Genomic DNA, 57,671 nt, shown 5'->3' on the forward strand with positions numbered 1-57,671 from the left:
AAGAACGCCCCAAGCGCCTTGGCTAGGCTAGCTGACCTGCTAAATGCGCTTTGCTCCGCTCTGGGTTACGCATCAATATTCTTCACATCCACATAAACCGCGTTGTCTTCGATGAACTGGCGGCGTGGGGCGACGCTATCGCCCATCAGCATCTCGAAGATGCCATCGGCGTTTTCCGCGTCTTCAGGCGACACCCGCAACAGGCGGCGCTTGTCCGGATCCATGGTCGTTTCCCACAGCTGAGAGGCGTCCATTTCCCCGAGCCCTTTGTACCGCTGGATGACGGGTTTCGGGCTCGGCGGCAGTTGGCCAAGCACCTCAGTCAGCTCCTCATCGGAGTCGATGTAGCGCATCATTTTGCCCTGCCGCACCTGATACAGCGGCGGCTGGGCGATGTAAACGTAGCCGGCGGCCAACAGCGGACGCATGTAGCGGTAGATCAGCGTCAGCAACAGCGTGCGAATGTGCGCGCCATCGACATCAGCATCGGTCATGATGATCAGCTTGTGGTAGCGCGCCTTCGCAACGTCGAACTCGTCACCAAAGCCGGTGCCCATCGCGGTGAACAGCGTGCGGATTTCCTCGTTGGCGAGAATACGCTCCATGCTGGCCTTTTCGACGTTCAGGATCTTGCCGCGAATGGGCAAAATCGCCTGCGTCAGCCGACTCCGACCGGACTTGGCGGAACCACCGGCGGAATCCCCTTCGACGATGAACAGCTCGGAGATTTCCGGGTCCTTGCTGGAGTTATCCGCCAGCTTCCCGGGCAGGTTGGAGATTTCCAGTCCCGACTTCTTACGGGTCGCCTCGCGCGCCCGCTTGGCAGCGGCGCGGGCCTTGCTGGCCATCATCGCCTTGTCGACGATCTGCTTCGCCTCAGTCGGGTGCTCCATCAGGTACTTGTTGAAGTGCTCGGAAAAGGCGCGGTCGGTGACGGCACGAGCGTCCGCGTTGCCCAGCTTGGTCTTGGTTTGCCCTTCAAACTGCGGGTCCGGGTGCTTGACGGAGACGACCGCAGTCATCCCTTCGCGCACATCTTCCCCAGACAGGCTGTCCTCGTTCTCCTTGAGCGCCCCGGACTTGCGGGCGTAGTCGTTGACAATGCGGGTCAGCGCGGTTTTGAACCCGGTTTCGTGGGTCCCACCTTCGTAAGTATGAATGTTGTTGGCGAACGTCATCAGGGTGCTGGCGTAACCGTTGACCGAGTACTGCAGGGCCACTTCAACGGTGATGCCATTGGCCTGGCCCTCAACGTAAATCGGCTCAGTCAACAGGTTATCCTTGCTCTTATCGAGGAAGGCGACGTACTCCTTGATCCCGCCTTCGTAGTGGAAGACCTTTTTCTCCGCGGTGTCGGCGCGCTTATCCGTGAAGGTCAGGCGCAACCCCTTGTTCAAAAAGGCCAGCTCGCGAATGCGCTGGGTCAGGATCTTGTCATCGTAGGTGGTCGTCTCGGTGAAGATGTCCGGGTCCGGCACAAAGTGGACCTTGGTCCCGTGCTCATGCGCCGGCGCGTCTCCGATCACCTTCATCGGGGTGTTGACCTTGCCGCGCTTGAAGTCGATGTAGTAGCGCTGGCCATTGTGGGTGACCACCGCGTCCAAGGTGGTGGACAAGGCGTTGACGACGCTGGCGCCGACCCCGTGCAGCCCACCGGACACCTTGTAGCCGCCACCGCCGAACTTTCCACCGGCGTGCAGAATGGTGAACACCGTTTCCAGCGCCGGGCGGCCGGTTTGCTTCTGAATGTCGACTGGGATCCCACGCCCGTTATCGGTAACGGTGATGGAGTTGTCCGGCTCCACGACGACATTGATCTCGTCGGCAAACCCGGCCAGCGCCTCGTCGATCCCGTTATCGATGATTTCCCACACCAGGTGGTGCAGACCCTGAACTGAGGTCGAGCCAATGTACATCCCCGGCCGCTTGCGCACGGCTTCGAGGCCTTCCAGCACTTGGATCTGGCTGGCATCATATTCCGCCGCCAGGGCCTCTTTCTTCTCTTCGCGTTCTTCTTGATCTAATTGATCCGTCAAGAGTGGTGCCTCCTTTTAGAGCCGCAACCGAAGCTGCGGCGTGACTATTCTGCTTCTCCCGGGGTCAACACCCCGTCCGCCACATGGAACACGGCAGGTTGGTCGATTATTTCCCGGGCAATACCATCCAGACTGGTGGTCGTGAGAAAGGTCTGGACCTTATTTTGAATCGCCTTGAGCAGGTGCGTCTGACGCGTGTCATCCAGCTCGGACAACACATCGTCCAGCAGTAGCACTGGGTACTCGCCAGTTTGCGCCTTCATCAGGTCGATCTCGGCCAGCTTGACTGCCAAGGCTGTGGTGCGTTGCTGGCCCTGGCTGCCAAAACTCGCCACGTTCTTGCCGTTCACAATGAACGCCACGTCATCGCGGTGCGGCCCGACCAGCGTCGTCCCCTGCTCGATCTCGCGGTCCTTGTGCGCTGCGAACAGCGTCTGCAAGGCCGCGTACGCCTGCTCCACGCTACCGCGCGCGGCTTCCGGCACCTGCGTCTGATACTCGAACGTCAGGGTCTCCTTGGCCTTGGTGATGTCTTGGTGGATCACCGCCGCAAACTCAGCCATCTGCGCCAACAGCGCCGTACGCGCCACCACGATCTCCGCACCAAAGGCGGCGAGCTGATCGGATAGCACATCCAAGAACACGCGGTCCTTGGCCTGGCGGAATTTCAGTTGCTTGAGGTAGGCGTTGCGCTGCTTGAGCATCGTGCGGTACTGGCTCAGGTTATACAGGTACTTGCCGCTCATCTGGCCGAACTCCATGTCGATGAAGCGCCGCCGGTTGGCCGGGCTCCCTTTGACGATCGCCAGGTCCTCTGGCGCAAACAGCACCACGTTGAACTTGCCGAGGTACTGTGACAGCTTCGCCTGCTCAATGCGGTTGACCCGCGCGCGCTTGCCGGCTTTGGACACGACCAGCTCCAGCGTGGTGGTCCCGATCTCGCGCGCCACCGTTCCGGTGATCTTGGCGAAGTCCTGGCCGAAGCGAATCAGCTCGCGGTCGTTGCTGGTGCGGTGGCTGCGCGCTAACGCCAACACGTACACCGCCTCCAGCAGATTCGTCTTACCCTGGGCATTCGCCCCGATCAAGACGTTGATCTGCGGGCTAAAATCGCAATCAACGGTCGCGTAGTTGCGGTAGTTGCGCAGCGTCAGGTGGGTGAGTCTCACGCGCCAGCGGCAACGGTGATGACCGCGCCATCGGGAAGCGTCGCCGTGTCCCCAACGAACAGCTTACGGCCGCGTCGGTCATCCGGTTCCCCGTTGACCAACACCCGGTTTTCTTTCAGAAACCACTTGGCGGCCCCACCGCTATCGATCACGCCGGCGTCTTTTAACAGCTGCCCCAGCGTGATGTGATCCGTGGTAATCAAGACTTGATTCATCGTTGCCACTCCTTTGGCGCTAAGATTTGTCAGTTATAAACTACCTATATATTATACCGTTTTTACTCAGGGGTGACAATGCACCGAGCGAATATAACGGCGTCTCAGCCGAGTTTTGCGTAGGCTTGACCCCGATACGACTTTCCCCCTAAAACGGCTTAAACCGCCTTAGATTTCGCATACATCGATTAGCGCCGAATTTTTCAGAGCCAAAGTGGCCATGTTCGGTTTTCTGCAACCAAAAACGCCACACCGCAGATGTGCGGGTGACGTGACAAGTACAGTGACCGATTGCGGACCCTCTCGATTCCTCCGGAGCGGGAGCGGGCAGCGCCGTTTTGGATTGGCCGCACGATTGCTGGGAAAAATTGCAATTGATAATAAAAAAGCACGCTTATCGCGTGCCCTTTTATCATCAACTAGTAGGTCCGTACCGGCGTGATCAGCTGAATGAAGTGGGCCTGATCCTCGGTCGGCACCAGCGTGAACGGCCGCAACGGGGCGGTGAAGGCCACCGTGATCGTGGTTTGGCCAAAGCCCTGCAAGGCGTCCTTCATGTAATCCGGGTTGAAGGAGATCTCCAGTGCATCCCCGGTGAGGTTGCTGCAGGTCAGCACTTCTTCAACATTCCCGACATCCGGCGAGTTGCCGTAGATGGTTGCGGTTTGCGCCGCGGTGTCCAAGTTCAGCCGCACGACATTGTTTTGGCTTTCGTGGCTCAGCAGGCTCGCCCGCTGAATGGCCGCCAGCAGCGCCGGGGCTTCGAACTCAACCGTGGTGGTCGAGCTGGTTGGGATCAGGCGCGAGGTGTCCGGGTAGTTCCCTTCCAGCAAGCGGGAATAGAACGCGGTTTGACCGGCCAGGAACAGCACCTGGTTGTCGGCGAAGCGGATCTCGACTTGATCGATGTCATCCGTCAGCGTGCGGCCCAGTTCGATCAAGCTCTTGCCGGGAATGATCACGTCGTAGTTCGCGTCTTCGGCGTTCGGCAGCTCCAAGGTGCGCTGGGCCAGCCGGTGGGAGTCCGTGGCCACGGCGGTCAGCTGACCGGCTTCGATCTGCAAGTGCACCCCGGTCAAGATCGGCCGCGTTTCCTGGTTGGACACCGCGATGACGGTTTGGCTGATCAGTTGGCGCAGCACCGCCGCGGAGACGATCAGCGGGTTGTCGCTGGCGATTTCCGGTAGGTGCGGGTAGTTGTTGGCATCCAGCCCGTTGATCTTGAACTCAGAGGCCCCACTGGAAATGACGGTTTGGAAGTTGTCTTGGACTTCCAGCGTCATCGTTTTTTCCGGCAGGCGCTTGACGATGTCGGTGAAAAAGCGAGCCGGTAACACGATGCTCCCGGTGGATTCGATCTGCAGGTCGTTGGTTTCGCTGTTGGCATCGATGCGCGACTCAATGGAGATATCGGCATCGCTCCCGGTCAGCACCAACCCAGTGTCTGAAAGCACCAGCTTCAACCCGGTCAGGATCGGGATCGTGGTTTTGGTTGAAATGGCTCGGGAGACGTCGTTCAGCGTCTTGATGAAGGTCGTACGCGTGATGGTGAATTTCATGAAGCATCCTCCTCGTGGTGGTGTCTATATATATAATACGCTTTTTAAGTAATAGTAGTAGGCCCCGGGGAAACTGTGGAAAAGTCTGAGAAACACGCCGTGGGTCATTTAATCACTTGTGGATAACTCAGGCGAATAAGTGCGGGTTGTTTTGGCAGTTATCCACACCACCGATTTAGCCGCGATTTTTGAGTCGGTTTTTGAGCTCGATGATCTGCGACTTCAGCTCGGTGTCGAGCCCGATTTCTGTGGCGATTTTCTCGTGCGCGTGAATGACGGTGGTGTGGTCCTTGCCGCCGAACTCCTGCCCGATTTTCGGCAGGCTGTTCTCGGTCATTTCGCGCGCAAGGTACATCGCGATCTGACGCGGCATGACGATCTGCTTCACCCGTTTCTTGCCCTTCAGCTCGCTGATGGTGACCTGGTAGTACTTGGCGACCACCTCTTGAATGTGGCTGATGGACAGCTCGGCGTCCTTGTCCGACAGCTTCAGGCTCTTCAAGGCGTCGGCCGCAAGCGAAGTGCTGATGTCGGCGTGGTTCATCGTCGCATAAGCCTGCACGCGCACCAAGGCGCCTTCCAGCTCGCGGACGTTGCTGTCGATCTGGCCGGCGATGTAAGACAGCGTATCATCGGGGATCACGAGGTGCTCGGCGTTGGCCTTGTTGCGCAAAATCGCGATCCGCGTCTCCAGGTCCGGTGGCGTCACGTCAACGGAGAGGCCCCACTTGAACCGCGACACCAGGCGCTCCTGAAGCTTGGGGATCTCGTTGGGCAGGCGGTCAGATGTCAGCACGATCTGCTTTTTGTTTTCATATAAAGCGTTGAACGTGTGGAAGAATTCCTCCTGCGTCGCCTCTTTGTCGCCGAAGAACTGGATATCGTCGACCAAAAGCAGGTCCACGTTGCGGTACTCCTGGCGGAACTGCTCCTGCTTCTTGGTCTGGATGGAGTTGATGAAGTCATTGGCGAACGCCTCGGACGTCACGTACTTCACGTTGGCGCTGGGATCGTAGTCCAGCAGCTGGTGGCCGATCGCCTGCATCAAGTGGGTCTTGCCCAGCCCCACGCCGCCATACAAAAAAAGCGGGTTGTAGAGCTTGCCGGGTTCCTCAGACACCACAAGCGCCGCCGCGTGGGCCATCTGGTTGCCCTTCCCGGTGACGAACGTGTCGAACGTGTATTTACTATTGAGATGCGTTTTTTCTTTGAAGGTCGGGATCGGGGCCGTGGCCTCAGTCGCGGCAAGCGTAGCCGGCTGGGCCGGCTTGTCGCCGAGCAGCTGCACCACGGGCTGGATCTCAAGGTTATCGAACGCATAACTCCAGGCGACCACCTTGGTCACCAGATTTTGCTCCCAGTAGTCTTTGTGCAACGGCGAAGGCACGCCAATCATCAAGGTGTTGCCGATCAGGCTCAGCGGCTTGACCGAGCCGACCCACGTGTTGTAGCTGACCGTGGTCAGGTCGTCTCTGAATTTATTTTCGAGGTACGCCCATAATTCATCAATTGTTGGCACCCGTAGTCCCCCCTGTCTCAAGGTTCAACCCACAATGTATAAAAATTCATCGGTGGACGCACTGTGGATCGCAAGGTTAAGTTTAGCATTTTGCCCGGGAGTTTTCCACAAAGTAATGCGTTATCCACATCGTTCACGGCGTGGGGATAACCCTATCGACAAACCCGTTCATAAGTTTTCCACAGTGGTGGGCACAAACGAAATGGTTCAGTGAAAATAACGGGTTATCCACAAATTAGTTGTGGAACTAACCCCTTTGTGCAATGCGTGTTTCACGGGTTATTCACATCAGAAAATCCGTCTGTGGATAACTATCACACACCCTGTGATTTTCGGGATACGGCGCGCATAAGCTGTGAATTAGCCCGATTTGGCTGCGCGCTCGGTAACAACTTGTCCACAAGTTTTCCGCAATTTGGTCCGTTTTGTGGATAAGGCGTAACGTGACTTTTTTCGCGCTTTTTCTTGACGGCAACCCGTTGCGTCCGTATAATGGGAAGATGTTTGAATGACAATGACGTTACTGAAAATAGTAAACGATAAATAGGAGGTGTCCTCATGACCACGAAACGTACATTTCAACCGAAGAAGCGTCACCGCGAACGCGTGCACGGCTTCATGAAGCGGATGAGCACCAAGAACGGCCGTAAAGTTTTGGCTCGTCGTCGCGCTAAGGGACGTAAAGTATTATCCGCCTAACACCCCACTGACCGCGGTCAGTGGTTTTTTTTTACCAGAGCGGAGCAAAGCGCGCTTAGCAGGTCAGCTAGCCTAGCCAAGTTGCTTGGGCGTACTTGGCCCCGAGTGACTTGGCGTAGCTAGATGCACCTGCGTTGCTTTGCGCAACTCGACGAACCAGAGCGGAGTGGCGCGGTTATGAGGGTTGGGCTAAGCCAGCCTGACGCTTGCGCCCGTACTTAGGCGCGAGGGGCAGGCTGGTTTAGACCGCACCCTCATGCGCCACGCAGCTCGACGAAGATCGGAAGAAAGCAGCAAGCGAGCCGGAAAGCCAGTCGCCGAGATTGCATGGTTAGAAGACCGCAGAAGTGCTTGGGGCGTGGCAAGGCACTGCTGCGTAGCGAGGCGAAGCCGAACGGAAGCAAGCCGCTTCCGCGTTGCTTTGCGCAGCGCGGCAGGCCAGGACTGCCGCGTGGTACATATATAGGTGATCACACAACACCACCGGATCGATCCGGCGGTTATCGTTGAACACGCTTGCTCTGGTGTCCTACCGCAGACTCTTGTATACTATTAAACAGATTGTGAGGGAGCGTTCTTGCGTAAGTCTTACCGCATCAAACGAGAAGATGAATTTCAGCATGTATTTGAAGCCGGCGAGTCGGTGGCGAACCGCAATTTTGTGGTTTACCATGTGACGCGTGACCAGCCCCATTTTCGCGTGGGCATTTCGGTGGGGAAAAAGGTTCATTTGCGCGCGGTTGTCCGCAACCGGGTGAAACGCTACATCCGCCAATCGTTGCTGGAGCTGAAACCGGACATCGATCCGCAGGCTGATTTTGTCGTGATCGCGCGCAAGTCGGCTAAGCAGTTGGATATGGCTGGCACGAAGAAGAACCTGGTGCATGTGCTGACGTTGGCCGGCGTGCTCCGCGAACATATCGACATTATCTGATCGCCGCTTCGGCGTGATTACTGGGCGTGGCCGCGTGCCACCAACGAAAGAGGGATATTCGTGAACAAACGCAATACCAAGCGCCTGCTGGTCGTTCTCGGCCTGCTGTGCCTGACGGTCGTTCTGACCGCCTGTGGCACGTCAACCGTTACCGAAAACAGCACTGGCTTCTGGGACCGCCAGGTGGTGTACAACGCCGCGCAATTCATCCTGTGGCTGGCCAAGATCTCTGGCGGTAACGCCGGGGTCGGGATCATTCTCTTCACCTTGCTGGTGCGGATTCTGATTTTCCCGCTGAGCTACATCTCCATCAAGAACATGACCAAGCAGCAAGAGCTTGCGCCGCGCCTCAAGGAGCTTCAAAAGAAGTACAGCAGTAAGGACACTGACACGCAAAACCAGTTGCGTGAGGAAACCCAGAAGCTGTACGCCGAAGAGGGCGTCAACCCGATGATGGGCTGCCTACCGATGCTGCTTCAGATGCCGTTCCTGTTTGCCTTGTACCAGGCGATCTTCCGGACGGACGCGCTGAAGGTCGGGCGCTTCCTTTGGATGAACCTCGCGCAGCCAGACCCGCTGTGGATCATGCCGATCCTTGCCGCCGCGCTGACTGCCGGCACCACGCTGGTGTCCACGCTGGCCCAGCCGCAGCGCACGTCGATGAACTGGATCATGGTGGCTATTTCACCGATCATGATCCTGTTCATGGCGTTCCAGTTCCCGAGCGCGCTGGCCATCTACTGGGTCGTTACCAACGCCTTTTCACTGGGGCAGACCTTCTTGCTCCAAAACCCCTTCAAGATCAAAAAGCAGCGTGAAGCAAAGCAGCAAGCGGAACGCGACCGCCAAAAGGCTGTCCGCAAGGCTTATAAGCGCGCACTGAAGAAGTAACTCAAGAGAGCACCCGCAAGAACGGCGGCAACGCCGTTTTTATGTGGGGAGGAGGATCCAAATGCCGACTTTTCAAGGCACAACGATGCAAAAGGCGATCGACGCCGGGCTCCTAGCGCTCGGTGTGGCACGTGACCAGGTCACCGTTGACGTGATTCAGGAGGGCAAGCGCGGCCTGCTGGGCTTTGGCAAGCAGGTGGCGATCGTCAACCTGAACGTGATCGCCCCGGCGACCCCCGAGCCGGCCCCGGCGGCGCCAGTCGCCGAACCGGCGAAGCACCACCTGCCGCACCACAGCAACCCCAAGCGCGATGACCAAACTGCGTTGGCGTTGGTGCAAAGCTACCTGGAAGACATCACGCGCGAGCTTGGCTTGGCCGCCACGATCACCAGCGAGCGCCGCGGTGACCATGTGTGGTACCAGATCGCCACGGACAAAGAGGCCCTGCTGATCGGCAAGCACGGTAAGATCATCAACGCCATCCAGTACCTGGCCCAAACCGAGTTCAACCACTACGGCAAGGCCAAGTGGACGATCATGCTGAACGTGGGTGACTACCGCGAGCGCCGAGACGCCGCGGTGCGCCGGCTGGCCGAAAAAAGTGCGCGTGAAGTCGTCGCACGCGGCACCAGCGTCTACCTTGACCCGATGCCCGCGTTTGAGCGCAAGGCCATTCACGCCACGCTGGCGGACAATGCGTATGTCACCACGCATTCCGAGGGGAACGACCCGCGGCGGTACGTGGTGATCACGCCACAAGCGCGGCGGTAGGTTGATTCAGATGAATTGGAAAGTGTCGCCTCGTGCGGCGCTTTTTTGCTGTAAGCGATGCGTGGTCACGCACAAGTCAACCTGGGTTCAGGTGCTTGTGCGTTTTTTGATGGCCGCAGAGTGGGTGGACATGGCCTGGGCTGAGGGGCAGAATTGACGGCTAAATGGTTAATTCCTTGAATGTTTCTAACTCAATCGGCCCAACCTGGGGTAATTAACGTTTAGATTTTTCAATTAATTATTATATAAATATTTCCATTTGACTTAAATAGTATACGATGAGTCATATTTCTTGTGTTTACAATAACCGCCTTGTATATTGTCGAAGGAACCGCTTTCACAACAATTTTTCGAGGAGGAAATAGGATGAAGGGGCCAAATTGGGAACCAAAACCACACTATCGGCTTTATAAGGCGGGGAAGCTTTGGCGCGCGGTCATGATCGCAGGCGTCGGGGCGACACTGATCGGCGTGCAAGGCCAACTGGTTAAAGCGGACGCGACGCCCGAGGCGCCAGCCGCGACCGTGACAACAACGCCAGCGGCCGAGCCGACTCAAGCGAACACGCCGGCTGATGACGCGCCGACGTCCACGGCTGGGCGCGACCAGGCGTCACCGGTCGTTACCTCAGCACCGGCAACGGAGGCCAGCACCGCTGAGACATCCGCGGCGCCCGTGATCACCACGGCGGCATCACCGGCCGTGACGGCTGACGCGCCGCCTGTTGATGCACCTGCTGATGCGTCGGCGGTTGATGCACCCGCAGTTGCGGCCGCACAACCCGCGGCAGTCAGTGAGGCTGAAGCCGTGACCCCGGCGAAGCAAACCATCATTCGCGGCACGATCGGGGCCTCGAATGCGGCGGCAACAGACGCGCTACTCCAAGCGCTTGCGGGCCACCCGGAGCTGAGCCAAATCAGCATCGGCCTGGCTGGGGATGCCAGCGTTGATGCGCAGGTGACGGCACTGGGTCAGACGACGGCGAATCTCGCCACGGACGGGTACCTGATTCACAGCGGAACGGTCAAGGGCCAGACGCAACTGGTGATCGAAGGGGTCGGGGAAACGGGACTGGCATACGCCATTGCCGATTTGACTAAGCGCCTGGCGACCACCCCAGATCTCAGTCAGATCGATGTGCACGAGTCTCCGGAGATGCCGATTCGTGGCGTGATCGAGGGCTTTTACGGGCAGCCGTGGTCGGATCAGGCACGCAAGGATCTGTTTGCCTTCATGGGCGAGCATCGCATGAACGTCTACATCTACTCGCCAAAGGATGACGACTACCTGCGCAAGGACTGGCGGGCCCTTTACCCAGCCGACCAGCTGGCGGCGCTCAAGACGCTGGTTGACAGCGCGACGGCCAACCACGTGCAATTCGTTTACACGCTATCGCCGGGGAACGATATTGCTTATGGTAGCGACGCGGATTATCAGGCGACGGTGGCGAAGCTGAATCAGCTCAAGTCGATCGGGGTGCAACAGTTTTATATCGCGCTGGACGACATTCCGCTGACCATGACAGCCGCGGATCGGGCCCAGTTCCCGAACCGGCCGAGTGCCACCTACCCCAACAACGGGTGGTCCGGCCTGGCTGACGCCCAAGCGTACTATTTGAACCGAGTTGAAAAAGACTACATTGTCGCCAACGGCCTGCCGCACCTGTGGCTTGTGCCGACCAATTACAGCGGCTCCGCGCGCGACCCGTTCAAGGAGGCGCAAGGGGAAACGCTGGATCCGAACATCCGCATGCAGTGGACGGGTGAAGGGGTCTTTTCGGCGACCATCACGGCGGACTCGATCAGCCGAGCCAAGACAACGTACAACACCGATCATTTGTTCATCTGGGACAATTTTCCGGTGAATGATTCGAATCAGGACCGGCTCTACCTCAACCCACTGGAGGGGCGGGCGGACGATCTCTACACCGTTACCGATGGCTTCACCGCTAACCCGATGATCCAGCCATACGCCTCGTGGATCGGCATCGCGGGCTACGCGGATTACACCTGGGAATCGGCGACTTACAAGCCAGAGCAGACGCTTCAAAATACGCTGGATGAGCTGGCGGGTCCTGACGCACAGGTGCGGCAAACCCTGGCGGCCTTTGTTGACCTGAACCAGTACTGGGACTACGCGGCACCTGCAGACAAGCGGAACGCGCCGATCCTCTCGGGTCTGCTGGCGGCGTATCGGAATGCCGACCTCAGGACGACCGCGGGGCAGGCGGCCAAAACGGCGCTAATTGATCAGCTCCAATTAATTATTGACGCGCCGACGCGTCTTCAGCAGATGGCGGTCAAGGGGTTCTATGACGACGCGAAGCCATGGCTGACGGCCGCGGCGGCCTGGGCAACGGCGGAACTGCAGGCCATTGCGCTGATCGACCAGATCGACGCGAATCAGCTGACGGGTCCACAGGCTGTGACCCAGTTGGATCAGTTGCAGGCCGCGGTCGCCACCGCAATGGTCAAAGCGATCCCGAACAGTCGTACCGGGGACCCCACGCCGGTCTTCACGCCGACGGTTGGGGATGGTGTTTTCCAGGCCTTGATCGACCTAGCTTACAACCGGGTCGACACCTGGCTGAACCTTGTGACTATCCCCGAAAACCCGACCCCGTTGACGGGGTTGGCAGCGGGCACGAATTTGGGCACATACGGCAACAACGGGCCGGCAAATATGGTGGACGGCGATCCGACGACCAAGTTTTGGAGTAACGGGAACGTGACCGCCGATAGTGTCGTTTACGCGCAGTTACCAGAGGTGACCGATGTTCAGCGCATTGTGTTGCAGCAAGGCACCAGCGATGCGGTAACCTCCGGTGATATCTTCGGCGATGCCGATATCTATGTGGGGGCCCAAAGCGATGGGTCTGACTGGGTCCTCGCCGGTCATGTCACTGCCAGCGGGCGAGTTCAAATCGATTTGCCAACGCCGGTTCCCACCCGGTACGTTGTGGTTTATGCCAACGGGGCCACAGACGCATGGTTGCAAGTACGTGAGCTGACGGTGTACGGCCCGACTGGTGGGGCGAGTGAGCACTTGGTCGATGTCACCGGCACGATCCAGCAGGCGTTCGACACGGTGAAAACGCGCTATGAGGGGCAACTGGCCCCGGATCAACCCGAGGGCATGCTTGAAAAAGACGCCGCAACGCCTTTAACGGGGATCCACTCTGCCGTCCTCGTGGGTGCCGCAAAGGGATCGATCCAGATCCTGGTGGCCGGTGAGTGGCAGACCCTTGGACAGACGGATGGGACAGGGACGGTCACCCGGCTGGCGGTCGAGGCCCCAACGGTTGACGGCATCCGGTTCATTCCGGCTTCGGACGCCGGTCAGTTCAAGATTTACGCCCTTGGGCTCAGTCCGGATGAGGTGCCGGGTGAAACGGCGCCGACCGATAATGGCGGCACTGAGACGGGTGGCACCACTACCGATCCAGACCAGCCGGGTACGGGCAGTGGCACGCCGACTGATCTGGATCAACCGGGTACAGGCAGTGGCACCACCGGCAGCGACACCAGCACCACTGGCGGTGCGTCAGGCGCGGCGAGTGGCACACCTACCGGCAACCCGGCGGATGCTCAGGCCAAGGGTGATCAGCAGGCCAAGGGCAAGCCAGGGGCTACCGGTGGCGCGCAGCACCTGCCGCAAACGGGGAATGTGCACGCCGCGAACGCCTCGATCTGGGGCAGCTTGCTGGTGCTCCTGACGAGTTTGGGTGGTGCGCTGACGTGGCGGCGGAAGCACACGGCGCAGTAAGAATGGAGGACGCGAAATGAAAGAACAGTGTCAACGGCGAGTTTGGCCGGTTGTGCTCGCAATGGTCGGCTTTTTGACCCTCTTGTGGTGTGGCGGGCACCCGGTTCAGGCCGCCACCTATCCAGTGCCTGAGGGCAAGCACGTGTATTACGTCGACGCCACGGCGGGCAACGACAGCAACAGTGGCACAAGCACTGATCAGGCGTGGCAATCCCTTGCGCAGGTCAATCAGACCACGTTCCAGCCGGGGGATGCGATCCTATTGAAGGCCGGGGCCCACTGGACTGGCACGCTGGCGCCAAAGGGCAGCGGGAGTGCGGCGCAGCCGATCATTCTCGGCGCGTACGGCGATGGGGCCAAGCCGGTGATCGATGGGGCCGGTCAGGAGAACACGGTCAGCTTTTTGAACCAGCAGTACTGGGAGGTTCGCGACTTGGAACTGACCAACAAGGAGCCGGGGCTGTCGCTCACAACGTTTGCCAGCAGTCCGCGCCGCGGGCTGCTGATCCTGGGTGCGGATTACAACCCGGATCATCTGACCAAAACCGACCCGAGCGTGGTCACGACGCTCCATGGGTTCAATGTGCACGATTTGTACATTCATGACATCTACGGTCAAGACGCCAAGGACCTGAACGGAAGCGCCGGGATTCAAGTCGCCGTGCGCGCGACCGGGCTGGTCAGCGGCGTGCTTGATCCGGCTGTGGTGAACGTGCGCACAACGTTCGATGACATTACCATCAAAAACAACCGCATTGCGCACGTCAACCGCTCGGGGATCATCCTGTACAGTAACTGGCGCTCGCGGACCCTTCTGCGGGCCGACAACACGTACGGAGACCCCAAAGTCACCCCGTGGACGCCGATCACGCATGTGGTGATCGAAGGCAACTCGTTGACAGATATCGGGGGCGACGGCATTGCCACGCACATGACTGATGGTGCGCTGGTTGCCTACAATTACCTGAATGGCTTCAACACCCGCTCCGCCGGCTACAACGCCGGTATGTGGGCCTGGGACGCGGATAACGCGACGTTCCAGTACAACGAGGCGACCGGCGGCGTGTCAACGCGTGACGGGATGCCGTGGGACTTTGACCAGGGGGAGCAAGGGACCCTTTACCAGTACAATTACTCGCATGATAATGCCGGTGGGACGCTCCTGTTTTGTTCCGACACTGCGGCGGAAACTGGCGCGGGAACCAAGAATGGGATTTTCCGCTACAATCTGTCCGTGAACGACCGCTACCAACTCTTCACGAACTGCAGCGGCACCGGCGTCCAAAACATTGACGTCTACAACAACACGTTTTACGTGGGCCAGGGGCTGAACACCAACCTGCTGGTCAACCAAAACGCGGCGACCGGTGTCACCTTTAAGAACAACATTTTCTACAACTTGGGCACGGGGACTTACGTGGCCAAGCCAACCTGGCACTATGCCAACAACCTTTTCTACGGGAACAACCAGCCGACGACAAGCGTCGTGCCGGATGCCTTCATGGTCAAGGCGGATCCGCAGTTCAAGGACCCGACCCCACCAGGCACGATCTGGGGCAACGACATCACTGCGCCGCGTGACGCCAAGGTGTGGCAAAAAGCGCTGGCTGGCTTTACGCTTCAGCCTGAGTCGCCAGCGGTGAACACCGGCCAATTCATCAGCTTGGCCACGACGACGCATCCGGGCCAGGTCGATCTGTACGGGAATGCGCTGTATAACGGTAACCCGGACATCGGGGCGTACGAGGCGCCACTGCCGGTGATGCCAGCGGTGGCCCCATGGTTACCGGTGGCTGCGCTCACCCCGGCAACGGTCAGCAACGGCGACTTTGAGGACACAACGAAGCAGGCGAACCGGGCCCCGTGGAACTTCCAGTGGAATGGGGCCATCACCAAGGCCAAGCCTGCGAACGGCCTGTACAGCGCCGAACTCAAGGCGGCCAATGATGGCGCGTCGCTGGAACAGACCCTGCTGGTTAGCCCGAACACGACGTACACCATTACCGCCAAGGTCAAGGTCGGCACGCCGACCGATAAGCTGAACATCGGCGCAAAATGGACCGCCGCAGGGCAAAACGCGGATGCGCGCGCGGCCATTCCGGCGACGCCAACCGAGTATCAGGATGTGACCTACACCTTCACCACCGGGGATACCACCAGTGCCACCATCTACTTCTACCGCGCAGGGGGTGCCACCGCCAGTTCGTTCGTGGATGATGTTAAAATTCAGCTCAACACGCCGGATCCGGTGGTGACACTGGGTCAGGCGGCTGACTTGCAGGTCCCGGTCACCGTTACCGGGGCGCCGAACGCCGTGGTGCAGATCACAGTGGGCGATCAGGCCCCGCAGACGCGGACGCTTAGTGCCACGGGTCAGCTGACGACGCCGCTGATGATCGTGCAAACGGCTACGGCCCAACCGCTCAGTGTTGTGGCAACACTGCCGGGCCAGCTGGCCTCAGAAACGGTCAATGCCACCATCCCCGCTGCCTCGGTACTGGCAGCCCCAACCGTGACGGTCGGGACTGAAGCCGCGGATGGGACGCTTCCTGTGACGGTGCAAACAGTAGCCAATGCGACGGTCGGCCTCGGCGCGCAAACCGTCCAGGCCGACGCAGCGGGTCAGGCGCGCCTGACCGTGACCCCTGACGCGACCGCTGTGACGCTGCCGCTGACCGTGCAAGCGGCGGGCCAACTCCCTTACGAAGGCACGGTCACGATTCCTGCTAAGCGGGTCCCAACGGTTTTCCCTGCCCCGCAGGTCACCGTCAGTGCCCCGACTGCTGAGGCCCAGGTGACCGTGACGTTCACCACGGCGCCAGGCGCCCAAGTGACCTTGGCGGATGAAACGAAAACGGCGGATGCCCAAGGCCACGTCAGCTTTACGCTGACGCTCACGGACACGGCGCAAACTCTGCCGGTGCGCGCGACCGCTACCGGTGAGACCCCGTACGAAGGCACCGTGGCCTTACCGGCAAAGACGCCGGCCGCACCGCTTGAGGCCGTTTTGGCCCCTGATGTCATGTTTGGCATCCCGAACCAGGCGGGTGACGTGACGGTGACGATTCAGACGCAACCTAACGCGCGCGTCCAGCTGGGCCAGCAAAGCGGCTCGGCTGACGGCAAGGGTCAGGTGGTGCTGACGATCGCGGCAACGGACCAAGACGTCGCGTTACCGCTGATCATCACGGTCCCGGGTCAGACGCCGTACACGGCAACGGTCACGATCCCTAAGAAGCAAACGCCGCCAATCGTGGCGCCAACGCCTGATCCGCAGCCCGCAGGCAAGAAGGGCCGCGGCACACGCGCGGGCCAACCAACGGCCAAAGCCGCAACGAAAAACTTACCACAAACCGGCAACCGGGCTTCCGGCCTGCTGGGCATCGGCGTGCTGGTGGTCGTGCTAGTGGTCGGGCTCAGTTGGTGGCGGCGCGCAGGTGACGCACGATGAAGCCGCGCGCGGTCCCGTTGCTCGGGGTCAGCTTGGGGTTGCTGTTGGCCTTGACCGGCTGCGGTCGGCAGACCACGGCCGGGGCGAGCGCGTCAAGCGCAACGGGCAGCGTGACCACGAGTCAGCGCTGGGCGTATGATAATGCCGTTGCCCGCCTCAAGCCAGTGACGACAAAGACTATCAAGTCGATTCCAGATGGCAGTTTTGTCTTCTTCGGCCGCCCGACCTGCCCGTACTGCCGCGCGTTTGTCCCCAAACTGGCGGACGCGCTGACGCAGGTTCACGTGACTGACATCTATTACTTCAACACCGATGAGCATGATCAAACCAACTATCAGGCCACGCGCGATGCGTATGGGATCGAGCTGGTGCCGAACCTGATCCAGATCCATCAGGGGCAGGTCAGCCATTACGATTTCAAGTCGTCACTGACAGATTTTCTGGCGCGGTAGTGATTTGTAGCAAAAAACGAAGTCCGGTCAGCACTGGGAACATGCCAGTACTGACCGGGCTTTTTGCGCTGTTCGGCGCATGAGGGAAAGCTTCGGCAGCGTGCACAAAAGCGTCTGAGGCAGCCTAACGCATGTCTGCTCGCCACGCACTGCGTTCCAACGAAGCGCAAGCCGGATCAGAAAAGCAGCGCCACAAACCCCAAGTTGCGGGTCTTGTGGCGCTGCTTGCTGATACTCTGGTAAAACTGCATTTTGGCTCAGCCTCGTGTGCGTGGTGGCTAAGACCGCTGGCGGCGCAGGGCGCGTGTCAGCGCGAGGAGGCCGAGGCCTACGAGGGTAAACAGGCCCAAGAGGCTGGCGGGGGAGAAGGCTTCCCCGGTTTGCGGCAGGTTGCCGCGCGTCACCTTAGGCGTTGGCGTTGTCTTGCCCGGGGTCGACGAATCGGGATGCGGGGCCGGCTTGTGATCCGCCGGCTGGCCGGCGGCTTTCGGTGCAGCGGGCGCTAAGGCGGCCAGCGCTTGCGTCAGCGTCTGGTGCGCGGCATCGATCGCGGCTTGCGTTGCATCCGCATCGGCGCCGAGTGTTGTCGCTTGGGCCCGCGCGGCTTGCAGCGTCTGCCAGCTCGCGGGGGTGTAGTCTCCCTGCACCAGGGCGCCAACAACCTGAAGCGTTTTGGCGAGGGCCTGCGTGTCGGCGCGCGGCGCGAGGGCGTTCAGCGCGGCGGACAAGGCGGCAGTGGCGGCATCGACTGCCGTTTGCGTGGCGTCTGCATCGGCCTGGGCGACCTGAGCAGCCTGACGGGCAGCGGCAAAAGCGGTCCAGGTGCTTGGCGTGTAATCCGCTTCTTGGCGCGCGTTGGCGGTTGTCAGCGCCTGGTCGAGCGGGGTTTTATCCGCAGCCTTGACCAGCGCATCAAGCGCGACCAGGAGCTTGTCCGTGGCGGTGTCGATGGCGGCCTGGGTCGGGGCCTCAGCGGTCGTCAGCGCGACCGCGTCCGCCAGCGGGCTGGCCAGTGCGGCGAAGCTGGTGGCGGTGTAGGCCGAAGCATCCAGCGCCTGAGCGGATGCGATGGCTTGATTCAGCGCGCTCAGGTCCGCCGGGGCATCAAGGACGAAGGTGGCGGTGCGGCTGGCGCCGGCCAACCCGTCCGTGGCAAAGGTGAGGGTGTTGCCGCTGGTGGTGAAGTTGGCGGCGTCTGCGCTCAGATGCACCGGATAGTTGAAGGTGAAGTTGACCGGGGCGTTGGTTTGTCGCGGATCGGTTGCTGAAATCGTGTAGGTGTTGCGACCGAGCGCCTTGATGACGATGGCCGCGGGGGTGTCGACGGACACGAAATCGCCAATCTGATCCGTGGCGGTCCAGACGTTGGCGAGGAGCGTGTCCGCGGTGTAGATGGCCTGCAAGCGATCGGTGTTGCTCAAAACGGTGTAGGCGGGCTTCTCCGCAAGCGCCTTGATCTGGGCATCCGTGGCACCGGGGACGGTGACGTACTCGTAGGTGCCGTTCGTGACGCTGCTGCCGTGCAGCGCGGCAAGGGTCAGGTACGTGTTTGTGTAACGCTTGGTGGACGGGAAGCTGTCGTTAATGTCCGCGTAAGTGCCGGAGCGCGTGGCCTGACTTAAGGCAACCTGATCATTGCCCGGTGCGACGATGTAGCCGACGTTGTTCTTCGGGTCCGTTGCGTTCACGTTGGCCCAGCTGGTGACCGCTTTTTGCGTCGTATAGGTGGCGCCGTCCACGGTCACGCGGTCACCCGCGGCCAGCTTGTGCTGGTCGAGGATGGTTTCGATGTCTGCGCTGGTGGTGCCGGTGATACCGGCACCGAGGTTCACGATCTGGCCATTGAGCAGGAACCAGGACTTCATCGCCTTCAAGTTTTGCCCCTGGTTAAGCTTGTTCAGCGCCATGCCGACACTGGCAATGGTGCCGTCGGTGGCGCCACCGACCCACGCCTGGGGGCTGTAAGTGGCTTGGCCGGCCCCTTTGGCGAGCGGGGCCGTGTCAACGGTGGTGCCGGGCAGCCGGTACGGGTCAACGGTCGGCCAGTACCCTTCGTCGAACTGTGTCACATCATGGGTGTAAAGGTAAACCATGCCGTCTGCGGTGTGCCAACCGGTGGCGTTTTCGGCGTTCATGAACTCGAAGTTGGCCACGCGCTTGGAGTACATGCTGATGCCGACGGAATAGTCGGCCGTTTTTTGCATGACGCGGTCCATGCTGGCGTAGATGTTGAGCGAAGCCGTATCGTTGGCGCCGGCGGCTAGGGCGGTGGTCAGCCCAGTGATGGCGGCAAAATCGCGCGGGTTCTGGAAGTAGTTATACCGGTCACCGACTTGGGCGACCCAGGTGGCGATGGCCTGGTAGATCTTGGTGCGCAACGCCGCTGGGGTGGCGGGGGCGATCAGCGTCAGGTTCGCCAGCGTCTCCTTGCCGGTTTCGAGCTCCGTTGTTTCGGGGTTGGTGCCCGGCGCCCGCGAGATGCTTCGGCCGGAAACCATCGATGGCATCCGCCCGTTGACCATCAGCTGCAAAATGCCTTTGTCGATCAGGGTGTTGATGTTGGTGAACTGATCGGCGGGGATGGCCCATGGCGTGTCAACCAAAACGGAAGACACGCGCGCGATCCCTTTGAGCATTTCATTCCCGTAGCTGCCGGTATAAGGAATGGCGGTGTGTTGAATGTAGGACGCGTCGGCGTAGATCCCATCGCCCTTGGTGACGAGTCCCATCGCCTTGGGGAGGTTCTGCTGCACGAGGGCCACGCGGCTGTCATCTTCGAGCAGTAGACCGCTGGCCAAAACGGAGATGGAAATGTCCGTCAGGTTGGCGCCGGTGGCGGTGCCGAACCGGCCGATCGCCTGCAGCTGCTTGTTCGGGTCGGGATCGTACGCGATGAGCGGCTGCACGAACTTCTCCAACTTCGCGTAATCCTGTGCTTTGAGGTCGTCGTGGAGCAAGATCAGCGTGTCATCGAGTTGCTGCGCAGCGCCGATTTGGAAGTCCCACCAGTTGCCCGTCATAAAGTTGCCGGTGTAGTGCATCGTGTCGACCATGAAGTCCAGTGCGCTGATGATGGCATTGTAAACTGCCTTGTTCTGGTAGGCTTGACTGAGTGGATTGTAGTAACCCAGTGTCAGCTGCTTGATTTTCGTGAAGGTGGTGGTGTAGTCGGCCGAGTCGGTATCTGTCGCGACGCGCGGCCACAGCCGGGTGCGCCCGGCACTTTGATCCAAGGTCTGCCACAGTGCGTCGCTTTGCTGGGCCAGGCTGGTCAGATAGGCCTTGACGTTTGGATCGCTGGTATCCGCGTTCGGGTCAATGAGCCGGTCGCGCCAGCGCTTGCGCATGATATCGTACTCCTGGCGTTCGGCGGCGACGGTGACGCGGGTCGTGGCCTGAACGTCGGTGTTTTTCAACGCGACCGTGATCGTCGTGGTGTCTGCCTTGAGCGCCTTGACCGTGCCATCCGTCACTGCGGCCACCGTCGGATCTGAGCTGGTCCAGGTGAGCTGGTCAGCTGTCGGGGTCAGGCTCGTGGGGTCGGCAGTGAGCGCCAGTTTGGTTGTGCGCCCGACGCTCACCGCGGTGGTGGCCGGGCTGAGCGTCAGCTTTGAGGCATGGGGCGCCTCGGTGTAAACCGCCAGTTCATTGATGCTTGAGCCGTAGTACTGCTTGTTTGCCGCATTCAGGAACTGCTTTTGCTGGTGGTACTTGACGTAGCGTGCCTGCGTTGGGGCAAAGGTGAAGGTGCGGGCGACGGCCGTGCCTTGCGTCCCGGTTGTGGTCGCGGCCACCGGCGTGAAGTTTGCCTCATCGGTGGCCACGAGCAGCTCATACGCGGGCGCCTCTGCGTGAAAAGAAACACTGATTTCGCCGACGGTTTGCGTTTTGCCTAAGTCAACCGTCAGCCACTGGTCGTCAACCTTATCGGCCGACCAGCGCGTGCTTGGGTCCCCGTCGACGGCAAACTTCCCGTCAAACTGGGGGTAGACCCAGGCGCCAGTGGCTGTTTTGCCGCCCTCGACCCCTGAAAACTGGACCGGCTGGTTCAGCGCAAGGTTCGTGCTGTCAGCCTGAACGTGCAAAGTACTCATACCCAGAACGCTGAACGCAAGCAAGCTGATGCCTGCAATGTGTCGCTTTTTCATTCTGTTCCTCCTATTCTGGTCGTGAGATCATCGTCTACTATGACCATCTGCCAGCTGCTGATCAGTGTACCAATCCCGATCGGCGGCGTGCCGGCACAGCTGAGCAGATGGAGACTTAGGACGGTTGGTGGCCACACTAAGTCGCTCTACCACGCGTTGGTGGACGCACGTTAGAATAAAAGCAGAATAGCAATCAGTTATTGAAAGCGCAAACAATTCGTCTCCGCGACTTCCGTGGTATAGCTGGGTTCGGCCTTGTTTATTAAACGTTATTTACGGCACAGAAAATATTGGTATCATTACTTTGAGGCAAGATTCCATTACGTGAATTTACCGATATCGTGTAATTTAATGTAAAATAATCTATGAAAAAGCGTCTTTCATTAACGGTTTGGCGATTTGAGCACGCGGTCGGGGGTCCCTTTGACATCTGCCGGCACATTTTGTACAATCGAACCACAAACTGAATCGATGAAGTAGTCAAAGTGCTTTGTCCGAGTTTGCCTTAGGGCGCAGACTCGGATACTGCACTTTTTTAATGGGGAAAGGACCGGCAATATGGCACAGACAGTCACTGAGTATGATACGATCGCCGCGATTTCGACGCCGCCTGGTGAGGGCGCGATCTCGATCGTGCGTTTGAGCGGGGAGGGCGCCGTGGCCACGGCCGCGGCAGTGTTTAAAGGGCGGGACCTGACCCGGGTGGCCAGTCACACCATCAACTACGGGCACATTCTCGACCCGCAAAGCGGCGAAACCGTTGACGAGGTGATGGTCAGCGTGATGCGTGCGCCCAAGACGTACACCCGCGAAGACCTGGTGGAAATCAACTGCCACGGTGGCATCGTGTCCACTAACCGAGTCCTGCAGCTGCTGGTCGGCGCTGGCGCCCGCCTGGCCGAGCCCGGTGAGTTCACCAAGCGTGCTTTTTTGAATGGCCGCATCGATTTGACCCAAGCCGAGTCCGTGATGGATCTGATCCGGGCCAAAACCGATCGCGCTATGCAGGTCGCGGTGGATCAGCTGGACGGCAACCTCAACCACCTGATCACCGCGCTGCGTCAGGAGATCCTCGAGGTGCTCGCGCAGGTCGAGGTGAACATCGATTACCCTGAGTACGACACCGACGAGATGACGACCCAGCTGCTGCAAGAAAAAGCACAAACCGTGCTGGCGCGCGTGGACACGCTTTTGCAAACCGCAAGCCAAGGTAAGGTGCTGCGCAACGGCCTCGCCACTGCCATCGTCGGGCGGCCCAATGTCGGCAAATCCAGCCTGCTCAACCACATGCTGCACGAGGACAAGGCGATCGTGACCGATGTGGCCGGTACCACTCGCGACGTGCTTGAGGAGTACGTCAACGTGCGTGGCGTGCCGCTGAAGCTGGTCGACACCGCCGGCATTCGCGACACCGAAGATAAGGTGGAGAAAATCGGCGTCGAACGCTCCCGCCAGGCCATCACCAAGGCCGACCTGGTGCTGCTGGTGCTCGATGCCAGCCAGCCGCTGACGGCGGAAGATTCGGCCCTGATCGACGCTACCGCCGCTAAGCGCCGCATCGTGGTGCTGAATAAGCAGGATCTGCCTGTGCAGCTGCAGTTGCCGACCAGCGTTCCATCCAACACCGTGGTGCGCACCTCGATCACCACTGGCGCCGGCGTGGAGGCGCTGGATACCAAGATCGCCGACATTTTCAACGCCGGCATCGAGAACAGTCAAAGCACCCTGATGGTCACCAACGCGCGCCAAATCGGCCTGCTGCGCCAGGCCAAAGTGAGCCTTCAAGCCGTCCTGACCGGCATCGAGGCCGGCATGCCGATCGACCTCGTGCAGATCGACATGACCGCCGCCTGGGATAAGCTGGGCGAAATCACCGGCGATGCAGCCCCTGACGAGTTGATCACCCAGCTGTTCTCGCAGTTCTGCTTGGGCAAGTAAACCAGAGCGAAGTGGCGCGGTTATGAGGGTTGGGCTAAGGCGGCCTGATGCTTGCGCCCGCACTTAGGCGCGAGTGGCAGGACGACTTAGACCGCACCCTCATGCGCCACGCAGCTCGACGAAATGAACCAGAGCAGAGCAAAGCGCACTTAGCAGGACAGCTAGCCTAGCCATGATGCTTGCGCCCGCACTTAGGCGCAAGTGGCAGGGCGACTTAGCCCGCGCCGGCAGCCAGCAGGCGAATGACCAACTTTTAACAACAAGCCCACTATTTCCCGGGCAATAAAAGGAGAAAACATGCCAGAAGTCAAAGAGTACGAAGCGGCCACCTATGATGTTGTGGTGGTCGGTGCCGGCCATGCCGGCTGTGAGGCGGCGCTGGCCGCCGCGCGGATGGGCCAGCACACGCTGTTGATCACGATCAGTCTGGAAATGCTGGCATTCATGCCGTGCAACCCAAGCGTTGGCGGACCGGCCAAGGGCATCGTCGTGCGTGAAATCGACGCGCTGGGCGGCGAAATGGGCCGCAATATCGACAAGACCTATATTCAGATGCGGCTGCTGAACACCGGCAAGGGGCCAGCCGTGCGCGCCCTGCGCGCGCAGGCCGATAAGGCGGCGTATCACCGCTCGATGAAGGCCACGATCGAGGCGACCCCGAACCTGGACCTGCGCCAGGGGCTGGTGGAGCGCCTGCTGGTGGAAGACGACGCCTGCGTCGGGGTCGTGGCGGCTACCGGCGCCCGCTACCGCGCCAAAAGCGTGGTGCTGACGGCGGGCACGTCTAGTCGCGGCAAGATCATCATCGGCGAGCTGATGTACTCTTCGGGCCCCAACAACAGCCTGCCGAGCATTCGCTTGTCCGAGGATCTGGAGCGCCAGGGCTTCAAGCTGCGCCGCTTCAAAACCGGGACGCCACCGCGCGTGCTCGGGCGCTCGATCGATTTTAGCCAGACGGAAGAGCAGCCTGGGGACACGACGCCGAACCACTTCTCCTTCACCACGCCGGATAGCGTCTACCTGAAGGACCAGCTGTCCTGCTGGATGACGTACACGAACGATCAGACGCACGCGATCATCCGCGAAAACCTCGACCGCGCGCCGATGTTTTCTGGCGTCATCAAGGGCGTGGGACCGCGCTACTGCCCGTCCATCGAGGACAAGGTGGTGCGCTTTGCCGATAAGCCGCGCCACCAGCTTTTCCTGGAGCCGGAGGGCCGCGACACCGATGAGTACTACGTCGGCGACTTTTCGACCTCGATGCCTGAAGAGGTCCAGCTGAAAATGCTGCGTAGTGTCGCCGGGCTGCAAAACGCCGAGCTGATGCGCCCGGGGTACGCCATCGAGTACGACATCATCGAGCCGTGGCAACTGACCGCCACGCTTGAAACCAAGGTGGTCCCGAACCTTTTCACCGCGGGTCAGATGAACGGGACCAGCGGCTACGAAGAGGCAGCGGGGCAGGGCCTGATCGCCGGCATCAACGCCGCGCTGCGGGCGCAAGGCAAGCCTGGGTTCACCCTGCAGCGCTCCGATGCTTACATCGGGGTGATGATCGATGACCTGGTCACAAAGGGCACCAATGAGCCGTACCGCCTGCTGACGAGCCGGGCTGAGTATCGCCTGATCCTGCGTCATGACAACGCAGATCTGCGCCTGACGGACAAGGGCCGCGCGCTGGGCCTGATTGATGATGCGCGCTATGCGGCGTTCACCGCCAAGCGGGCCGCGATCACGGCCGAGATCAAGCGACTTCAAGCGGTCCGCCTGCGCCCCAAGGACGTCAACGACTGGCTGGCGGCCAACGGCGGTGCGCCGCTCAAGGACGGGGTTTTGGCCAGCGATTTCCTGAAGCGGCCGGAGGTGACCTATCAGGCGCTCATGGCCTTTGCGCCGGCAGCCGCGCCGGTTGACCGCTACGTGGCGGAAGAGGCCACGGTGCAGATCAAATATGCCGGTTACATCGACAAGGAGCAGCAAAGCATCGCGAAGCTCCACCGGCTGGAGGCCAAGAAGATCCCGGTCAACCTCGACTACGCCGCCATCAATGGATTGGCGACCGAGGCGCGCCAGAAGCTGACCAAGATCCAGCCCGAGACCCTCGCGCAGGCGAGTCGGATCTCTGGGGTCAACCCGGCGGATGTCGCGATCCTGTCGGTGTACATTGAGCAGGGACGCATTGCAAAAGTGCAGGCATAATAAATAAAAAGCATCATCTCGGTAGGCGAGATGATGCTTTTTGATTGTTTTGACGATGATCAGATAGGGCGGCCGCGCCGACGAACGCGACTGTGGCGGTGAGCGTCAGCACGTAGATGGCATTGGCCACCGTGAACAGGGCCCAGCAGGTGCCGCAGGAAACCAGCACGCCCACGGCCAGTGGCACCGCGACGCGCAGCACCGGCGGCCGGAGCACGGCCAGCGTCTCAAGCAGTAGCAGGACGATCAAGATGACGCCTGCGATCGTGACGATCTGCCACTCGTTGTCCATGTCGCGGAAGCGCTGGCCACCCAAGGGCAGAATCAGGTTGATGGCTAGCCAGCCGGCCGCCAACGGTGCCAGCACTAGCGTGGTCAGCCGCAGCCAGCCGCTTAATTGTCGTGTGTGCATCCGTGCCCCTCCCCCAGTTGATGCCCTTAGTATAGCGAGCTCAGGCGGATTGCTTCAGCACCACGGCGCAATTTATACTTTTCCTAAAAAAGGCGCTGAATCATCATTAACAGCCCAAGAATGAAGCACAACGATTCCGGAAGAGTACGAGGAAAAAAACGACGCCCGTGCTTCCGTTCGGCTGTGCCGAACGCCGCAGCGAGGCAGCCTATTCTGTTCCAACGAAGCACAAGCCGAATATAAGAAGGAGGCACTGTCAAACCTAAGTGCGGGTTTGTCAGTGCCTCTCGCTACCAGTCTAGGTTTTGTCTCAACCGCTTGGCAAAACCGGGTCAGGGGTGTGTTAGCAGGCTCACCAGTAGCCCAACGAGCACCGCCGCTAGGGCGGCCTTGCTGCCGGTGCGCCCGCGGTTGAGCAGGTGGTCGCGCCACTCCCGCCAAATCAGTCCCAGCGTGGCGATCAGGGCGACGCTGACAAGGATCAACAACTTCAGCACAACAGACATGAGGCACCCTCCCTTAGACTTCTAGGTCGAAATACGGGTTGATCTTCTTTTGCAAGTCGTGGATCTGCACGAGGTTGATGCTTGGGATCAGCCGGTAGATGAAGCCGGCGAAGGTATCGCGGTGGAACTTGTAGTCCATGCGCGCCATCCGGTGGCGGCGGTCCGCGGCTGTGATCTCCCAGACTTCAAGGTTATACGCCGCATCAGGAATAACTGAGATATATTTGGTCTTGTCGAGCCAAACAACGGGTTGTAATAAAGATTGATCAAGCATCGCGCATCCTCCAGTGAACAATTCCTGATGAGCTGCGCCCGGGCTGTGCAGTCATCGTGTGAAATTAATTATAGCAGAGTCGGCGAGAAAAATTGGGCTGAAATCACGCACGAAAGATTGTGAAAGTTAGTTCACAAGTGGCGAACAAGTTGCCGCAGTAAGCTTGGGGGTGTCAAGCCCCAATTTAACCGGAGGCCGGTATGAAAGCGGCTGAATGCTACCGGCGAGGCCGAAGCGCCACATAATAAAAAAATTTCTGAGCCAGCGAACCACCCAGAAATTTTCACAAGAATAGGCGAACATTCGTTCTAGACACCCCGCGTCCGAGCGCGCTTTTTAGCGCTAAAAACCGACCAATGCGGGTAAAAAGTTGATCATCATATGCAGTGCCCACGAGTAGCGCAAATCGCGTTGCCGGCGGTAGGTGTAGGCCAGCAGGAAGCCCATGCCGGCGTAGGTCAGCAAATAGACGGACAGGTGTGGCTCGTGCAGCAAGCCGAAGCACAGGCCGGAGGTGAGGACGCTGGCCCAAAAGTTCACGGGGGTGTCCTTGGTCCAAAACAGCGTCATGAACAGGCCGCGAAAGACAGTTTCTTCGATCACCGGGGCCAGCAACCCAGCCATCACGAACACGGTCCAGGGCCAGGCCGACTGTAGGGTCAGGATCTCCTTTTGGTTCGTCGGCGTGCCGAAGCGGGCGAGCGCGACGTTCAGCGCTAGTACCAGCGCGTACATTGTCACCACGAGGAACACGCCTTCTGCGCGCAGTTTGGTGCGCTGAATGCCCAGCGGATTGGCGCGGCGCAGGCGCCGGCGGTACAGCCAGAGAAGTGCCGCCGCGGTCAGCAGGCCCGCCGCCAGCGTACTGCCGGCCAGTAACCCGTCCGCCTGTGCGCCGGTGGCAGGCGTGAGGTGATACAGGCGGATCAGCACGAGCATCGGGACTTGGTAGAGGTACACACAGCTGGCGATGGCGGCAAAGGCCAAGCACTTTAACAGACGGCGGATGATGGACATGGCGGCCTCCTTGATGGGCAGATTTTCCCCAGTTTACCATAAACGGCGGCGATTATTGCCCGGGCAATAATGTGCTGCCACAACGGCCCCCTTTGCAGGTGCCGTTGTGCACTTAAATCAGCCCAAAGTGGCGCAGGGCGTTGGGAATACCTGCGTGCTGGTAGTCGTCGGTTTGATAGTCTGCCGCGGCCGCCACCGCGGGCAGGGCATTGCCCATGGCCACGCCCACTGTGGCCCGGCGCAGCATCGGAATGTCGTTGTTGCCATCGCCGAACGCGTATGTGGGCACACCGGCAAACTCTGGCCGGTCCGCCAGGATCTCGATGCCACTGCCCTTACTGATGCCGTGGTTGACCACGTCGATGGCGTAGTGGCCGTTGCGGAAGAAGTCGAGCTCGGGAAAATCCGCCTGGTACTGGGCGCCCACTGCTTCACCGGCTGCATCCCACGGCGTGAACAGCAGCAGCATGGTGACCGCCTCGCGCGTGGCAAAATCGGGGTCGATGACAGGCTCAGGCTGGATCACAACGTCGTAGGTCTTCTTCGTGTCCGCCGTGTGGGCCGTCAGCGCAACACCCCGGTCGTTGTAGAGCGAGACGGGCAACCCATCGGCTTTGGCCTGCGCCAAGAAGCGGTGGAGCTGCGGCTTGCCGAGCGGGCTTTGGTAAAGGTGCTCGCCGTGCAGCACAATGTCCGCCCCGTTGGCGCAGATCAGCGTGTCAATGCCGCTGACTTCTTGCAAGGCGGTCAGCTCCCACTGATTGCGCCCGGTGCAGATGATCGGCACACAGTCGTTTTGCTGCAGCTGGTGCAGGGCCGCCAGGTTCTCCGTTGGGATCTGCTTGGCGTCGTTGAGTAGGGTCATGTCTAGGTCAAAAAAGACGAGTGCTTTCGTCATGAAAGAGCCTCCATTCATTAATACCCCCAGTGTATCACGGGACCACGATTTTCGCCGGCGGGATTCTGCTCGTGCGGTGCTGTCCGCGTTTTTCGGGGCAAACAAAAAAACCGGCACCCGGCCGGTTTTTAAGGATTACTTGCTCAGCTTGCTTGCTGCGGCTTCGTCAAGGATGAGCGTGACGTTCGCGTGGTTCTGCAGAACGGAAGCTGGGACGTGGTTGGTGACAGGGCCTTCGATGGTGGCCTTGATGGCGTCCGCCTTGTCTTCCCCGTAAGCGAGGAGGATGATCTGCTTGCCCTTCATGATGGAGCCGATCCCCATGGAGATGGCGTAGCGTGGCACGTCTTCTTCCTTGTCGAAGAAGCGCTTGTTGGCTTCGATCGTGGATTCGGTCAGCTGAACCTTGTGGGTCTTGCCATCGAGGTCGGAACCTGGTTCGTTGAAGCCGATGTGACCATTGCGGCCGATGCCCAGGATCTGAATGTCGATCGGGTTGTCAGCGATGATCTTCTCGTAGTCAGCGGCGGCCTGGTCGCTGTCTGCGGCATTGCCGTTCGGCACATAGGAGTGGGCGAATGGCTTCTTGTTGAACAGGTTGTCCTTCATGAACTGGTGGTAGCTCTGCGGGTTGTCTTCTGGCAGGCCCACGTATTCGTCGAGGTTAACCGAGGTCATGTTCGTGAAGTCAAGGTCGCTTGCGATCATGGCTTGGTACAGGGTGATTGGCGTGGAGCCGGTGGCAAGCCCGAGCACCTTGTCGCCGTTTTCGATCCCTTTTTTGATGAGGTCAAAAGCGGCCTGGCCGCCAGCAACTTTGTCTTTTACGATTTTTACATCCATTATGAATACCCTCCTTGTTTGGTCTAGTCCAATATACAATGGAAATCAGACCCTGTCAATGTAGGGGGGCGCTTTTTGTGATTATTTTTGGGAACGTTCTCATGATTCAAGGAGCTGCTGACGCAGTTGGGTCAACGCGTGTACCGATAGTAATTGTTGTTGGATGACATAGGTCGGCCAGTCGCCAAATTCGGCGGTGATGAACGCGTGAACGGCTAGCTCACACTGGGTTTCGGCGGCGTGCGCATTTAACGCCGTGACCAGCGGGCTGGTGGGGTCTTGCACCGCGGCCAGCAGCGTCTCACGGTTGGCGCCAAACACAAGGTTGGTCAGCAGGTAGTCGGTTTGGATCACGGCGCGCGGTACGCCCAGCGCGCCAAGCACCATCATTGCGGCCACCCCGGTGCGGTCCTTGCCGGCGCTACAGTGAAACAGCAGCGCGTGGCGCGTTTGCGTCAGCAGGGCAAAGAGGGTGCGGAATGCGGCCAGCGCGTGCGGGTCGGTCAGCATGCGCAAGTAGGTGGCGGCCATCGGGGTGATGCGCGGGTCTTGCATCGCCGCCAGGGCCGCCGGCGGAACGGGACTGGTGGGCGCATCAAACGGGTAAACCGGTAGCGCGTGAACCGCTGTGCCGGGCGCCACCACATCAGGGTTGAGCGCCACCTCGCTGGGACTGCGCAGGTCCACCACCGTGCGCACACCATAAGCCCACAGCGCCTGGGCATCGGCTGGCGTCAGCTGACTCAAGGCGCCTGAGCGCAGCAGACGGTGGGTGCGCACGCGCTGGCCGGTGGCAGTCGGGTAGCCGCCAAGCTCACGCAGGTTGAGGCTGTTGGGAATGGGTAAGACCCGTGATTGTGGCATCAGGTGCCACCTCCTTTGCCCTTATTATACGGCAGGCGCGGTAGTAGTCGCCTTTTAGGCCGTTTTTGCGTATAATAAGGGCAAATTGACGAAAAAGGAGTTCATCATGGCAGGCGTAAAACTGTTCACGCTCAACGGCAACCAGCCGCTGGCCCAAAAAATCGCGACGGAGGTTGGACTGCCGCTGTCCCCAGCGTCGGTCAAGCACTTCGCGGACGGCGAGATCCAGATCGACCTCGATGACAGTGTCCGTGGGGCGGACGTCTTCGTGATTCAGCCGGTGTCAGATCCCGTTAACGAAAACCTGATGGAGCTGCTCATCATGATCGATGCGCTGCGCCGCGCCAGCGCGCACACCATCAACGTGGTGGTGCCGTACTATGGTTACGCTCGCGCCGACCGCAAGGCGCGCTCGCGTGAGCCCATCACCGCCAAGCTGGTGGCCAACCTGCTGGCGATGGACGGCATCGACCGCTTCATCGCGGTGGACCTGCACGCCGACCAGCTGCAAGGGTTCTTCGATGTGCCGGTCGATCACCTGCGCGCGCTGCCGCTTTTTGCCCAGTACTTCCGTCAGCTGCACCTCGATGGTGACGTGGTGGTGGTGGCGCCTGACCATAGCGGCACCAAGCACGCCCGCGAGCTCGCCGAGTTCCTCGGCGCGCCGATCGCGATCGTCGACAAGCGGCCGGACGCCGACGCCGGCGTGATCGGCGATGTTGAAGGCGCCCATGCCATCGTGATCGATGATATGATCGACACCGGCGATCGTGTTGCCGAAGCGCTGACCGCACTTCAGGCCGCGGGGGCCAAGGACGTCTATGCCGTGGCCACCCACGCCGTTTTCTCCCGCGGCGCGACTCAACTGCTGGCGGACCTGCCCCTCAAGCAGATCGTGGTGACCGACAGCATCAACCTGCCGGCCGACAAGCGGCTCGCCAACATGGTGACCCTGTCCATCGGCCCGATGCTCGGCCAGGCGATCTGCCTGATCGCGACGAACCAGTCGATCCACCCGCTGTTCGAATTTGAATAAAGCACCAAGCGATGCCGACCGGCCATGTTTTGAACACGCACGGTCGGCGTTTTTTTGTAAAATTCCTTGCGCCCGTAAGGCCTGCGTGCTATTATTATCTAGTCGTTAAGGCACATGGGTGGTTAGCTCAGCTGGCAGAGCAACGGACTCTTAATCCGTGGGTCCAGGGTTCGATCCCCTGACCACCCAGAATAGCAACCGGTAAGCAGAGATGCTTGCCGGTTTTTTGTTGCGCACCAAAAAATCGCCGTACCGGCGATTTTCGTGGTTCAACTCAATGATGAGGAGACCCCGGCGTGAGGTGACACAGCGTTGTAGCGGATTGACGTCTGATAATTTCTTTTTTGTACCACGAGAGGATCCGCAACACCGCGTGATTGATTGTTTTATAAAACCATTTGAAAAGCCATGTTTTCTTTTCCCTAGGTTTGTTGATATAATCGCGGTGTGTAAGCACGAGGTCGATTGCCAGCCGTGAAAACGGAGGGTCAATCGATGCGTGAAGGAAGTCGGCGCGTTAAATTATATAAGGCAGGCAAACTGTGGGTTGCCTGCGCTACAATCATGATTGCCGGAGGGGTCGCATTGGTTGCGACATCGCCGGCTAGAAGTGTTGGGGCGGCCAAGGCCACCGCTTCGGTTTTAACAGCGCCGATCGCGCTGAGCAGTCAGGCGCTGACCGGCGACTCGGCGGCGCCGGTGGTGACTAGCAAGGATCGCAACGGGAATGATTCGGTCGACCCAGACAACACCGGCAGCGGGGTGACCACCATCTCCGACGCCAACATCGCCGATTATTTTGACGTGCGCGACATTGCGGGGATGCCGAAGACGTTCGAAGGCAAAAACGTGCAGCTGACCAACGGGTTGGAAGACCCGAACAAGCCGGGTCAGCCGCAGTTCTCCAGTGGCATGGTGATGATGCTGGCTAACCAGCAGATCGACTTCACCACCGACTTTGCGCTGAACCTCACCATGCACGTCGCGTGGGACCCGAAGACCATGGGCAGCTGGCTTGGCGGCGATGGCTCCGCGCTGTTCTTCGAGCCGCTCAGCCAGGCCCAGGTGCTCGCCACGGCCGCGACTGGCGGTGGCTTGGGACTGACCAAAAATGCCGCGGCCCAAAAGCAGACCATGAGCTTCAACCTCTCGGCCAACGCGTTGGGCCAGCTTGGCGGCGTCCAGAACCACTGGTACGCCTACCGCTCGACCGGGAACAACCAGCCGCTTGACGGGCTGACCGACATGGGCAAAGACACCGGCTTCATCAAAACTGCCGGCAGTCTGGGCTACACCTACGACATGACCTACACCGCCGCCACGCGCAAGTTGCACGTGGCAACGTTCGACGTGAACGGGCAGCCGGTCAAAACCTGGGACGTGGCGATCACGGCTGCGCAGGTTGGCCAAGGCTACACGCTGGGCGTGACCGCGTCCACCGCCGCTTCCCACGCCGCTTATACCGCGACGTTTAACCACTACACCTACACGCCGTCCGGGGCGTCGCTAGCGCTCAGCGCGCAAGGCCTGCCAGCGGGGACGACTGGCCCGAGCCAAAAGGGCATCAAGGCGCTGGCCGGCAATCACGTCGCGTTTTATCCCGAAGGCACTGCTAAACCAACGGTCACGCCGACCGGCTTTCCGCTGACCAGCGCCTACGCCGTGCCGGCGATCGACGGTTACGTGTTGCGCAAGACGCAGTTCATCGACATTGCGCCCGGCGACGCCAACCAAGTCGTGCTGAATTACGGGCAGCCGGCCACCACCACGGTGCGCTACGTCGATGAGGCCGGACAGCCGCTGAAGCCGGCCGTGACGCTGAACGGTTTTGTCGGGGATCGTTACACCGCCGATAAAACGCTCGCGGGTTACGACTACGTGGGGCTGGGCACGGATTCCGCCCCGCTGACCGGCCCGTTCACGGCGGCCAATCAGACGGTGACGCTGGTCTTCCGGCGGCCAGCCACCCAGCTGGCCGTGCGTTACGTTGATGACGCCGGGCGTGAAATTCAGGCGCCAACCAGCCAAGACGGCCTCATCGGCGCCGATTACACCGTCACCGTGCCTACCCTCAAGGATTACGATTACGTGGGGCTGGGCACCGGCTCCGCACCGTTGACCGGGCAAGTTGCGGCCGGTTTGACCGTGACGCTGGTGTACCGGCACAAGGAAAGTCAGCTCCCGACCCCGGCAACTGCCGGTGACCTGACCATTCGCTACGTGGACGAGCAGGGCAACCCGCTTCAGCCGGATGTGGTGAAGGCTGGCTTCGTGGGTAACCGCTATGAAGTCACGGCCCCTACGCTGACCGACTACGATTACGTGGGATTGGGTGCGGATTCCGCCGCTTTGAACGGCCAGTTCACTGTTGCGCCGCAAACCATTACCTTGGTTTACAAGCACGTGCAGACCCAGGGCGACTTGACCGTCCGTTACGTTGACGGGAACGGCGATGTGCTGCAGACCAGCACGACGCTGACCGGCGACCTTGGCAGCAAGTTTGCCGTGACCATTCCCGCCATCGCAGGCTATCACTATATCGGCGCGGGCAAGGTGGGCAGTCAGATCACTGGGACGTACACCAAGGCACCACAGGTGGTCACGCTTGTTTACACCCGCAACGAAAACAAGGTGCCGACGCCTGAACCCGCCGGCGACCTGACCATTCGCTACGTCGATGAAAAAGGCAAGACGCTGCGCCCCGATGTGGTGAAGTCTGGCTACATCGGTAACGGCTACGAAGTGACGGTACCTGCGATTACCGACTACGATTACGTCGGGCTGGGTGACGGCTCGGCTGCCTTGAAGGGTCGGTTCACCACCACAGCGCAAACCATCACGCTGGTGTATCAGCACAAGGCGATCCAGACCCCGACACCGGTGGCCGCTGGGGACCTGACCATTCGCTACGTCGATGAAAAAGGCAAGACGCTGCGCCCCGATGTGGTGAAGGCTGGCTACGTCGGTAACGGCTACGAAGTGACGGTGCCTGCGATTACCGACTACGATTACGTCGGGCTGGGTGACGGCTCGGCTGCCTTGAAGGGTCGGTTCACCACCACAGCGCAAACCATCACGCTGGTGTATCAGCACAAAGCGATCCAGACGCCGACGCCGGAAGTCGCTGGGGACCTGACCATTCGCTATGTCGATGAGCAGGGCAAGACGTTGCGCCCCGATGTGGTGAAGTCTGGCTTTGTGGGTAACGGCTATGGCGTCACAGCACCTGCCATCCAAGACTACGATTACGTTGGGTTGGGTGACGGTTCGGCGGCTTTGAAGGGCCAGTTCACCGCCACGGCGCAGAACATCACCCTGGTATATCAGCATAAGGCGATTCAGACCCCGACACCGGCGGCCGCGGGCGACCTGACCATTCGCTACGTCGATGAGCAGGGCAAGACATTACGCCCCGATGTGGTGAAGTCTGGCTTTGTGGGTAACGGCTACGGGGTGACGGCCCCCGCGATTGCGGACTACGATTATATCGGGTTGGGTGACGGTTCGGCTGCTTTGAAGGGTCAGTTCACCGCCGCCGCGCAAACCATCACGCTGGTGTACCAGCACAAGGCGATCCAGACGCCGACACCTGAACTCGCCGGTGACCTGACCATTCGCTACGTCGACGAGCAGGGCAAGACGCTGCAACCTGATATGGTAAAGTCTGGCTTTGTGGGTAACGGCTATGAAGTGACGGTGCCTGCGATTACCGACTACGATTACGTCGGGCTGGGTGACGGCTCGGCTGCTTTGAAGGGTCGGTTCACCGCCGTAGCGCAAACCATCACGCTGGTGTACCGGCACAAGGCGATCCAGACCCCGACGCCGGCGGCCGCGGGTGATCTGACCGTTTGCTGTGTCGACGAAAACGGTAACCCGCTTCAACCTGATGCGGTGAAGGCTGGCTACGTCGGTAACGGCTATGAAGTGACGGCCCCCGCGATTACCGACTACGATTACGTTGGGCTAGGTGAGGATTCCGCGGCCTTGGCGGGTCAGTTCACCGCCGCTGCGCAGACCATCACGCTGGTGTACCGGCGGCACGTTACCCCGACCACAACGCCAACCGTTGATCCGGTTGACCCGACCACTGGAACGCCGGGTCAACCAAGTTCGACCGGTCGCCACGGCGCGACCGACAACCGCACGTCGACAACCGGCCCTGCGACCAAGGCGACGCTGCCGCAGACTGGGGACCAGCGTAACCTGCTGCTACAGGCACTGGGGATGTTGTTCTTGGGGCTGACGAGTGCTGGCGTCATGATCGACCGGCGGCGTGAGCGGTGATGCACCGTCAGTGATGCAACTGAATATGATGATGAGAGGCTTCGCTTCGGCGGGGCCTTTTTGAAATTGCGACAGAATTAACCGCGGTGCGCGCATCTTGTCATTTTTTGCTGCAGTGTGTGGCGACGAAAAAAAGGGGTTGCCCCCGGACTGGCGAGTATGCTAATATATTTAAGTTGTCATATGGCAATGCAGCAATGGGTGGTTAGCTCAGCTGGCAGAGCAACGGACTCTTAATCCGTGGGTCCAGGGTTCGATCCCCTGACCACCCATCACAAGGACCGGCAAGCAGAGATGCTTGCCGGTTTTTTCGTTTGCATGAGCGATAGGCTAACACTTGAGGATCATATCACTTTGCCTGTTATTTAATGAAGTGGATCAAGTCGCGGTGCGCGCGCTTCTGGTTTGCAATCTAAAAAACTTAGGGTGATCACAAATCTCCGGTAAAGTAGGAAAGAAAACTCGTTTGAGCGTAAAAAAATACCTTCCAGTTATTGGATGGAAGGCGGCGGTCTGGGGTAGTTAAGCCCATGCTCCTGCGGTTCACTTTACGATGATAGCCTATCATGAGTTGACGTAGGCTGCAAACAAGGCAGACTTTTAATTACTATGATTACACTGTTGTCGGCAACTGGTTACGGCTAGTTACCGTACCCGATACTGTTGCCGTCTGAAGGTGTCCCTGTGGTTGACTTTACATTTTCAGTTAGTGCAAATCCCGCACAGCTAGGCGCGTTTATCACTGCCGTTATCGGCGGAGCGATTGCCTGGAAGAAGCGGCCCAGGCACTAGCTCAACGGAAGCCTCGCCGGCGCCGGTGAGGCTTCTTACTGTTATTTATCGGGCGTCATCGGCTTTCGCAGGAGTGCCGAGTTTGAATCAGAATTGGGTAAAGGGCCGGAGGTGCACTGATGCTAGCGTTAGGGTTCAATTTGCTGATACGACGTGGGATCGTCATCGGCGTTGCTGGGTTCAATCGGGTGTGCGGCTAGTCGTGGACCTGCGCGATAAATGGCGGTTTGGTCGCTTACTTCGGCCTGTTATATCACAGCTGTCGCATCTAACTGAATGGTACCGATCGCCGCCGTGAATCGCAATCGGTGGTTTTTTGATGTCCGGATACAACCCCTCAAATTTTTCTCCGCGAATTATTTTTGGGGTAGGTAAGGCTCTAGTAGAGCAAATACCAGCGATATCTCGTAATTATTGATGCAGATGTTATATTTGATCTCAATCTGTTTGAAAATACTGTGTGACACCGCGTAGAAATCTTCCTCAGTGGGATTCTTAAACGAATGCGCTTGCGGATTCACATCACTTGTTGACGACAAGATTGAGCGCTCGATGGTCAAGGATAGATGCATGTATAGATTGAGCTTTAACTTGGCATCCAGTGTGATGTTGTAGTAAGCCTGGAACCGTTCGACAATTTTCTGGACGTCGTTAATCACAATATCGGGATTCATGAATTCTAGTCTGTTCCGAATACCGTTGATACTGAAGAACTTCAACAGATGATCCATCAAGTTGCTGATGTTGGCCGGGCTTTCTCCGGATTTTCGCAAGAGTTGAGTGAGTTGCTGGTTGCCCGATTGATCCATGATGTTATAGATATTGAGGATTTCGATATCAAGCTCTGTGCGAACATCTGTCGTCGTGATGACGAACTGCGTATTTTTGAAGAAATGATTATCATTGTTGTGCAAGATAATATTGAGATCCGCGTAGTCTTCGGTAATAATCTCCAGATTGTCGGATAAAGTGGCGCACATCATTTTTTTGATTTCTGCTGACAGGCCCACTCCGGACATGCATGAGACGATGATATTTTTTCGATTGGAGATGCCTTCGAATGACTGCGAGCCGGTTGAGTCACCATATTTCTGAGTAGCCAGGGTGATTTCATCGAAGCTATCGTGCCTTTGAATGCGCAAACCGACGTCCAGCGCCGTCGCTGTGGTCAAGTTATTTACAACTAGTAACTCCTGGTCTGAGAATTGGCGAATCTCACTGAACATCTGATTGAGAGAGCCCATATCCAGCAAGACAATCGTGCCATTACGGCTGGTGCCTTGCCAGGCTAAGTACTGCTTGACCTGTTTTTTGATATCGTTAATCGAAGCGTCGACAGGCATGTCGAACGCTTCAAAATAATACCCTTGACACAGGTTGTTTACTACGTTTTGAATGCTAGACGCGGTGCTAGGACCATGCGCGAGCAGAATCGCGTTGAAGTCTACCGCTTCGATAACGGCGGAAGAATCAGCGAGCAAGGGGAAGAATAATAGCGGCCAGCTTTGTAGATGTAATGGCGCATTAGCTGAGGCCAAGAATTTTTTCACGAGATAAAAGCTACGGGGGTAGCTTCGTTTTAGTGATTTTCGCAAGTTAGTGACTCGCTCTTGGGTGTCATCGAAGTTGACGTAATTGATCAGCATCCACATTGAGGTAAGCTGATGCCAATAATTAGCTGACGTCGGCATCTTCAATCCATATTGATCGTGCAGCGTGTGCTGATAGCGCTCTTTGAGCTGGTGCATGGTGCCGGAGAAAACCGCTGTGTCGAGTCCTGAGCTGACGGTGCGCAAGAGTTTTCGCACGATGAACTGTTGCTCAGATAGGGGTGCTTGACTCCTCAGCGAGCTGTTAATGTCCTGGATGGCCGTGTTAAGGAGCTGATTATACCCAGTTAAATGACTAAAGTAGTTGGTTATCTGCTGCGTATTCTGCTGGGTGGGGGTGATAATCACCGGATTGTCTGTGGTGGCGTCGATTAGAATCGGTTGACTGCGGTCGGTAGTGTCGGCGTATGCTTTGGCACATTTCAGGGTCACCGAGTTTTGAATGCTGCCAATGTTACCAGGTAAATTGAGGTTAGCAATCTGCGAGATAGTCGCTAGCGGAACCGCGAATGGCTGATTCACTTTGATGGCTTCATTCTGGAAGGCATTAATCGTAATGGCGATGCGTTCTGTGACTGGCCGCTCCAAGTAGTCGGGCAAGTGGACAGTAAGGGGAATACGGCGTAGTAAGGTCCGCAACAAGACGGCTTCGACAGATTCTGTGGTGGCGAAAATGAAGCGGACATGAGCGCTGCGTGGGTGCTCAGTCTCCCCCAGCGGATAGAAGCGATTGGCATCTAAGAGCGAAAATAGTTTTTCTTGGCTAGAGTGAGGTAATCGGTGCACTTCATCTAAGAACAAGTAGCCGCCATCAGCACGGTCGATTAAGCCTTTCGTATCGGCCATCGCACCGGTGAACGCGCCGCGCTTGTAGCCGAAAAGCACCGATGACAGCAGATCAGGGTTATTGGCATAGTCTGCTGCGTTAAGGGTGACGAATTCTGCATGGTCCGCAATTAGATGTAAGCGTCTAGCTTCTGCATAGATGGTTTTGGCCAAAAACGATTTACCCACGCCACTATTACCAGTAATCAGCAACGGAAAGCCGCCGCCTGGATACACCATTGATTCTCGACTATTGGCAATCACTTGGCTCAGGCTACCATCGAAGCCAATAATCTGGCTGAAAGAGGTAGGCGTCTGTTTCAATGACCAATAAACCGGTCTGCTGCCAGTTTTGGCCAGCTTACCGGCTTGATAAAGCTGCGATAAATAAGAGCTCACCACTCCTCGCGTCAGCCCCACCGCCTTGGCAATTTCCTGGGTGGTGAATTCATGGCCAGCCTTAGTATGTTCGAACACCTGTAAGACTTTTTCCGTTGCACGCATTTGCTGTCACCTCGTTTAAGCACTTTGTTACAATTTTAAGCACTAGATTTTAGTGCGATTATTTCACAAGTTGCTTAAAATGTCTACTGGGAGGTGACCGTCTATGCTTGTGCAAGACCAAACCGTGATACAGACCCAGCAACTTAATCTTAGACAGCTGAATAGTTTGGCACTGCTAGCCGCATCATCGGCGGACTTGGTTGAGCAGCTAGAGACGGTCGCTTGGAATCACCCATTGCTGACAGTACGGCGACCACAGCCGGCTCAATCCGGGACTTATGAAGAGTGGATGCAGCCAGCACAGACCCTACGTGAGACCCTTGAACAATATCTGACTCGTCAGCTCAATGAGCTCAGCCTATCAAAAGTGCAGGTGGCCGTTGTCCAAGCATTAATTGCCCGGTTAGATCAGCATGGCTATCTGGCAGCGTCTAGCGATGCGCTGGCTGCTAGTCTGGGAGTGGATGCCTCGTGCGTGGCGCGGGCGGTGAAGATACTGCAGTCGCTTGATCCGCCAGGTATTGGTGCAAGGTCCGCTCAGGAAAATCTATTGATTCAGATCAAGCGCAATCCCCAGGCACCCAAAGAGGCGGCACCGCTGATTACCGAACATGCGGATGAATTGGCGAATCATCATTATCGCAGGATTCTGGCCCAGATGCAGATGACCCCTGAGCGCTTTGAGCAGGTGATGATGTTTTTGCGCCAGTTGTCCCCTAGGCCGGACTCGAGATTCTTCACTGCTACAGCGACCCAATATGTGGTGCCGGAAGTCGCGGTTGATTTTGTCGCCGGTGAACCGCAGGTGACACTGATTAAGCAGAATCAGCCTGTGCTTATTTTTGATTGCAGCGATCTGCATGGGCAAGGTGAGCTGACAGGAAACGCAGAGGTAAAGAAGTATCTAACGACAGAACTGGCGGAGTATAAAGCGCTGAACCGTGCGCTGCGTGAACGTGGCAGTACAGTGTTAACGATTGCCCAAATTATCGTTACGAAGCAAGTGGCATTCATTCGTGATGGCGCGGCGTTGGCTCCGCTGACTATCGTCGAAATTGCAAATCAATTAGCGCTTAATTCATCCACCGTAAGTCGGGCGATTAGCGGCAAATACCTCCGCGTCAACCAGCAGGTGATAGCGCTGCGGTCGCTGTTGTCACATGATATTGGCAATCATCAATCGCAAGCAGGGGCGCTGCAGTTGATGGCTACCATCGTGGCGCAGGAGGATGTCCGGCAACCGCTGACTGATGATGCTATCAGTCAGCAGCTGGCGGCGCAAGGCTTCCATATCTCGCGCAGGACGGTGGCGAAGTATCGGCATCAGCTTGGGATTCTCGGCTCCACCAAACGTCGGTTGAGTTAATCGATCAGGCGGCAGCAAGAGTGCTTAATTAAAAATAAGCACTTTTTTTTTTGCTTCGTTCAGTCCCGGCGTCATCGGTTTGGCACGCTATTTGCTACTAGTAAAGTGAAGGGAGTGAGCACCGATGAGACAAATTATCATCGCGTCACATGGCAAACTAGCCGAGGGGGTCGAGAACACACTGCAGTTATTCACGGGTAATCTAACCGGAGTATCGTTTCTATCTGCGTATACCGAAGATGGGGTTCAGCTAGACGATCAGATTGAAGCACTGATGAAGACTTTCGACCAAGATGGCGCGTTATTCTTCACTGATATTAAAGGCGGAAGCGTCACCCAAGCCGTGGTGCGGCATGTCGCAAACTTGGCGAACGTCTATGTGATTGCAGGGTTTAACTTTGCAATGATACTAGAAGCGTTGATGTCAACGGTGGCCTTGAGTGAAACGTTCGCTCAGAAGCTTGCAGTCAGTGGCCGGGAAGGCATTGAGCTGATTGAGGTTAAGCAGGATGCAAGTGAACAAGAAGACACTTTCTTTGAGTAGGAGGAATTAGATATGATTTGTTCTTTGCGAGTAGACGAGCGATTGATTCATGGTCAGGTGGCCATGACGTGGACGAAAGAACTGCGACTCACCGGTATTGTCATCGCTAATGATGAAGCGGCTAAAGACGAGATGCAGAAGATGACACTGAAGATGGCGTTGCCACATGGTGTAAAACTCATTGTGAAGTCGGTAGAAGGGGCAATTAGCCTGCTGTCCGACTCGCGCGCAGAGGCGATGCGGCTAATGGTCATCACCCGTACCGTGGCCGATGCGGTGAAGGTTGCTACGGCGTTCCCGAAGACCATCGAGCTTGTGAACATTGGTAACGCAGGCAAAATGTCGAACACCGATGAGAAGAAAACCATGATGACGCGTGCCGCGATGCTGACTGATGCTGAGATTCAGTCGCTTCGAGAGTTGGTCAATGTCTATCCGGAAACCTTCTTCCGTGGCACGCCTGAGATGGAGAAAACCATGGCATCATCAGCACTGAAAAGCGTAAGCAAAGGAGGAAAGAACTAATGTACGACGCAATTATCGTTGCACTATGTGTATTTATCGGCGTTGCTGGTCATGAAATGTTCGGGATGGCGATGTTGAGTCGGCCAATTGTGGTCGCGCCACTGGCCGGCTTATTGTTAGGGGATCTTCAGACGGGGCTACAGGTCGGTGCGTCGCTTGAAGCCATTTTCATGGGCGTCGTGAATGTCGGGGTGACCCCTTCCGCCGAGCCAGCCATCGCTGCCGGTTTGGCCACCGTATTCACGATTCAGATGGATGGCAAACTCGGTGCCATTATTCCTTTGGTTTGGCCTTTAGCCATCATTGGCCTGCAAATTATCAATATGATTTTCTCGTTTGTCTGCGGACCATTTGCTTCTAAGTTCCTGAATTATGCCAAGAATGATGATCAAAAGCGGTTTGTCCATTTGCATTTTGGCTTATGGGTTCTGCATTATGTCTTGTATGCACTGCTGCCGTTCTTCGCTGTGCTCCTTGGGTCAAGTGTGGTCAAGCAGGCGATTAATGCGATTCCGCATGTGATTATGAACGGGCTCACCGTTGCTGGGAACTTGATGCCGGCAGTCGGGATGGCCATGCTGCTGCAGATGCTTTGGCGTAACGACTTGGCAATCTGGTACTTCTTGGGCATCGTGCTGATGGCTTACTTCAAGTTGCCAATGATCGCGATTGCGGTTATCGGTGCCATTGTCGCCATTGCGATTGCTGAACGCGACCTACAATTGAAGAAAGTCACCAATGCTGGCGTAGCAGTGGCAACGAATCAAGGTGAGGCTGGGACAAGCGAAGATTTCGAAGAGGAGGACTTTTTCAAATGAAAATCGGCAGTGAATTAGATAAAGACGAAAAGAAGTTAATGCGGAAGCTCTTCTGGCGCTCAGGCCCAATGTATATCTCCGTGAACCCAGTGCTGATGGGAGGTAGCGGTTTTGCATACGCGTTGATGCCATTTATCAACAAGTTCTACAAGAATAAAGAAGACCGGGCAGCTGCGCTTGAACGCGAAACCCAGTATTTCTCCACGACAATTCCGTTCGCTTCATTCGTCATGGGCATCGCCGCCTCGATGGAAAAAGAAAATGCCCAAAGCCCCGATTTTGACGTGTCGAGTATCAATGCGATTAAAACCGGCTTGATGGGTCCACTGGCAGGTATCGGCGACTCACTGTTCTGGGGTGTATGGCGTGTGGTTTGTGCCGGGATCGCGATTACGCTTGCCAAGCAAGGCAGCTTCCTGGCACCAATCCTATTCCTTGTCATGTTTAATGCGATTAACTATATTTGCCGTTACTATGGTGGCGTACTAGGCTATTCACTAGGTTCAAAGTATATCAGTCGGATCTATCAAAATGGACTAATTGAGGTCCTGACCAAAGCTGCCAGTGTCTTAGGCTTGATTATGGTTGGTGCGATGACGGTTAGCATGGTGCTGTTCAAGACTAAAATTAATCTCGTCATGGGTGGCAAGGAGATTCTCGACCTGCAGAATGTCTTGGATACGATATTCAAGAACTTGGTTCCGGTATTGATTACTTTAGGATGCTTCAAACTGCTACGCGGTAAGAAGGCCGGTATCATTACGATCTTGTTCGGCATCGTTGTCATTAGTATTCTCCTGTCGTTCTTGGGATGGGTTTAATGACTAGCGTTTGGGATCTACTGACTGCCCCTGTGAATGCGGCGACTAATATCCGGTGTGAGGATGGGCGGTTCTCGACGACCAATCATAAGAGCTTCTACCGGCAGCATCAAGGCGCAGACGGCTTGACGTTCGATGTTGGGAACCAGAAGACCTTAGCGAATATTTCTGCGCTGGGGCAGATTGCACACTTGTGTTTTTACCGCGAGAATCACTATACCGAGGAGAAACCGGGTGTATGGGTCAATAAAGGGCTGGCGCAAACCGAGCAGATCAATTTTGCGCTGACGATTGATGGGCAAACGCGCCAGCTGTGCCAAGCGGATCACAACATCATCGTCGATACGTTAGCTGATGCCATTCCGCGCGTGCAACATCGCTATTTGGATGTCGAGGTGACGGAGATTCCGTTTTGCCCGATTAGCGGGGATGAGCGCAAGAGTATGTTAGTGGTGCCCTTGTATATCAAGAATATCACCGCTAAGCCAATTCGCGTGGCGCCGTGCCCACCGCGGTTATTTCAACAGAAGTATTCCGATCAACAAAATGTCTTAGCTAAGTTGAGTGGTGGCGCTAAGGTGATCGCGCCGAATGCGACTGCCTGCTGTTCGTATGTGTTCGTCGATCCGGATTGCTATGATGAGCTTGATTGGCTGACTGAAGACAATTGCGATCGTCAATTAATCGCAACTGTGAGCTACCACCAACGTTTATTCAGCGGCTTGCAGCAAGGGGAAAATGGCATTAGCACTAGTTTGAAGCGGGCAGCCTATCAGGCTTTGTTATCGCTTGCGATGAACAAGGATGGGCAGATTGTTGGAGCGAACTGGGGCAGTTACCCAGCCGTCGCACGAATCTGGAACAAAGACATGTTTTACGTCTCCTTGCCCATCATGATGCTTGACGCACACCTTGCCAAGCAGATTATCCTTTGGTTCTCCAAATATCATATCAAACCTAAAGGCACCAAGTTCCAAGGCGGCATCTATCATTCGCTGGGGAACACGTTGGCACCGGTCATGTTGGCAGGCATGTACTACCAATGGTTCGGTGATGTCCAATTCTTTAAAGACCAGCCTCAACTGGTTGCAGATTATGCGCAATTGCTCCAGACGATCCGCAATGATACTCACCAGCCTCACCCCGTGCTGCGGGGCTCGGAATGGGTGAGTGATGCGTATGCGTTGGGGGATGTGCACACCGGTTCGAATATTTGCCTGTGGTCGGCTTGCGTTGGTTTAGCAGAAATCTATCAAGCGCTGGGGCAGTCTACGCAAGCGGGTGCCATGAATCGCTACGCGCAGGAGATTCATGAGGCCATCGACTCGTTTCTGGTGGTTAAGGATAAGTCGGGGCAGCATTGGCTCGAAGGCCGTAACGTTGACGGAAACTATCTCAGCGTGTCCACTCGCGGTTATGAGCAAAGTATTCACGATCAGGGCCTGATTTTCTTGAGTTATATGATCAAGAATCACCACCTTAGCTTAGTGATGCATGATGGTGAAGAGTCTGATACGACTATGGCGCCAGTATATGGATTCGAATCCAAAGACTCACCGGTTTATCAACACACGATGCAATTTGCTGGTTCTAACCTGAACCCGACTTTTGTAGAAGGACTCCAAGGCATCAGTTGGGGAGAAGAATCGGGAACAACTTTCCCTGGCTTCATCACACTATTGATGGGCCACGCCAGTGATGCTCAGGACTTCGAGCAGCAGTATAAATATCTGCTGGCGCTGGCTGACCTGGATGGTAGCTGGTGGTGGTGGCCATATGGCCTGCAGGCGAAATACGGTGATGTATTGCGTAATTTTGGCCCAGGTAAATGTGGCTGGGCTTCCGGCATGGCGGTTTCGCTGTTGTTAACTCAGTACTATGGCGTGAGTGTTCAGCATGGCGCCTTAGCAGTCGCGCCAATGAAGAATCTGACGAGCTTCTGCTGGGAACAAGCGCGGATTGGGCGCTGGTTCGTGACACTGAAGGTGACGCCAACAACGATTACCATTCACAATCTAGCGGATCAGGCAATTGAGGTGTGGGTCAATCAGGTAAAACACCCATTAATAGCTAATGAAACTAAGCAATTTGAAAGGGCAAAGCAATGAGTCTCTTAAGTGATATTACGCAGTATCGGCACCAAGTTACTAGGGCCATCACCCCTGAAAATATCACCGGTGAAAAAGGTGCAGCTGCCCAGGCGGGCAGCAAACTGGGCCCTCATCGCAAGGGCAGTCCAACGATTCCACTAATGCAAGGCGAGGAAACTGAACTGGCCAATATTGAAGGCCCCGGAGTGATTCAGCACATCTGGATGACGGTGCGGAACCAAACCGAGCTGGGGAGTTTCGTGCTCCGCGATTTGGTGTTGCGATTCTATTGGGATGACGAACCGGAACCAGCTGTGGTCACGCCGTTAGGGGACTTCTTTTGTAACGGTTTCGGTCAGTGGTGTGACGTAAATTCGTTGCCGATTGTGGTCAATCCAACAGGCGGTTTCAATTCCTATTTTGAGATGCCGTTCAAGCACCACGCACGGATTACGATTGAAAATCAGCATCCGAAGAGCCTGAGTTCATTTTTCTATACGATTAATTACGCTTTGGTAGATGGGTTGCCGGACAACAGCATGTATTTTCATGCCAAATGGCAGCGTGAACGCTGTACTAAAAAAGCCGTTGATTATACGCTACTAGATACCACTGAGGGGCCAGGAGTTTATGTTGGTACCTATTTGGCGTTGACGGCCTTACAACGATATTGGTGGGGAGAAGGTGAGTTTAAGTTCTATATTGATGAAGATGATCAATTGCCTACCGTGACCTCCACCGGGTCTGAGGATTACTTTGGTGGTGCCTGGGCATTCCATGACTTTAACCACGACGGCCATCCGCGGGCTAAGAATTTCTGTACACCGTTCCTCGGCTATCCGTACCAAAGCACTCGTGACTCGACACGTGATCGATTCGAGACAGGAAAGCTTAACGCAATCCACGCCTTTGGTGATGACGCACTGCCGCAGCACGGTTTGTATCGCTGGCACCTACAAGATCCCATCGTTTTCGAACATGGGTTGAAAGTCGCACTCCAGCAAATCGGGAATGACGATGTCACGTTATTCGAGCGCGAGGATGACGTCGCCAGTGTGGCGTATTGGTATGCCCTGTCGCCGGCAGGAGACGGGGAGGCGTTGCCAGATAGAACAGAGCGATTGCCACGGTAGGCGAACACGTAAGGTCGATTATAAGAAGAAGGTGTAACCATGACCGTTGGATCTATTGAAGCAGGTGGGACCAAGTTCGTCGTGGCTGTGGCTGATGACGACATGAAGCAGCCAATTACAGCCCGGATCCCCACCACAGATCCTGTCACCACGCTGAACCAAGTGATCCAGTTTTTCCGTACTAATCCAGTTGATAGCCTGAGTATTGGCTCGTTTGGTCCATTGTGCTTGGACCATAGTGCGCCTAATTATGGCGCACTTCAAAACACACCCAAACCTGGCTGGGCTGGCATCAACATGTATGAAGATTTGATCCAGGCACTGAACATTCCAGTCCAGATGACCACAGATGTTAACGCGTCAGCATATGGCGAATACTATCTGTTCAATCGGAATTTTCGGCAGAAACCAGTGAAATCCTTAGCGTACCTGACTATTGGTACTGGCATCGGTGGTGGCTTTATTGAAGGTGGCCATGTCATTGGCGAATCTGGGCACCCTGAGGTTGGCCACATGTGGGTCGAACCAAGAGCTGATGATGACTTCGAAGGTGGTTGCCCGTATCATGGCAACCACTGTTATGAAGGATTGGCATCGGGTTCTACGATTTCAGCACGTACCGGCGAACGTGGGGAGAATCTGGCGCGCACACATCGGGTGTTTGATTTGATTCAGTATTATACGGCACAGTTGGCGTGGAATATCTATGTGACGATGCATCCCGAGCGAATTATCATCGGTGGGTCTGTTTTGAATGTAGACGATTTAACCGGTGTTCGTCAGTACTTTAATGACTTTAATCACGACTATTTGGCTGTTCCAGATTTAACCGAGCTAATCCAGCCTCCGCTGGCAGCGCACAACGGGTCTGCAACGATTGGTAACTTTTTACTTGCCAGGCATGCAGTGGGGATCAGTGGGGATACCGATCCTGAACTAATTATGAGTAGGACCCTTCAGGACCTGGACTCAGGGATAGGCTGACTGTTTAGCATCGAGTTGATATTGATTTTTGAACACACCTGGGCCTTGATGGTCCGGGTGGTTTTTTGGTTACTTCGAGACAACATACGGAACATGTCGAAAAATAGTTATTGGCAGGCGGTGGCCCGGGTCGGTTGGACCTTGTAATATCACAATATATTTTACATGAATATATTGTCGCCTGTTCACACACAGCTGGTGAAAATAATGAGAGTCTGAGGTAACAGTGTTAAATCGTTGATTCGTAACCGGTTGTGAATAGCTATTATACCCGATACCACTAATGAAGTTTCGCTGATGACGGTGAAGCTTTTTATCGTTTTACGAGTGTCGCTTAATCTGGCTTTGCGGGTTGGCACTGAGCGTATCTCATGAAATTAGTCGAGCAGGCTTTCGGCTGGCTATTTTGTCAGTGCCATGTTCCACGTGAAACAACGGGGCCCCGCCTCGCACCAACACCGCGCTGCCGCGACTGCTGAAGTCGGGCAGGGCGGTGTTTTGGTGTGCCACGTTGCGCGATCCTGATATTGGTTTATATGCTAACCCAACTTCGCGTTGCTACCGGGTTTTGGCCCCATATTGGGCGTCGGCAGCCCCGTCAGTGGCCCGCCCAAGCTGTTATAGTACAGAAAGTCCACCTATCCCGATAAACCAAGTTAACGGCTGGGTCCGTTGAGGCGGGGCAGGCGACCCCGTATGATGCAAATAGTAAGCGCTTTCTCGGGCTTGCGCAACGGCTTTGGGGTAGGGTGAACCGCAATGATTCAGGATGAGACCCGCAGCAGACTGCGGGCACAAGGAGGAGCAATGAGAAAGTCACGGGTAGTACGTAATCTCACACTGGGATCGATGGGTATTTTGGCGGCGCTGGCCCTGGGGGCAGGACAACCAGCGCAGGCCGCAGCGTCACCGAACGGGAAAAGCTATGGCGCCTATTTTCGCGCGTGGATGGATGGCAGTCTGATCGGGGTCAACTCTGCGCTGAACCAACCGAACATTCAGACGATCGCCGACATTCCATGGGGTGTGGATTATGTGACCGTTTTTGGCCCGAGTCAAAACGATACCGGGGTTTCCGGCCTGCAGTCGGCGCCGTTCTACGAGCATCTGAAGGAATACGCCGCCACGCTTCACGCGCGCGGCACCAAGATCATCAAGGGCCAGGGGTACAAGGCGTCGATCCTGCCGCTGGCCAAGAAGTACAACTACTCCCTCGATGTGGACTTTGACGCGATCGCCAAGCAGTTCGCACACGATATCGTGTTCAAGTATGACTTGGACGGGATCGATGTGGACATGGAGTACACCCCGGACGCGCAAACCGTTGCGTTTTCGAACCGCTTCTTCGCCGCACTGGGCCAGTACCTGGGGCCGAAGTCGATGAATCCGGGCACGGTGATGGTTTACGACACGGTGGATCATTTTACCAAGGATCCGCTCAAGGACGTGGCGCAGTACTTCACCTACGTGGGCAATCAGCAGTACGGGCAGCCGAGCCAGCTCACGACTGCGGAGCTGCCAGGGTTTAACGCGGCCGGCATGCCGTCTGACCGCGTGATGGCGGGCCTGTCCTTTACTGAAAACGGCACGAAGGGCTGGGGCGACAACACCGGGGGGTACATGAACAGCCACATCCACGAGATGGCGATGGCCGCCGCCACTGGCGACTTCATGGGGATGTTCACGTATGCCATCGACCGCGATGGCCGCACGGGCGAGGGGGATGACTACACGTCAACGAAGTCCTCGACCTTCCGCTGGACGAAGGCGTCGGTGCTGGAGACCAAAGGGTACACGCTTGAGCAGACGAAGCAGGCGGCCTATCAGCACATTCAGCGCGTGAAAGACGCGCGCAGTTGGACCACGGATCAGGTAACGGAACTGACCGCAGGCGTGGCGAACGCCGAGAACATCTGGGACGTCATCTCGGTGTTCATGTCGGATGACTACGCCACCTCGCTGGACCCGACCTTTGATCCATTTTACGAGTTGCAGACGCCGCTGACGTCAACAGCCAGCCTGGAACAGGCGATCACCGACGCGGGCCAGCTCGAGGAGTCCCGCTACACAAGCGACACGTGGTTGACCCTCGCACTGGCGGTCAAGCAGGGGGCGGCGCTGCTGGAGGCGGAGGACCCGGCGGCCAGTGACGTTGCGGCAGCCACGACCGCGGTGGCGCAAGGGATCGCCGGGCTGAAGGCCGTTGCCAATCCTGGCACCGACCTGGCGCACCTGAACACCTCGCTGGCCTTGGCGGCGCGCGTCACTGAAGACATCTACACGGACACCACGTGGGACGCTTTCGAGCAGGCGCAGGCCACGGCCATGGGCATTAAGGCCTTCCCACAGGCGGATCAGCACATGATCGATGATGCCGCGGGCAACCTGGCCCGGGCCATCGGTCAGCTGGTCATCGACACGTTCCCGACCCCGGCGAACAAAGCGGCCCTGAGCGAGCTGCTCGCCAGCCTTCAGCCCCTGACGGCGACGGATTACCTGCCGCAGACCTGGCACGCCTACGATAACGCGCTGAAGGCCGCCAAAACCATTGCCGCAAACGTTGACGCAACACAGGCGGATGTGGATGCGGACCTGACCACGTTGCAGGCGGCGCTTGACGGGTTGCTGCCGAGCACGGCCACCCCACCGACCGTCACTGATGGCCTCGCGCGGTTGGTGGCGCAGGCGAACACGCTGAACGCGGCCGACTATGCGGCGGCGAGCTACGCCCCAGTTGCCACGGCACTGGCGGCGGCGCACACGGTTTTGACGGATCAAACGGCCACGCAGGCGCAGGTCACCGCGGCTGGCGCTAGTCTCATTCAGGCGATCGGGCAGCTGAGCACCCCACAGATGCAGGCCGCCAAGGAAGCCAAAGCGCGCGTGGCGGGGGCCGCGAGTGCACTGAGCGGTTACATGCGCGAGCAGGGTAAGGCGGTGGAAGCGAAGCGGCTTGCGGCTGAGCAGACGGCCGCCTTCCAGGCCGGTCGGCAGAGCGGCGAAACCGGTGCGGCCGTGCCGGATCTGACGGCGCGCTCGGCCAACTATCAGGCCGCGTTTGCCCAGGGCCAGAAGGTGGGCGCGGGCATTCGCGCGCTGAAGGCCTTCCTGGCCAAAACCGCGGACCAAGCCGCCGCCATTCGCGCGGCCAAAGCCCATGCGCAAACCATTCTGGACAGCCACAAGAAGGGCAGCACCTACGGCGACTACAAGAAGATCGAGGCCGCATACGCCAAAGGCAAAGCGGACCAGAAAAAGGCCACGGCGATCGTTGCGGGCAAGACGCCGGTGTCGACGCCAACGCCCGCGGCCGAGCCAGCCGCGACGTCGCGATCGAAGGCGTCTGCGGCAACGGGTGCGAAGGCCGATCACCAGCTCCCGCAAACCGGCAACCGCGTCGCCTGGGGTGCCGGGTTCCTCGGTGCGTTGATGACGTTGGGCACGGCGGTGGGGCTGCGGAAGCGGCACTAAGCCGATCGCCAACAATGAACTGGTCAGCAACACGCTGGCCAGTTTTTTATTGGCGCAGCCAAGTTTTTGATTAAATAAAATAACGAATATTTCATGCTGATACGGAACCTGACAAATGGTTTCTACCTATAGGTGCGCGGGGAGCAGGGAGATAACGCTTCGTTCCAGACGTGGTACCGACCAATCTGAGAAACGGCAAAAACAGGTTTGACAAGCTTTCTGCCGTTCGTTAGACTTAGCCTCGTAAACGTTTACAGATTTCTATCACGTCACGCGACGCAAACGTGGCGTAATCAACCAATTTAGGTGATCGACTTGCTAATTTCACAAGTGTTAAACAATAACGTTCTGCTTGTGGAGGATGGGCAAGATCAAGAGAAGATCATCTGGGGGCGGGGCATTGGCTTCAAGGCGCACCGCGGGCAGAACTACGACCCGCAACCGAACGACCGCGTCTTCTCGGCTGTGCCGCACAATGACGATAAGTGGCTCGATTCATTCAAGCAGTTATCGAGTAAGATCCCGCGCGAGTACTTTGAGCTGACGGATCAGATCATTGCGCTGGCACAGAGTCAGATCGACGCCGACTTTGATGAGCATCTCTTGGTCCCACTAACAGACCATATCTACTTCGCAGTCGAACGATTTCGGATGGGTCTGAATCTCGCCAACCCGATGCTGATCGACCTGAAGCGGTTTTTCGCCAAAGAGTACCAGGTGGGGAAGCAGGCACAACAGCTTATCCACCAGCTCTCGGGCGTACCAGTTTCAGACGATGAAGCAGGCTTTATCGCGATTCATCTGGTTGAGCACGAGATTCAACATTCAGACAGCACTATTACGAATTTTTCCAATATTCTAGAGATCTCATCCGGCGTGAACAGTATCATTGAAGCGGCGTTCGGGCGGCAGTTCTCCGAGGATAGCATCGCCGTCAGTCGGCTGATGACGCACCTGCACTACTTGATCCTGCGTAGCCGGACCAAGCACCCGCACAAGCCGTCACCGGACGACACCGAGCTCTTAGCTTCCCTGCTTCGGCGGCACCACCGCGCCGGGGCGTGCCTGAGCCAGGTGGTCGCGTACCTCGAAAAGCAGATCGACTACCGCTTCACCGATTCGGACCGGCTGTACCTGCTGATCCACATCGTTCACATAACTGAATAAGGGCTTGTAACTTTAAGTAGGCAATACCCAACAACCGTCGCAGCCACTTGGTTTGCGCGGCTGTTGGGTATTTTATTTTGACACGTGAGAGGAGTATCACATTATGGACAACGCACACGAGAGTCGAAAGACCCGCTTCTATGCGTTCATGCAAAACCTCGGGAAGTCCTTCATGTTCCCGATTGCCACCCTGTCTGCCATGGGCATCCTGGTGGGGCTGGGCAGTGCCTTCACCGCACCGTCGATGATGGAACGCCTGCCATTCTTGCAGAACCACATTGTTAACGTCATCTTCAACTTCATGAACACGGTGGGGAGCTTCGGGTTCACCTACCTGCCGGCGATGTTCGCCATGGCGCTGCCGTTCGGCTTAGCCAAGCGCAACAAAGGGGTCGGCGCGATTGCCGCCTTTGCCGGGTATATCTCCCTGAACACGGGGATTAACTTCATGCTGCAGCAGCAGCACAAGCTGGTGGCCGCGGACAAGATGCAAGCCGTTGGCCAGGCCAACGTGCTGGGCATCCAGACCCTTGAAATGGGGGTCCTCGGTGGGATCCTCGTTGGGCTCATCACCTACTTCCTGCTTGAAAAGTACCAGGAAGTGAAGCTGCCAGACGCCTTTTCCTTCTTCGGGGGCATTCGCTTCGTGCCGATCATCTCGGTCATCGTGGAATCCTTCGTCGGGTTGCTCATTCCGTTCATCTGGCCGACCTTCCAAAATGGGATCGTTGGGCTGGGCCGCCTGATTCAAGGCGCCGGCATCTTTGGCCCGTTCCTTTACGGGATCGCGCTGTCCGTGCTGAAGCTGATGGGGCTGCACCACATCCTGCTGGCTATGGTGCGCTTCACCGATGCTGGGGGGACCGCGATCGTTGGCGGCAAGACCATCACCGGGGCGCTCAACATTTTCTACGCCCAACTGAATGCTGGTGTGCCGGTTTCCGGTAAAGCGACGGCCTTCCTGTCCCAAGGCTTCATGCCGACCTTCATGTTCGGCCTGCCGGCGATCTGCTTGGCCATTTACTTCACGGCCAAGCCTGAAAACCGCGACCGGATCAAAGGGCTGCTGATCTCCGCCACCCTGGTTGCCTTTGTTTCTGGGATCTCCGAACCAACGGAATACCTGTTCCTGTTCGTTGCGCCAGTGCTGTACGTTTTCCACACCATCATGCAAGGGCTGTCATTATCTGTTATGATGCTGCTGGGCGCGCACATGGGGAACACCGACGGCGGGGTGCTTGACTGGATCCTCTTCGGCTGGTTGCAGCCGAACTCGCGCTGGTGGCTGTTGATTCCAGTTGGGATCGCTTGGTTCGCCATTTACTTCCTGTTCTTCCGCTGGTACATCGTCAAGAAAAACGTCAAGACCCCAGGCCGTGAAGCCGAAGGGGACGTTGTGATGACAAAAGGCGCCGGCATCTACGATCCAGGTGTGATCCTCGGGGCCCTCGGTGGGGCCGCAAACATTGTCAGCCTGGACAACTGTGTGACTCGCCTGCGGCTTGAGGTGAAGGACCCATCGAAGCTGGACGACGACAAGCTCAAAGCGTCCGGCGCGCTGGCGATCATGAAGGCCGAAAAGTCGGTTCAGATCGTCTACGGGGCCCAAGTTCAAAGCGTCAAGGACGGCGTCGAGAAGCTGATGAGCGGCGGTGCCCCGGCGTAACGCGGGCATACTGGTTGAGCTAGGGTGTGGGCTAAGCTGCCCCACCACTCACGCCTAAGTGCGGGCGTAAGCGTCAGGTCATCTTAGCCTGACCCTCATAACCGTGCCATTCCGCTCTGGATCGTCGAGCTGCATGGCACAACGCGGAAGCGGCTAGCGACGCTCAAGCACTCGGGCCCAAGTGCGGCCCAAGCACTTGAGCTAGGCTACCCGTTCCGCTAAGGGCGTGCCACGCCGCTCTGGATCGTCGAGCTACGTGGCACATGAGGGTGTGGGCTAAGCTGCCCCGCCACTCACGCCTAAGTGCGGGCGTAAGCGTCAGGTCATCTTAGCCCAACCCTCATAATCGTGCCACTTCGCTCTGGTTTGCTCTAGTTCTCGTCATCTAGGAGGATGAACATGCAACATTATGATTTTGATACATTGGCTGATCGGTCTGTCGATCACGCGCGCAAATGGGATTCGGGCATCGTGCACAGCAAGTTTCCGCAGGTGCGCGAGGACTTCATCCCGCTGTGGATCGCTGATATGGATTTTCAGGCCGCGCCTGAGATCCGCACGGCGCTGGCAGAAATGGCCAACAACGGGGCGTACGGCTACACGTATTCCACGGACCGCTGGTACAACAGTGTGATCAACTGGCAAAAGACGCGGCACCACGCCCACGTTGAAAAGGACTGGATCACCCTCGGGTACGGCACGGTGCCGAACATGCATGTGCTGATTCAGGCCATGCTGGCACCCGGTGACAGCGTTCTGCTCAACACCCCGGTGTACGGGCCGTTCGCTTACGCCGCTGAGCACAATGATCGCGGGGTCATCACGGTACCGCTCCTGAAGCACGGGTTGCGTTACGACCTGGACTGGGCCAAACTGGAAGACGTGATGGCGACGCAGCACCCGAAGATGACCTTCTTCTGCAACCCGCATAACCCGTCCGGGCGCATCTGGACGGCGGCTGAGCTGGAGCGGATGGCAGCCCTGTGTCTAAAGTATCATGTGTTGCTGGTATCCGACGAGGTGCACTCGGAGCACATCATGACCGGCACCTTCACCAGCGCGCTGGAGCTGCCGGCGAAGTACCTTGATAACCTCGTGATGTTCACCTCACCGAACAAGGGCTTTAACCTCGGCGGTCTGAAGCTGTCGTACTCGATCATCCCGAACGCTGAACTGCGCGCCGCGTTCCGCAAGCGCTACGCCGCCAACTCGGTGACCAGCCCGAACGTGCCTGGCCAGATCGCGATGACGGTGGCGTATGAATCCTGTGGTGACTGGCTCAACCAGTGCGAAGCGTACATTCGTGAAAATCTGCGCATCACGCAGGCTGCCATTGACGCCGAGTTCCCTGGATGGGAGCTGATGGAAATGGATTCCTCGTACCTACCGTGGGTCAACGTGGCGGAATCCGGCCATGACATGCACACGATCGCGAAAACCATGGCGGAGTCCGCCGGGGTGGTCGTCGGCATCGGGGATGATTACGTGGCCAACGCGGAGAACTTCCTGCGGCTCAACCTCGGGACGTCCCACGCGGTCATTGAAGAAGCGATGACGCGGATGGCCCAGACCTGGCGCAAGATGCAATAACTGAATGGAGTGAATGAGATGTTCAACTTTTTAAAGAAGCAAGCCAAAACAGTGACGATCGTGGCCCCAGCAGACGGGCAGGCGATGCCGGTGACGGCCGTTTCCGACCCAATGTTTGCCCAGAAGATCATGGGGGACGGCTACGCGGTCAAGCCAAGCAGTGACGCGGTGTACGCCCCGGTGAGCGGCCAGGTGGTGTCGGTGTTCCCGACCAAGCACGCCATCTCGTTGCGCACGGCTGACGGGCTTGAAGTCCTGTTGCACATGGGGGTCGACACCGTTGAGCTGAAGGGTGGCCCGTTTGCTTTGACCGTCAGCGACGGCCAAACCGTCACGGCCGGGGATGCCCTGGGCACCATGGACCGTGCGGCGATCGCCGCGGCTGGCAAGTCCGACGAGTTGATCGTCGTGTTCACGAATATGGATAAGGTCAAGGCCTTCCCGACTGTGGCAGCGGCCACGGTGACGCACGGCCAGACCCTTGGTGACATCACCTTAGCCTAAAGGAGACGGATTATGAGCAAAACGATTTTCACCCCGGCTGCCCCGGCACCGATCGGACCGTACACTCAGGCCCAAGCGGTCGGGAACACGCTGTATTGTTCCGGCCAGATCGGCCTGGACCCCGCGACCGGCGAGCTGGTCGCCGGCGGCATTGTCGAACAGACCCAACAGGTGCTCAAGAACCTCCAGGCCGTGCTTGAGGCAGCCGGAGTCGGGCCCGAGGCGGTGGTCAAAACCACCTGCCTGCTTGCGGACATCGCTGATTTCCCGGCGTTTAACGACCTGTACGCCACCGTCTTCAGCACGCCAGCGCGCTCGACTTTTGCGGTCAAAAGCTTGCCGAAAGCGGCCTTGGTCGAAGTTGAAGTGATCGCGGCGCTGTAAGCGGGCCGCACTGAAGGCCATCCGCCCAACCGATCCCGGCCGGTGCGGGTGGCCTTTTTTCTGAGCAAAGGAGAAACCCAAAAATGACTTATACCGTTGGCATTATTGGCGTCGGCCACGTCGGCGCCGCAGTGGCCACCGCACTGGTTCTGCGCGGCAGCGTGGGGAAGCTGTGGCTGGTGGACCAAAAAGACGCGAAGGCGCAGGCCGAAGCGCTGGATCTGATGGACCAAAACGCGTTGCTCGACAAGCAAACCGCTGTCGATTGCTTTGCTTACGCCAGCGACTGGCATCAGCTGGCCGCGTGTGACGTGGTCGTCCTTGCGGCAGGGGATATCAGCATCCTCGGCGGGGACAACCCTGACCGGTTTGCGGAGCTGCGCAATTCCATCCGCGTGGTGGGCGATGTGGCACCGCGGCTCAAGGCCTCGGGCTTTGATGGCGTGCTCATCAACATCACGAATCCGTGTGACGTGGTCGTGACCTACCTGCAGCAGCAAACCGGCATCCCGTTCGCCCGCATCTTCGGCACCGGCACCACGCTGGACACGGCCCGGATGAAAAAGGCCGTCGCCAAGCGGCTCGGCTGCACGCTGGCCGATGTCACCGGGTACGTGCTCGGGGAACACGGCGAAAGCCAGTTCACGGCCTGGTCGACCGTCCGGGTCGGGGGCGTGCCGATCGACCAGATCGCCGCGGCTCAGCACCTTTCGCTGCCCGAATTCAAAGAGGCGGCCCGCATGGGGGCCTGGCAGATCCTGGCCGGCAAGGGCTTCACGGCATACGGCATCGGCTTGTCCGCCACCGTCATGGTGGAGGCCGTGCTGGCTGACAGCCACCGCGCGTTGGCGGTGTCCGCCTACGATCCGGCGATCGGCTGCTACATCGGCCAGGTGGCGCAGCTCGGCGCGGCCGGCATCGAGCAGGTGCTGCCGGTGCCGCTGACCGCGGCGGAACAGGCTCAACGCGCGGCCTCCGTTGCCTCGATCCAGC

The 57,671-nt window shown here is 57.9% G+C and carries 40 protein-coding genes and 2 tRNA genes (1 of these 42 only partly in view); 28 read left to right on the plus strand and 14 right to left on the minus strand.

Going from position 1 to position 57,671, the window contains the following annotated elements:
• Positions 1 to 65 precede the first annotated feature (65 nt).
• The 5 genes from gyrB to dnaA all read right to left on the minus strand — a co-directional run bounded on the left by gyrB (position 66) and on the right by dnaA (position 6,498).
• Positions 66 to 2,036 (minus strand): DNA topoisomerase (ATP-hydrolyzing) subunit B, encoded by a 1,971-nt coding sequence (gene gyrB, locus EKM88_RS00255; protein WP_125702176.1) that lies wholly within the window; start codon positions 2,034 to 2,036, stop codon positions 66 to 68.
• A 44-nt stretch (positions 2,037 to 2,080) separates the two neighbouring features.
• Entirely contained in the window at positions 2,081 to 3,205 is a 1,125-nt protein-coding gene (gene recF, locus EKM88_RS00260) for a DNA replication/repair protein RecF (RefSeq protein ID WP_125702177.1), read from the minus strand.
• Positions 3,202 to 3,420 (minus strand): S4 domain-containing protein YaaA, encoded by a 219-nt coding sequence (yaaA, locus tag EKM88_RS00265; protein WP_125702178.1) that lies wholly within the window; start codon positions 3,418 to 3,420, stop codon positions 3,202 to 3,204. Before yaaA ends, recF begins: the two co-directional genes overlap by 4 nt.
• Positions 3,421 to 3,839: 419 nt before the next feature.
• The gene (dnaN, locus tag EKM88_RS00270; protein WP_125702179.1) at positions 3,840 to 4,979 is read right to left on the minus strand and encodes a DNA polymerase III subunit beta; all 1,140 of its coding nucleotides are present in this window, start codon (positions 4,977 to 4,979) and stop codon (positions 3,840 to 3,842) included.
• A gap of 175 nt (positions 4,980 to 5,154) precedes the next feature.
• A complete protein-coding gene (gene dnaA / locus EKM88_RS00275) occupies positions 5,155 to 6,498 on the minus strand; it encodes a chromosomal replication initiator protein DnaA (protein WP_125702180.1) in 1,344 nt (447 codons plus the stop codon).
• 558 nt (positions 6,499 to 7,056) lie between these two features.
• Here dnaA and rpmH point away from each other — a divergent pair.
• From rpmH to EKM88_RS00310, 7 genes are all read left to right on the plus strand, one after another.
• On the plus strand, positions 7,057 to 7,197 hold the full coding sequence (rpmH, locus tag EKM88_RS00280) for a 50S ribosomal protein L34 (protein WP_003568442.1): 141 nt from the start codon (positions 7,057 to 7,059) through the stop codon (positions 7,195 to 7,197).
• A gap of 577 nt (positions 7,198 to 7,774) precedes the next feature.
• Positions 7,775 to 8,131, plus strand: a complete 357-nt coding sequence (gene rnpA, locus EKM88_RS00285) for a ribonuclease P protein component (RefSeq protein ID WP_125702181.1) — start codon at positions 7,775 to 7,777, stop codon at positions 8,129 to 8,131.
• Between the two features lie 60 nt (positions 8,132 to 8,191).
• Positions 8,192 to 9,022: a membrane protein insertase YidC gene (locus EKM88_RS00290; protein ID WP_164511940.1), complete on the plus strand. Its 831-nt coding sequence runs from the start codon at positions 8,192 to 8,194 to the stop codon at positions 9,020 to 9,022.
• 61 nt (positions 9,023 to 9,083) lie between these two features.
• Positions 9,084 to 9,794: an RNA-binding cell elongation regulator Jag/EloR gene (gene jag, locus EKM88_RS00295; protein ID WP_125702182.1), complete on the plus strand. Its 711-nt coding sequence runs from the start codon at positions 9,084 to 9,086 to the stop codon at positions 9,792 to 9,794.
• Between the two features lie 366 nt (positions 9,795 to 10,160).
• Positions 10,161 to 13,559 carry a beta-N-acetylglucosaminidase domain-containing protein gene (locus EKM88_RS00300; RefSeq protein WP_125702183.1) on the plus strand — a complete coding sequence of 1,133 codons (3,399 nt, stop codon included), beginning with the start codon at positions 10,161 to 10,163 and terminating at the stop codon, positions 13,557 to 13,559.
• A 16-nt stretch (positions 13,560 to 13,575) separates the two neighbouring features.
• Positions 13,576 to 17,010: a carbohydrate binding domain-containing protein gene (locus EKM88_RS00305; protein ID WP_125702184.1), complete on the plus strand. Its 3,435-nt coding sequence runs from the start codon at positions 13,576 to 13,578 to the stop codon at positions 17,008 to 17,010.
• Entirely contained in the window at positions 17,007 to 17,462 is a 456-nt protein-coding gene (locus tag EKM88_RS00310) for a thioredoxin family protein (RefSeq protein ID WP_125702185.1), read from the plus strand. The genes EKM88_RS00305 and EKM88_RS00310 overlap by 4 nt, the downstream gene beginning before the upstream one ends.
• Before the next feature lie 278 nt (positions 17,463 to 17,740).
• Here EKM88_RS00310 and EKM88_RS00315 read toward each other — a convergent pair whose 3' ends face one another.
• Positions 17,741 to 21,610 carry a polysaccharide lyase family 8 super-sandwich domain-containing protein gene (locus EKM88_RS00315; protein ID WP_125702186.1) on the minus strand — a complete coding sequence of 1,290 codons (3,870 nt, stop codon included), beginning with the start codon at positions 21,608 to 21,610 and terminating at the stop codon, positions 17,741 to 17,743.
• Positions 21,611 to 22,168: 558 nt separating this feature from the next.
• Here EKM88_RS00315 and mnmE point away from each other — a divergent pair.
• Together mnmE and mnmG are read left to right on the plus strand one after the other, a co-directional pair.
• The gene (mnmE, locus tag EKM88_RS00320) at positions 22,169 to 23,548 is read left to right on the plus strand and encodes a tRNA uridine-5-carboxymethylaminomethyl(34) synthesis GTPase MnmE (RefSeq protein ID WP_125702187.1); all 1,380 of its coding nucleotides are present in this window, start codon (positions 22,169 to 22,171) and stop codon (positions 23,546 to 23,548) included.
• Between the two features lie 297 nt (positions 23,549 to 23,845).
• Positions 23,846 to 25,747: a tRNA uridine-5-carboxymethylaminomethyl(34) synthesis enzyme MnmG gene (mnmG, locus tag EKM88_RS00325; protein WP_125702188.1), complete on the plus strand. Its 1,902-nt coding sequence runs from the start codon at positions 23,846 to 23,848 to the stop codon at positions 25,745 to 25,747.
• Between the two features lie 13 nt (positions 25,748 to 25,760).
• On the opposite strand, the gene EKM88_RS00330 is transcribed toward mnmG, so the two are convergent.
• The 7 genes from EKM88_RS00330 to EKM88_RS00355 all read right to left on the minus strand — a co-directional run bounded on the left by EKM88_RS00330 (position 25,761) and on the right by EKM88_RS00355 (position 30,561).
• Positions 25,761 to 26,159, minus strand: a complete 399-nt coding sequence (locus EKM88_RS00330; RefSeq protein ID WP_125702189.1) for a hypothetical protein — start codon at positions 26,157 to 26,159, stop codon at positions 25,761 to 25,763.
• A 332-nt stretch (positions 26,160 to 26,491) separates the two neighbouring features.
• Complete coding sequence (locus tag EKM88_RS13175; protein ID WP_164511941.1) at positions 26,492 to 26,665, minus strand: hypothetical protein; 174 nt, start codon at positions 26,663 to 26,665, stop codon at positions 26,492 to 26,494.
• 13 nt (positions 26,666 to 26,678) lie between these two features.
• The gene (locus tag EKM88_RS00335; RefSeq protein ID WP_125702190.1) at positions 26,679 to 26,939 is read right to left on the minus strand and encodes a hypothetical protein; all 261 of its coding nucleotides are present in this window, start codon (positions 26,937 to 26,939) and stop codon (positions 26,679 to 26,681) included.
• A gap of 342 nt (positions 26,940 to 27,281) precedes the next feature.
• Entirely contained in the window at positions 27,282 to 27,956 is a 675-nt protein-coding gene (locus EKM88_RS00340) for a CPBP family intramembrane glutamic endopeptidase (RefSeq protein WP_125702191.1), read from the minus strand.
• 112 nt (positions 27,957 to 28,068) lie between these two features.
• Positions 28,069 to 28,854: a Cof-type HAD-IIB family hydrolase gene (locus EKM88_RS00345; RefSeq protein ID WP_125702192.1), complete on the minus strand. Its 786-nt coding sequence runs from the start codon at positions 28,852 to 28,854 to the stop codon at positions 28,069 to 28,071.
• Positions 28,855 to 28,989: 135 nt separating this feature from the next.
• Positions 28,990 to 29,697 (minus strand): glucosamine-6-phosphate deaminase, encoded by a 708-nt coding sequence (nagB, locus tag EKM88_RS00350; RefSeq protein WP_125702193.1) that lies wholly within the window; start codon positions 29,695 to 29,697, stop codon positions 28,990 to 28,992.
• Positions 29,698 to 29,796: 99 nt separating this feature from the next.
• Positions 29,797 to 30,561, minus strand: coding sequence for a tyrosine-protein phosphatase (locus tag EKM88_RS00355; RefSeq protein WP_125702194.1), 765 nt, complete (start codon positions 30,559 to 30,561; stop codon positions 29,797 to 29,799).
• A 106-nt stretch (positions 30,562 to 30,667) separates the two neighbouring features.
• On the opposite strand from EKM88_RS00355, the gene EKM88_RS00360 reads away from it, so the two are divergent.
• The 4 genes from EKM88_RS00360 to EKM88_RS00375 all read left to right on the plus strand — a co-directional run bounded on the left by EKM88_RS00360 (position 30,668) and on the right by EKM88_RS00375 (position 36,156).
• Entirely contained in the window at positions 30,668 to 31,597 is a 930-nt protein-coding gene (locus EKM88_RS00360) for a ribose-phosphate diphosphokinase (protein ID WP_125702195.1), read from the plus strand.
• Positions 31,598 to 31,713: 116 nt separating this feature from the next.
• Positions 31,714 to 31,786, plus strand: a tRNA-Lys gene (locus EKM88_RS00365).
• 306 nt (positions 31,787 to 32,092) lie between these two features.
• Positions 32,093 to 35,884 (plus strand): MucBP domain-containing protein, encoded by a 3,792-nt coding sequence (locus tag EKM88_RS00370; protein WP_125702196.1) that lies wholly within the window; start codon positions 32,093 to 32,095, stop codon positions 35,882 to 35,884.
• A 199-nt stretch (positions 35,885 to 36,083) separates the two neighbouring features.
• Positions 36,084 to 36,156 (plus strand) — tRNA-Lys (locus EKM88_RS00375).
• A gap of 876 nt (positions 36,157 to 37,032) precedes the next feature.
• Here the strand turns inward: EKM88_RS00375 and EKM88_RS00380 are convergent.
• Entirely contained in the window at positions 37,033 to 39,615 is a 2,583-nt protein-coding gene (locus tag EKM88_RS00380; protein ID WP_125702197.1) for a sigma 54-interacting transcriptional regulator, read from the minus strand.
• A 103-nt stretch (positions 39,616 to 39,718) separates the two neighbouring features.
• Between EKM88_RS00380 and rpoN the strand changes: the two genes are divergently transcribed.
• From rpoN to EKM88_RS00455, 15 genes are all read left to right on the plus strand, one after another.
• Complete coding sequence (gene rpoN / locus EKM88_RS00385; RefSeq protein WP_125702198.1) at positions 39,719 to 40,981, plus strand: RNA polymerase factor sigma-54; 1,263 nt, start codon at positions 39,719 to 39,721, stop codon at positions 40,979 to 40,981.
• 124 nt (positions 40,982 to 41,105) lie between these two features.
• Positions 41,106 to 41,525, plus strand: coding sequence for a PTS sugar transporter subunit IIA (locus EKM88_RS00390; protein WP_125702199.1), 420 nt, complete (start codon positions 41,106 to 41,108; stop codon positions 41,523 to 41,525).
• A gap of 12 nt (positions 41,526 to 41,537) precedes the next feature.
• Entirely contained in the window at positions 41,538 to 42,050 is a 513-nt protein-coding gene (locus tag EKM88_RS00395) for a PTS sugar transporter subunit IIB (protein WP_125702200.1), read from the plus strand.
• The gene (locus tag EKM88_RS00400; protein ID WP_125702201.1) at positions 42,050 to 42,868 is read left to right on the plus strand and encodes a PTS mannose/fructose/sorbose/N-acetylgalactosamine transporter subunit IIC; all 819 of its coding nucleotides are present in this window, start codon (positions 42,050 to 42,052) and stop codon (positions 42,866 to 42,868) included. The genes EKM88_RS00395 and EKM88_RS00400 overlap by 1 nt, the downstream gene beginning before the upstream one ends.
• Complete coding sequence (locus EKM88_RS00405; protein ID WP_125702202.1) at positions 42,865 to 43,689, plus strand: PTS system mannose/fructose/sorbose family transporter subunit IID; 825 nt, start codon at positions 42,865 to 42,867, stop codon at positions 43,687 to 43,689. The genes EKM88_RS00400 and EKM88_RS00405 overlap by 4 nt, the downstream gene beginning before the upstream one ends.
• 125 nt (positions 43,690 to 43,814) lie before the next feature.
• Positions 43,815 to 45,797, plus strand: coding sequence for a glycoside hydrolase family 125 protein (locus EKM88_RS00410; RefSeq protein ID WP_125702203.1), 1,983 nt, complete (start codon positions 43,815 to 43,817; stop codon positions 45,795 to 45,797).
• The gene (locus tag EKM88_RS00415) at positions 45,794 to 46,912 is read left to right on the plus strand and encodes a glycoside hydrolase family 172 protein (protein WP_125702204.1); all 1,119 of its coding nucleotides are present in this window, start codon (positions 45,794 to 45,796) and stop codon (positions 46,910 to 46,912) included. The genes EKM88_RS00410 and EKM88_RS00415 overlap by 4 nt, the downstream gene beginning before the upstream one ends.
• A 39-nt stretch (positions 46,913 to 46,951) precedes the next feature.
• Positions 46,952 to 47,896, plus strand: coding sequence for an ROK family protein (locus EKM88_RS00420; protein WP_125702205.1), 945 nt, complete (start codon positions 46,952 to 46,954; stop codon positions 47,894 to 47,896).
• Positions 47,897 to 48,703: 807 nt separating this feature from the next.
• Complete coding sequence (locus EKM88_RS00425) at positions 48,704 to 51,367, plus strand: EndoS/ChiA family endoglycosidase (RefSeq protein WP_164511942.1); 2,664 nt, start codon at positions 48,704 to 48,706, stop codon at positions 51,365 to 51,367.
• Between the two features lie 330 nt (positions 51,368 to 51,697).
• Positions 51,698 to 52,534, plus strand: a complete 837-nt coding sequence (locus tag EKM88_RS00430) for a PRD domain-containing protein (protein ID WP_225418393.1) — start codon at positions 51,698 to 51,700, stop codon at positions 52,532 to 52,534.
• Positions 52,535 to 52,637: 103 nt separating this feature from the next.
• Positions 52,638 to 54,200 carry a PTS transporter subunit EIIC gene (locus tag EKM88_RS00435; RefSeq protein WP_125702208.1) on the plus strand — a complete coding sequence of 521 codons (1,563 nt, stop codon included), beginning with the start codon at positions 52,638 to 52,640 and terminating at the stop codon, positions 54,198 to 54,200.
• 399 nt (positions 54,201 to 54,599) lie between these two features.
• The gene (locus tag EKM88_RS00440) at positions 54,600 to 55,790 is read left to right on the plus strand and encodes a MalY/PatB family protein (protein WP_191988700.1); all 1,191 of its coding nucleotides are present in this window, start codon (positions 54,600 to 54,602) and stop codon (positions 55,788 to 55,790) included.
• An 18-nt stretch (positions 55,791 to 55,808) separates the two neighbouring features.
• Entirely contained in the window at positions 55,809 to 56,294 is a 486-nt protein-coding gene (locus EKM88_RS00445; RefSeq protein WP_125702210.1) for a PTS sugar transporter subunit IIA, read from the plus strand.
• 12 nt (positions 56,295 to 56,306) lie between these two features.
• Positions 56,307 to 56,678, plus strand: a complete 372-nt coding sequence (locus EKM88_RS00450; RefSeq protein WP_125702211.1) for a Rid family detoxifying hydrolase — start codon at positions 56,307 to 56,309, stop codon at positions 56,676 to 56,678.
• Positions 56,679 to 56,761: 83 nt separating this feature from the next.
• Positions 56,762 to 57,671: the 5' portion of a lactate/malate family dehydrogenase gene (locus EKM88_RS00455; RefSeq protein WP_125702212.1), read on the plus strand. 29 nt of this gene lie beyond the right edge of the window; 910 of the gene's 939 nt are visible here — the first part of the coding sequence; the start codon lies at positions 56,762 to 56,764; its stop codon lies beyond the right edge, outside the window.

The organism is Lacticaseibacillus daqingensis (genome assembly GCF_003946115.1).
GTDB classification, from domain to species: Bacteria; Bacillota; Bacilli; order Lactobacillales; family Lactobacillaceae; genus Lacticaseibacillus; species Lacticaseibacillus daqingensis.

What these genes read in the sequence shown, in the direction of transcription:
- yaaA (WP_125702178.1), bottom strand. Translation starts at nt 3,420, where the DNA reads ATGAATCAAGTCTTGATTACCACGGATCACATCACGCTGGGGCAGCTG.
- dnaN (WP_125702179.1), bottom strand. Translation starts at nt 4,979, where the DNA reads ATGAAATTCACCATCACGCGTACGACCTTCATCAAGACGCTGAACGAC.
- rpmH (WP_003568442.1), top strand. Translation starts at nt 7,057, where the DNA reads ATGACCACGAAACGTACATTTCAACCGAAGAAGCGTCACCGCGAACGC.
- jag (WP_125702182.1), top strand. Translation starts at nt 9,084, where the DNA reads ATGCCGACTTTTCAAGGCACAACGATGCAAAAGGCGATCGACGCCGGG.
- EKM88_RS00300 (WP_125702183.1), top strand. Translation starts at nt 10,161, where the DNA reads ATGAAGGGGCCAAATTGGGAACCAAAACCACACTATCGGCTTTATAAG.
- EKM88_RS00305 (WP_125702184.1), top strand. Translation starts at nt 13,576, where the DNA reads ATGAAAGAACAGTGTCAACGGCGAGTTTGGCCGGTTGTGCTCGCAATG.
- EKM88_RS00310 (WP_125702185.1), top strand. Translation starts at nt 17,007, where the DNA reads ATGAAGCCGCGCGCGGTCCCGTTGCTCGGGGTCAGCTTGGGGTTGCTG.
- EKM88_RS00315 (WP_125702186.1), bottom strand. Translation starts at nt 21,610, where the DNA reads ATGAAAAAGCGACACATTGCAGGCATCAGCTTGCTTGCGTTCAGCGTT.
- mnmE (WP_125702187.1), top strand. Translation starts at nt 22,169, where the DNA reads ATGGCACAGACAGTCACTGAGTATGATACGATCGCCGCGATTTCGACG.
- mnmG (WP_125702188.1), top strand. Translation starts at nt 23,846, where the DNA reads ATGCCAGAAGTCAAAGAGTACGAAGCGGCCACCTATGATGTTGTGGTG.
- EKM88_RS00330 (WP_125702189.1), bottom strand. Translation starts at nt 26,159, where the DNA reads ATGCACACACGACAATTAAGCGGCTGGCTGCGGCTGACCACGCTAGTG.
- EKM88_RS13175 (WP_164511941.1), bottom strand. Translation starts at nt 26,665, where the DNA reads ATGTCTGTTGTGCTGAAGTTGTTGATCCTTGTCAGCGTCGCCCTGATC.
- EKM88_RS00335 (WP_125702190.1), bottom strand. Translation starts at nt 26,939, where the DNA reads ATGCTTGATCAATCTTTATTACAACCCGTTGTTTGGCTCGACAAGACC.
- EKM88_RS00340 (WP_125702191.1), bottom strand. Translation starts at nt 27,956, where the DNA reads ATGTCCATCATCCGCCGTCTGTTAAAGTGCTTGGCCTTTGCCGCCATC.
- EKM88_RS00345 (WP_125702192.1), bottom strand. Translation starts at nt 28,854, where the DNA reads ATGACGAAAGCACTCGTCTTTTTTGACCTAGACATGACCCTACTCAAC.
- nagB (WP_125702193.1), bottom strand. Translation starts at nt 29,697, where the DNA reads ATGGATGTAAAAATCGTAAAAGACAAAGTTGCTGGCGGCCAGGCCGCT.
- EKM88_RS00355 (WP_125702194.1), bottom strand. Translation starts at nt 30,561, where the DNA reads ATGCCACAATCACGGGTCTTACCCATTCCCAACAGCCTCAACCTGCGT.
- EKM88_RS00360 (WP_125702195.1), top strand. Translation starts at nt 30,668, where the DNA reads ATGGCAGGCGTAAAACTGTTCACGCTCAACGGCAACCAGCCGCTGGCC.
- EKM88_RS00370 (WP_125702196.1), top strand. Translation starts at nt 32,093, where the DNA reads ATGCGTGAAGGAAGTCGGCGCGTTAAATTATATAAGGCAGGCAAACTG.
- EKM88_RS00380 (WP_125702197.1), bottom strand. Translation starts at nt 39,615, where the DNA reads ATGCGTGCAACGGAAAAAGTCTTACAGGTGTTCGAACATACTAAGGCT.
- rpoN (WP_125702198.1), top strand. Translation starts at nt 39,719, where the DNA reads ATGCTTGTGCAAGACCAAACCGTGATACAGACCCAGCAACTTAATCTT.
- EKM88_RS00390 (WP_125702199.1), top strand. Translation starts at nt 41,106, where the DNA reads ATGAGACAAATTATCATCGCGTCACATGGCAAACTAGCCGAGGGGGTC.
- EKM88_RS00395 (WP_125702200.1), top strand. Translation starts at nt 41,538, where the DNA reads ATGATTTGTTCTTTGCGAGTAGACGAGCGATTGATTCATGGTCAGGTG.
- EKM88_RS00400 (WP_125702201.1), top strand. Translation starts at nt 42,050, where the DNA reads ATGTACGACGCAATTATCGTTGCACTATGTGTATTTATCGGCGTTGCT.
- EKM88_RS00405 (WP_125702202.1), top strand. Translation starts at nt 42,865, where the DNA reads ATGAAAATCGGCAGTGAATTAGATAAAGACGAAAAGAAGTTAATGCGG.
- EKM88_RS00415 (WP_125702204.1), top strand. Translation starts at nt 45,794, where the DNA reads ATGAGTCTCTTAAGTGATATTACGCAGTATCGGCACCAAGTTACTAGG.
- EKM88_RS00420 (WP_125702205.1), top strand. Translation starts at nt 46,952, where the DNA reads ATGACCGTTGGATCTATTGAAGCAGGTGGGACCAAGTTCGTCGTGGCT.
- EKM88_RS00425 (WP_164511942.1), top strand. Translation starts at nt 48,704, where the DNA reads ATGAGAAAGTCACGGGTAGTACGTAATCTCACACTGGGATCGATGGGT.
- EKM88_RS00435 (WP_125702208.1), top strand. Translation starts at nt 52,638, where the DNA reads ATGGACAACGCACACGAGAGTCGAAAGACCCGCTTCTATGCGTTCATG.
- EKM88_RS00440 (WP_191988700.1), top strand. Translation starts at nt 54,600, where the DNA reads ATGCAACATTATGATTTTGATACATTGGCTGATCGGTCTGTCGATCAC.
- EKM88_RS00445 (WP_125702210.1), top strand. Translation starts at nt 55,809, where the DNA reads ATGTTCAACTTTTTAAAGAAGCAAGCCAAAACAGTGACGATCGTGGCC.
- EKM88_RS00450 (WP_125702211.1), top strand. Translation starts at nt 56,307, where the DNA reads ATGAGCAAAACGATTTTCACCCCGGCTGCCCCGGCACCGATCGGACCG.